The 57671-nt window shown below is 43.5% G+C and carries 55 protein-coding genes and 1 pseudogene (2 of these 56 running past the window's edge); 20 read left to right on the top strand and 36 right to left on the bottom strand.

The genetic code is table 11. The features are described from left to right. A protein-coding gene (gene ggt, locus CYL31_RS04490) for a gamma-glutamyltransferase (protein WP_212917774.1) crosses the window boundary here: on the top strand, positions 1 to 1473 show its 3' portion. The gene continues 285 nt to the left of window position 1, outside the view; the window shows 1473 of its 1758 coding nt (coding positions 286-1758); its start codon lies beyond the left edge, outside the window; the stop codon is at positions 1471 to 1473. Positions 1474 to 1494: 21 nt separating this feature from the next. Here ggt and CYL31_RS04485 read toward each other — a convergent pair whose 3' ends face one another. From CYL31_RS04485 to CYL31_RS04460, 6 genes are all read right to left on the bottom strand, one after another. After that, entirely contained in the window at positions 1495 to 2253 is a 759-nt protein-coding gene (locus CYL31_RS04485) for a sulfite exporter TauE/SafE family protein (RefSeq protein ID WP_212917773.1), read from the bottom strand. A gap of 96 nt (positions 2254 to 2349) precedes the next feature. After that, positions 2350 to 3708 (bottom strand): sigma-54-dependent transcriptional regulator, encoded by a 1359-nt coding sequence (locus tag CYL31_RS04480; protein ID WP_212917772.1) that lies wholly within the window; start codon positions 3706 to 3708, stop codon positions 2350 to 2352. After that, positions 3708 to 6008, bottom strand: coding sequence for an ATP-binding protein (locus CYL31_RS04475; protein WP_212917771.1), 2301 nt, complete (start codon positions 6006 to 6008; stop codon positions 3708 to 3710). Before CYL31_RS04475 ends, CYL31_RS04480 begins: the two co-directional genes overlap by 1 nt. 81 nt (positions 6009 to 6089) lie before the next feature. Beyond that, the gene (gene epmA, locus CYL31_RS04470) at positions 6090 to 7067 is read right to left on the bottom strand and encodes an EF-P lysine aminoacylase EpmA (protein WP_212917770.1); all 978 of its coding nucleotides are present in this window, start codon (positions 7065 to 7067) and stop codon (positions 6090 to 6092) included. Between the two features lie 111 nt (positions 7068 to 7178). After that, a complete protein-coding gene (locus CYL31_RS04465) occupies positions 7179 to 8153 on the bottom strand; it encodes a Fic family protein (protein ID WP_212917769.1) in 975 nt (324 codons plus the stop codon). An 85-nt stretch (positions 8154 to 8238) separates the two neighbouring features. Next, positions 8239 to 8448: a hypothetical protein gene (locus CYL31_RS04460; RefSeq protein WP_212917768.1), complete on the bottom strand. Its 210-nt coding sequence runs from the start codon at positions 8446 to 8448 to the stop codon at positions 8239 to 8241. 103 nt (positions 8449 to 8551) lie between these two features. Between CYL31_RS04460 and CYL31_RS04455 the strand changes: the two genes are divergently transcribed. Then, positions 8552 to 9373: a LysR family transcriptional regulator gene (locus CYL31_RS04455; RefSeq protein WP_212917767.1), complete on the top strand. Its 822-nt coding sequence runs from the start codon at positions 8552 to 8554 to the stop codon at positions 9371 to 9373. Positions 9374 to 9378: 5 nt separating this feature from the next. Here CYL31_RS04455 and CYL31_RS04450 read toward each other — a convergent pair whose 3' ends face one another. Together CYL31_RS04450 and CYL31_RS04445 are read right to left on the bottom strand one after the other, a co-directional pair. Further along, positions 9379 to 10005, bottom strand: a complete 627-nt coding sequence (locus CYL31_RS04450; RefSeq protein ID WP_212917766.1) for a LysE family translocator — start codon at positions 10003 to 10005, stop codon at positions 9379 to 9381. Between the two features lie 24 nt (positions 10006 to 10029). Further along, entirely contained in the window at positions 10030 to 10917 is an 888-nt protein-coding gene (locus CYL31_RS04445; RefSeq protein ID WP_212917765.1) for an EamA family transporter, read from the bottom strand. Positions 10918 to 11211: 294 nt separating this feature from the next. Between CYL31_RS04445 and CYL31_RS04440 the strand changes: the two genes are divergently transcribed. Both CYL31_RS04440 and CYL31_RS04435 read left to right on the top strand, forming a co-directional pair. Next, entirely contained in the window at positions 11212 to 12636 is a 1425-nt protein-coding gene (locus CYL31_RS04440; protein WP_212917764.1) for an aminotransferase-like domain-containing protein, read from the top strand. 112 nt (positions 12637 to 12748) lie between these two features. Next, on the top strand, positions 12749 to 13741 hold the full coding sequence (locus CYL31_RS04435) for an NADP-dependent oxidoreductase (protein ID WP_212917763.1): 993 nt from the start codon (positions 12749 to 12751) through the stop codon (positions 13739 to 13741). 57 nt (positions 13742 to 13798) lie between these two features. Here the strand turns inward: CYL31_RS04435 and CYL31_RS04430 are convergent, their stop codons facing one another. Beyond that, a complete protein-coding gene (locus CYL31_RS04430; RefSeq protein ID WP_212917762.1) occupies positions 13799 to 14527 on the bottom strand; it encodes an SDR family oxidoreductase in 729 nt (242 codons plus the stop codon). 317 nt (positions 14528 to 14844) lie between these two features. Here CYL31_RS04430 and CYL31_RS04425 point away from each other — a divergent pair, with 317 nt between their 5' ends. Next, the gene (locus tag CYL31_RS04425) at positions 14845 to 15285 is read left to right on the top strand and encodes a DoxX family protein (protein ID WP_212917761.1); all 441 of its coding nucleotides are present in this window, start codon (positions 14845 to 14847) and stop codon (positions 15283 to 15285) included. A gap of 114 nt (positions 15286 to 15399) precedes the next feature. On the opposite strand, the gene CYL31_RS04420 is transcribed toward CYL31_RS04425, so the two are convergent. Next, positions 15400 to 15924 carry a nuclear transport factor 2 family protein gene (locus CYL31_RS04420; protein ID WP_212917760.1) on the bottom strand — a complete coding sequence of 175 codons (525 nt, stop codon included), beginning with the start codon at positions 15922 to 15924 and terminating at the stop codon, positions 15400 to 15402. A gap of 131 nt (positions 15925 to 16055) precedes the next feature. Between CYL31_RS04420 and CYL31_RS04415 the strand changes: the two genes are divergently transcribed. Then, positions 16056 to 16466: a winged helix-turn-helix transcriptional regulator gene (locus CYL31_RS04415; protein WP_212917759.1), complete on the top strand. Its 411-nt coding sequence runs from the start codon at positions 16056 to 16058 to the stop codon at positions 16464 to 16466. Positions 16467 to 16546: 80 nt separating this feature from the next. Here the strand turns inward: CYL31_RS04415 and CYL31_RS04410 are convergent, their stop codons facing one another. The 3 genes from CYL31_RS04410 to CYL31_RS04400 are packed head-to-tail and all read right to left on the bottom strand — an operon-like array spanning position 16547 to position 17534. Continuing rightward, on the bottom strand, positions 16547 to 16717 hold the full coding sequence (locus CYL31_RS04410; protein ID WP_430010745.1) for a S1 domain-containing protein: 171 nt from the start codon (positions 16715 to 16717) through the stop codon (positions 16547 to 16549). Beyond that, on the bottom strand, positions 16707 to 16961 hold the full coding sequence (locus CYL31_RS04405; protein ID WP_212917758.1) for an Atu4866 domain-containing protein: 255 nt from the start codon (positions 16959 to 16961) through the stop codon (positions 16707 to 16709). The genes CYL31_RS04410 and CYL31_RS04405 overlap by 11 nt, the downstream gene beginning before the upstream one ends. A gap of 6 nt (positions 16962 to 16967) precedes the next feature. Beyond that, positions 16968 to 17534 (bottom strand): hypothetical protein, encoded by a 567-nt coding sequence (locus CYL31_RS04400; protein WP_212917757.1) that lies wholly within the window; start codon positions 17532 to 17534, stop codon positions 16968 to 16970. A 125-nt stretch (positions 17535 to 17659) separates the two neighbouring features. Here CYL31_RS04400 and CYL31_RS04395 point away from each other — a divergent pair, with 125 nt between their 5' ends. Beyond that, positions 17660 to 18562, top strand: coding sequence for a LysR family transcriptional regulator (locus tag CYL31_RS04395; protein ID WP_212917756.1), 903 nt, complete (start codon positions 17660 to 17662; stop codon positions 18560 to 18562). 95 nt (positions 18563 to 18657) lie between these two features. Here CYL31_RS04395 and efp read toward each other — a convergent pair whose 3' ends face one another. Next, positions 18658 to 19233 (bottom strand): elongation factor P, encoded by a 576-nt coding sequence (efp, locus tag CYL31_RS04390; RefSeq protein WP_072840388.1) that lies wholly within the window; start codon positions 19231 to 19233, stop codon positions 18658 to 18660. A 187-nt stretch (positions 19234 to 19420) separates the two neighbouring features. Here efp and epmB point away from each other — a divergent pair, with 187 nt between their 5' ends. After that, positions 19421 to 20464, top strand: a complete 1044-nt coding sequence (epmB, locus tag CYL31_RS04385) for an EF-P beta-lysylation protein EpmB (RefSeq protein WP_249411694.1) — start codon at positions 19421 to 19423, stop codon at positions 20462 to 20464. 6 nt (positions 20465 to 20470) lie between these two features. On the opposite strand, the gene CYL31_RS04380 is transcribed toward epmB, so the two are convergent. Then, a complete protein-coding gene (locus tag CYL31_RS04380; RefSeq protein ID WP_249411693.1) occupies positions 20471 to 21754 on the bottom strand; it encodes a ribonuclease J in 1284 nt (427 codons plus the stop codon). A 235-nt stretch (positions 21755 to 21989) separates the two neighbouring features. Next, positions 21990 to 23396: an amidohydrolase gene (locus tag CYL31_RS04375; RefSeq protein WP_212917754.1), complete on the bottom strand. Its 1407-nt coding sequence runs from the start codon at positions 23394 to 23396 to the stop codon at positions 21990 to 21992. A 120-nt stretch (positions 23397 to 23516) separates the two neighbouring features. On the opposite strand from CYL31_RS04375, the gene CYL31_RS04370 reads away from it, so the two are divergent. Then, positions 23517 to 24452, top strand: a complete 936-nt coding sequence (locus tag CYL31_RS04370; RefSeq protein WP_212917753.1) for an aq_1923 C-terminal domain — start codon at positions 23517 to 23519, stop codon at positions 24450 to 24452. A 58-nt stretch (positions 24453 to 24510) separates the two neighbouring features. Here the strand turns inward: CYL31_RS04370 and CYL31_RS04365 are convergent, their stop codons facing one another. Continuing rightward, complete coding sequence (locus tag CYL31_RS04365; RefSeq protein WP_212917752.1) at positions 24511 to 24888, bottom strand: DUF4870 family protein; 378 nt, start codon at positions 24886 to 24888, stop codon at positions 24511 to 24513. Positions 24889 to 25055: 167 nt separating this feature from the next. Here CYL31_RS04365 and CYL31_RS04360 point away from each other — a divergent pair, with 167 nt between their 5' ends. The 3 genes from CYL31_RS04360 (at position 25056) to CYL31_RS04350 (ending at position 27731) form a co-directional block, all read left to right on the top strand. Further along, positions 25056 to 25532, top strand: a complete 477-nt coding sequence (locus tag CYL31_RS04360) for a LabA-like NYN domain-containing protein (protein ID WP_212917751.1) — start codon at positions 25056 to 25058, stop codon at positions 25530 to 25532. An 82-nt stretch (positions 25533 to 25614) separates the two neighbouring features. Beyond that, complete coding sequence (locus CYL31_RS04355; RefSeq protein ID WP_249411692.1) at positions 25615 to 26664, top strand: GGDEF domain-containing protein; 1050 nt, start codon at positions 25615 to 25617, stop codon at positions 26662 to 26664. A gap of 68 nt (positions 26665 to 26732) precedes the next feature. Next, positions 26733 to 27731 carry a GGDEF domain-containing protein gene (locus CYL31_RS04350; protein WP_212917750.1) on the top strand — a complete coding sequence of 333 codons (999 nt, stop codon included), beginning with the start codon at positions 26733 to 26735 and terminating at the stop codon, positions 27729 to 27731. Here CYL31_RS04350 and CYL31_RS04345 read toward each other — a convergent pair. The 10 genes from CYL31_RS04345 to CYL31_RS04300 form a co-directional block, all read right to left on the bottom strand. Further along, positions 27728 to 27949: a VF530 family protein gene (locus tag CYL31_RS04345; RefSeq protein ID WP_212917749.1), complete on the bottom strand. Its 222-nt coding sequence runs from the start codon at positions 27947 to 27949 to the stop codon at positions 27728 to 27730. The genes CYL31_RS04350 and CYL31_RS04345 overlap by 4 nt on opposite strands. A 117-nt stretch (positions 27950 to 28066) precedes the next feature. Continuing rightward, entirely contained in the window at positions 28067 to 29203 is a 1137-nt protein-coding gene (locus CYL31_RS04340) for a Gfo/Idh/MocA family protein (protein WP_212917748.1), read from the bottom strand. Positions 29204 to 29207: 4 nt separating this feature from the next. Further along, positions 29208 to 30263, bottom strand: coding sequence for a sugar phosphate isomerase/epimerase family protein (locus tag CYL31_RS04335; RefSeq protein ID WP_212917747.1), 1056 nt, complete (start codon positions 30261 to 30263; stop codon positions 29208 to 29210). A gap of 9 nt (positions 30264 to 30272) precedes the next feature. Continuing rightward, on the bottom strand, positions 30273 to 31412 hold the full coding sequence (locus CYL31_RS04330; RefSeq protein ID WP_212917746.1) for a Gfo/Idh/MocA family protein: 1140 nt from the start codon (positions 31410 to 31412) through the stop codon (positions 30273 to 30275). Beyond that, a complete protein-coding gene (locus tag CYL31_RS04325; protein ID WP_212917745.1) occupies positions 31409 to 32173 on the bottom strand; it encodes a sugar phosphate isomerase/epimerase family protein in 765 nt (254 codons plus the stop codon). Before CYL31_RS04325 ends, CYL31_RS04330 begins: the two co-directional genes overlap by 4 nt. A gap of 38 nt (positions 32174 to 32211) precedes the next feature. Further along, positions 32212 to 33285, bottom strand: a complete 1074-nt coding sequence (locus tag CYL31_RS04320; RefSeq protein ID WP_212917744.1) for an ABC transporter ATP-binding protein — start codon at positions 33283 to 33285, stop codon at positions 32212 to 32214. A 4-nt stretch (positions 33286 to 33289) separates the two neighbouring features. Next, the gene (locus tag CYL31_RS04315) at positions 33290 to 34183 is read right to left on the bottom strand and encodes a carbohydrate ABC transporter permease (protein ID WP_212917743.1); all 894 of its coding nucleotides are present in this window, start codon (positions 34181 to 34183) and stop codon (positions 33290 to 33292) included. Positions 34184 to 34192: 9 nt separating this feature from the next. Beyond that, on the bottom strand, positions 34193 to 35110 hold the full coding sequence (locus CYL31_RS04310; protein WP_212917742.1) for a carbohydrate ABC transporter permease: 918 nt from the start codon (positions 35108 to 35110) through the stop codon (positions 34193 to 34195). A 115-nt stretch (positions 35111 to 35225) separates the two neighbouring features. Next, positions 35226 to 36464 carry an ABC transporter substrate-binding protein gene (locus tag CYL31_RS04305; RefSeq protein WP_212917741.1) on the bottom strand — a complete coding sequence of 413 codons (1239 nt, stop codon included), beginning with the start codon at positions 36462 to 36464 and terminating at the stop codon, positions 35226 to 35228. A 168-nt stretch (positions 36465 to 36632) separates the two neighbouring features. Then, complete coding sequence (locus tag CYL31_RS04300; RefSeq protein ID WP_212917740.1) at positions 36633 to 37622, bottom strand: LacI family DNA-binding transcriptional regulator; 990 nt, start codon at positions 37620 to 37622, stop codon at positions 36633 to 36635. A gap of 172 nt (positions 37623 to 37794) precedes the next feature. Here CYL31_RS04300 and CYL31_RS04295 point away from each other — a divergent pair, with 172 nt between their 5' ends. After that, positions 37795 to 38079: an HlyU family transcriptional regulator gene (locus tag CYL31_RS04295; protein WP_212917739.1), complete on the top strand. Its 285-nt coding sequence runs from the start codon at positions 37795 to 37797 to the stop codon at positions 38077 to 38079. 22 nt (positions 38080 to 38101) lie between these two features. After that, entirely contained in the window at positions 38102 to 39106 is a 1005-nt protein-coding gene (locus CYL31_RS04290; protein WP_212917738.1) for an alpha/beta hydrolase, read from the top strand. A gap of 47 nt (positions 39107 to 39153) precedes the next feature. Here CYL31_RS04290 and CYL31_RS04285 read toward each other — a convergent pair whose 3' ends face one another. After that, the gene (locus CYL31_RS04285; protein ID WP_212917737.1) at positions 39154 to 39987 is read right to left on the bottom strand and encodes an SDR family NAD(P)-dependent oxidoreductase; all 834 of its coding nucleotides are present in this window, start codon (positions 39985 to 39987) and stop codon (positions 39154 to 39156) included. Between the two features lie 148 nt (positions 39988 to 40135). Between CYL31_RS04285 and CYL31_RS04280 the strand changes: the two genes are divergently transcribed. Continuing rightward, complete coding sequence (locus tag CYL31_RS04280) at positions 40136 to 41758, top strand: methyl-accepting chemotaxis protein (RefSeq protein ID WP_212917736.1); 1623 nt, start codon at positions 40136 to 40138, stop codon at positions 41756 to 41758. 170 nt (positions 41759 to 41928) lie between these two features. Then, complete coding sequence (locus CYL31_RS04275) at positions 41929 to 43560, top strand: methyl-accepting chemotaxis protein (protein ID WP_212917735.1); 1632 nt, start codon at positions 41929 to 41931, stop codon at positions 43558 to 43560. Positions 43561 to 43612: 52 nt separating this feature from the next. Here the strand turns inward: CYL31_RS04275 and CYL31_RS04270 are convergent, their stop codons facing one another. From CYL31_RS04270 to CYL31_RS04260, 3 genes are all read right to left on the bottom strand, one after another. Next, on the bottom strand, positions 43613 to 44386 hold the full coding sequence (locus CYL31_RS04270) for an AraC family transcriptional regulator (RefSeq protein ID WP_212917734.1): 774 nt from the start codon (positions 44384 to 44386) through the stop codon (positions 43613 to 43615). A 23-nt stretch (positions 44387 to 44409) separates the two neighbouring features. Further along, positions 44410 to 44943, bottom strand: a complete 534-nt coding sequence (locus CYL31_RS04265) for a YbhB/YbcL family Raf kinase inhibitor-like protein (RefSeq protein ID WP_212917733.1) — start codon at positions 44941 to 44943, stop codon at positions 44410 to 44412. 138 nt (positions 44944 to 45081) lie between these two features. Next, positions 45082 to 46434, bottom strand: coding sequence for a sigma-54 interaction domain-containing protein (locus tag CYL31_RS04260; protein ID WP_249411691.1), 1353 nt, complete (start codon positions 46432 to 46434; stop codon positions 45082 to 45084). Between the two features lie 224 nt (positions 46435 to 46658). On the opposite strand from CYL31_RS04260, the gene CYL31_RS04255 reads away from it, so the two are divergent. Beyond that, positions 46659 to 47540, top strand: a complete 882-nt coding sequence (locus tag CYL31_RS04255; protein WP_212917732.1) for an MBL fold metallo-hydrolase — start codon at positions 46659 to 46661, stop codon at positions 47538 to 47540. Between the two features lie 81 nt (positions 47541 to 47621). Next, the gene (locus CYL31_RS04250) at positions 47622 to 49262 is read left to right on the top strand and encodes a bifunctional protein tyrosine phosphatase family protein/NAD(P)/FAD-dependent oxidoreductase (protein ID WP_212917731.1); all 1641 of its coding nucleotides are present in this window, start codon (positions 47622 to 47624) and stop codon (positions 49260 to 49262) included. Between the two features lie 130 nt (positions 49263 to 49392). Here CYL31_RS04250 and CYL31_RS04245 read toward each other — a convergent pair whose 3' ends face one another. Beyond that, the gene (locus CYL31_RS04245) at positions 49393 to 51492 is read right to left on the bottom strand and encodes a hypothetical protein (RefSeq protein WP_212917730.1); all 2100 of its coding nucleotides are present in this window, start codon (positions 51490 to 51492) and stop codon (positions 49393 to 49395) included. A 338-nt stretch (positions 51493 to 51830) separates the two neighbouring features. Here CYL31_RS04245 and CYL31_RS04240 point away from each other — a divergent pair, with 338 nt between their 5' ends. Further along, entirely contained in the window at positions 51831 to 52175 is a 345-nt protein-coding gene (locus CYL31_RS04240) for a cupin domain-containing protein (protein WP_212917729.1), read from the top strand. A 163-nt stretch (positions 52176 to 52338) separates the two neighbouring features. Here the strand turns inward: CYL31_RS04240 and CYL31_RS04235 are convergent, their stop codons facing one another. The 4 genes and pseudogenes from CYL31_RS04235 to CYL31_RS04220 form a co-directional block, all read right to left on the bottom strand. Continuing rightward, positions 52339 to 52950 (bottom strand): LysE family translocator, encoded by a 612-nt coding sequence (locus CYL31_RS04235; protein WP_212917728.1) that lies wholly within the window; start codon positions 52948 to 52950, stop codon positions 52339 to 52341. A gap of 89 nt (positions 52951 to 53039) precedes the next feature. After that, positions 53040 to 54191 (bottom strand): amidohydrolase, encoded by a 1152-nt coding sequence (locus CYL31_RS04230; RefSeq protein WP_212917727.1) that lies wholly within the window; start codon positions 54189 to 54191, stop codon positions 53040 to 53042. Between the two features lie 129 nt (positions 54192 to 54320). Then, positions 54321 to 55340: pseudogene (galE, locus tag CYL31_RS04225) on the bottom strand (UDP-glucose 4-epimerase GalE). Between the two features lie 50 nt (positions 55341 to 55390). After that, positions 55391 to 56761, bottom strand: a complete 1371-nt coding sequence (locus CYL31_RS04220; protein ID WP_249411690.1) for an MATE family efflux transporter — start codon at positions 56759 to 56761, stop codon at positions 55391 to 55393. A 243-nt stretch (positions 56762 to 57004) separates the two neighbouring features. On the opposite strand from CYL31_RS04220, the gene CYL31_RS04215 reads away from it, so the two are divergent. Then, positions 57005 to 57671, top strand: partial view of a LysO family transporter gene (locus tag CYL31_RS04215; RefSeq protein WP_212917726.1) — the 5' portion only. The gene runs 248 nt beyond the window's last position; only the first 667 of its 915 coding nucleotides appear in the window; its start codon is at positions 57005 to 57007; the stop codon falls past the right edge of the window.

The raw sequence follows: 57671 nt of genomic DNA, 5'->3' as shown, positions 1-57671 counted from the left end.
GGCGGTGGCGCTTTCGTAGTTTATTACGATGCTGCAAACCAAAAACTCACTACCTTTGATGGCCGCGAAACCGCTCCTCAAGAAGCTACACCAGAACTTTTCCAAGACGAAAATGGTGAACCACTTTCTTTTTATGATGCCGTTGTGGGCGGTCGCTCTGTCGGCACTCCAGGTACTGTCAAATTAATGGGAGAACTGCACGACCGCTATGGCACCATGCCATGGGAGGATTTATTAGAACCAGCCACACAGCTTGCACAAGAAGGCTTTATTGTTTCCCCTCGCTTGGCAGATGCAATCAAAGGTAGCGCGGAGCGATTGTCTCGTTATCCAGAGACTAAAGCCTACTTTTTTAACCTTGATGGCACGCCGCTTGAAGCTGGCAGCCGCTTACAAAACACCCAGTACTATGAAACGTTGCGCTTTCTGGCTACCTACGGAGCAGACGAGTTTTATACTGGACAAATTGCCAAGAAAATTGTCTCTCAGGTACGTGGAGCAATAGATAACCCTGGCGTTTTATCAGAGCAAGACTTACTCAGCTATCGTATAAAAGAGCGCGCTCCGGTGTGCTTACCTTACAAAGAGTACGATATCTGCGGCATGGGTCCACCAAGTTCAGGCGCTTTAACCGTTGGACAAATCCTTGGTATTACCGAGCAATTTGATCTAGCGTCCTTAGGCGCGAATTCACCTGAAGCGTGGCAAATTATAGGCGATGCCTCGCGTCTTGCCTTTGCTGATCGTGGTCGTTACATCGCCGATACCGACTTTGTACCTATGCCACAAGGTTTATTAGATAAACCTTATTTGGCAGAGCGAGCAAAACTTATAACCAAGGGCAAAGCACTTGAAAATGCTGAACCCGGCGAGCCTGAGTGGCGTTATCCGATTAAACAAGCCGACGATATGGCCATCGAATTACCCTCCACTAGTCATATTTCTATTGTCGATAAAGACGGCAATGCCGTTTCTGTTACTACCACAATCGAAAATGGCTTCGGCTCAAACCTCATGAGCAATGGCTTTTTGCTCAATAACGAACTAACTGATTTCTCCTTTAAATCACATCAAGATGGTTATCCGATTGCCAACCGTGTAGAGCCGGGCAAGCGTCCTCGTTCCTCGATGTCTCCAACGATAGTGATGAAAAATAATAAACCGTATTTAGTGGTGGGGTCACCGGGTGGTTCTCGAATTATAGGCTATGTGGCAAAAACCCTTATCGCTCACCTTGAGTGGGGAATGGATATTCAACAAGCCATTAACTTGCCAAATATGCTTAACCGTTTTGGAACCTATGACCTTGAAAAAGGCACCGAGGCAGAAACCTACGCAAAAGCCCTAACAGACATGGGCTTTAAAGTATCTGTGCAGGATTTGAATTCCGGAGTACAAGGTATTATTGTCGAGAAAGACGGCTTACTGGGTGGCGCTGACCCAAGACGAGAAGGCTTGGTATTAGGCGACTAATACCAAGCACTCCAAAAAACGTCATAGTAAGGCAAAGGACTGCCAGATTAACCTTAACGCCATTACGGTTAACACTATATTAAAAATTCGATGAAAGTGACGATCTGGCATACGTTTTAGCACTTTAAGACCAATCCAAGTACCAATCGCACCACTGATAATCATACAAAACAATAAAGGCAACCAAGACTCTAACGGAAACCCTGCGACCTGAAATACCGTAATTTTCAACACATGCTGTAAGGACATCGCCGTGGCGAAAGTCGCCACCGTGCGAAAACGATCCACATGAATTTGCTTAACAAAGGCTGCGACTAAAGGACCAGTTGCGCCTGCAAAAAGCGTAATAAAGGTCGTGATAGCGCCGGCAAATGCCGTTCCCCAATGACCCAATACCATTTTAGGAAGCTTCGGCCCCCAACATAAATATAAGATAAATAACGCAATCGTTAGATACATTATAGCTGGAGGCAGAGAAACTAAGACAAAACTGCCAATAAAAGCCCCTAGCATTGCTCCGGGCAAAAATGCACCTATCAACCTCCAATCAATATGTCGCCAACTCATCGCTGCGCGTCCAGCATTTGACCCTAACTGCGCCACGCCATGCAGTGGAATAATAAGCTGCGGTGGCAACACTTGCGCCATGACACCTAACAACATCACACCACCGCCAGCGCCAAAACTCGCGGTAAAAAAAGACGTTAATCCAGACACAGCAACAAGGAGAATAAATATATGCGCAGAGACTTGGTCAAAAAGCAGTACAAAAAAGTTCATATAATCGAAAGGGAATCAAAAGGAGTGAAGTCGGCAGAATAGCAAAATAGGCCGCCGAAATCTCAACAGGTCCATTACTATTCGTGATACAGAGAATTACTGTTTATAGATATCCTTATCAAGATCATACTTACGCATCTTGTCGTAAAGTGTTTTACGCGGCAAACCAAGCGCATCCATAGTGTCTTTAATCGAGCCTTTCTGACGCAGCAGCTCTTGCTCTAATAAAGTCTTTTCAAAACGCTCTAACTGCTCAGGGAGAGTCATAACGCCTGGGTTATTTTCATTGATAATGATTTGATCAAACTCAAACGAACCCGCCTCGCCCATTAGGACATAACGCTCAGCAAGGTTACGTAACTCACGCACGTTCCCCGGCCAATCGTAACTCAACAAGCTGTGCATTCGCGCCGCCGACAGTGGTTCAGACTCGCGCTTATATTGTGCAATCGCCACCAAACAAAAATGCTGCCACAGCAAAGAAATGTCGTCTTTTCGCTCCCGTAGTGGCGGAATATCTACTCGCACCACGTTGAGTCGATAATACAAATCTTCGCGGAATGTGCCGCCTTCGCTTAGTTGTTTTAGGTCAACCTTGGTCGCGGCAAGAATACGTAAATCCAAATCAATTGCCGTATTGGAACCCAAACGCTCTAAGCGTCGTTCTTCCAACACTCGCAACAAGCGAATTTGCATCGACATCGGCATGCTTTCAATTTCATCTAAAAAGAGTGTGCCACCGTTGGCGTGCTCAAGCTTACCGATACGTTGTGTCTTGGCATCGGTAAAAGCACCTTTTTCATGACCAAATAATTCAGACTCCATTATAGAATCCGGCACAGCGCCGCAGTTAATCGCCACAAAAGCATGACCTCGGCGAGAACTATGCTCATGAATGTAACGCGCCACTAGCTCTTTACCTGTGCCTGTTTCCCCTTGAATAAGAATATCCGCGCCGGTATCCGCCACGTGCAACAACGCCTGACGCAAACGATGAATACCCGGCGTATTACCAATAATTCTAGGGCCTGGGGCGTTTTGCGCCGCCAATTCCAGACGTAGATTACGGTTCTCTAAGGTTAAATGACGTTTGTCAGACGCCCGACGTACCACTTCAAGAAAGTCTTCATTGGAAAACGGCTTTTCAATAAAATCATAAGCGCCATCACGAATGGCGCTCACAGCCATACTGATATCACCGTGGCCAGTAATGAGAATAAAAGGGATTTCCGCATCAATTTTTTTAACTTCTTCGAATAACTCTAAACCACTTTTACCGGGCAAATTGATATCACTGACAATCACGCCAGACCAATCCAAAGACAATTTTTCCACCACGCCTTGAGCCGATGCAAACTCAGCGACCACAAAATCTTCAAGCTGTAATGTCTGAGAAATCGCCATACGAACCGCTTGCTCGTCGTCAATTAATATTACTTGCTTGCTGTCCGGCATTAGATTTCCTCTTTAGAATCTTTAGGAAGAGATTGAGATAATTGGTGATTGAAACGAGGTAGCCTAACACAAAATTCAGCACCGCCAGAATCTCGATTTTGCGCGCTAATTTGCCCTCCCATTGCCTCAACAATACGCTGACTAATCGACAAGCCTAGTCCTAATCCCAGTCCTGAAGATTTAGAAGTAAAAAAAGGCTCGAAAAGGTGTCGAATGGCTTCATCACTCAAACCGTCACCTGAATCTTGGACACAAATAACCACTTGGTTTTCCGTAGAGCTTTGCTCAATACAGACACGTCGAGGATTATCTGATGCTTCTAAAATCGCATCAGCGGCGTTGGCTAATAAGTTCACCAACACTTGCTCCAAAAAGACCATATCACCGTTTACAATAAAGCCTTGATCCTCTGTCACTACCAACTCTATGCCCACTTCCTTGTAACGTGGACTCATGATTTTTAGCGCGCCCATAATGGCGGTTTGCACGGCAATCGGGCCTTGATGCACATCACCTTTACGAGCAAAAACTTTGAAGCGAGCGATAATGTCGCCCATGTGATGACCCAACTGACTAATATGCTGCAAGTTGGTATGGGCTTGTTCGTATTGGCCACGATCCAGAAACTTCAACCCATTTCCCGCGAAAGCACGAATTGCGGTCAAAGGTTGGTTCAGCTCATGATTCAGACCTGCGGTTAGCTGCCCTAACACGGCCAATTTTGCTGTTTGTATCAATTCTCGTTGCGTGCCTTTATGCTCTTCAATTTCATGACGAAGGCGAGTGTTGGCACCTTGTAACTCAAAGGTACGCTCTTTTACGCGCTCTTCAAGCTCGATACGCGCTTGAGTTATATCTTGTTCGTAGCGCTTACGCTCGGTCATGTCATGAAAAGTCACCAAATAACTCAAGCGATTCGGCAGCTGCATCTTACATAAGGTCATTTCCACCGGAACCGTTTGATCGGAATAACACAAACGCCCTTCTCGCGTCAGCACTTTAATACCCAAATCATTCGCGGCTTCCAAAAAATCATTCTGAGCCAACAAGGCTGATGTATCTTGCTCATCGGGTTGAAATAAAACGCCCAAAGGTTGGCCCACTAAAGGTGCTAACGGCTGACCGAGTAATTTTTCAACCGCGGGATTAAAGGATTCTATTTTGTGATTTTCATCCAAGGTAACCAAAACCGCTTGTGTGTTTTGAATCACTTCACGAATATAGGCTTGATTATGGCGCGTCATCTCATTGGCATCATAACGCTCCCTCAACATTCGTCTGCGCAACATGGCCATCCCCAAGAGCAAAACGGTGATGGTCACGCCACCGGCAAAAATGGTACGCCATAAGGAAATTTCTTCGTTAATGGTTTTTAAAGGCGCAAGAATGGAAATTTGAAAGCCTAATAACCGAATCGGACGACTCATTTTCAAAAACGACAACCGCTGCAATTCTTCTGAGCCATCTATAACGGTATTTTCTAATACATCGACAATTTGCGATTTTTCATCAAAAGGCTTTTGATAAACAATGGCTAGCTTTTCGATGGCTTTGCCAAAATAACGCTGAGAATCGGCAATACGTTGCAATTCCGTATGAGACAACTCACCCAAGACTCGATACAGCCAGTTAGCACGCGAGCTACTAAACACAATACCATCGGGGTCGAGTAACAAAAATTCATAATGCTGATTGGCAAAGCGTTTTTCGAATTGCGTCAAATCCACTTTTACAACCGCAATACCAATAATCGAGTCGCCTTCATAGACAGGATATGAAAAATAATAACCACGACGATTCGACGTTGTACCAAGCGCATAATAGCGGCCCGGTTGGCCTTGAATAGCATCTTTAAAGTAAGGGCGAAAAGCAAAGTTACGACCAACAAAACTGGCGGTTTCTCGGTAATTTGACGCAGCAATGGTTAAACCATCGGTATTTAAAATGTAACTGTCTGAGGCTTCGGTAATACGGTTGATTTGCTCAAGCTCGCGATTAAGCTGATTAATGTCCGATTCAAAACCATCTCGTAGGGCTTTTTTCACTCGGTCATTCGATGCCAATAAGGTCGGCATATGTTGGTACTTAGCAATCGCACTTTCTAGCACACTAGCAAGCTGATTTAACTGCTCAAAAGAATCAATACGTAGGGCTTTGATCTGTTGATTCCGTAGGGCTTCACCGCCTTTCCAAATCAATAAAACCACCACAATAAAAACGCCAAGATACAGCCAAATTAACTGCTTAGATGAAAAAAGCCATCTCATGCTAAAACCGTACTTTTCTTTCAATGCGCTCACCTAAAATGCCTTGTTGTTATTATCGCAATACTTTAATCATCAGCTTAAAAGACAAAGCCGTCACATCTTGGAGCAAAATAATTAAGCCCTAGAATGGGCAAAGGGCAACACTTCAGCAATATGCGATTTATGACAGATTAACATCAACAAGCGATCCACTCCTAACGCCACGCCGGCACAATCTGGCAAGCCATTTTCTAATGCGAAGATTAATCGCTCATCAAACTGGCGGTTCGCCAAACGCATTTCCTTGCGAGTCTGTTTATCTTCGGCAAAACGTCTTGCCTGCTCCTTGGCATCTGTCAATTCATGGTAGCCATTCGCTAGCTCCATTCCTTGCCAATACAGTTCAAAACGCGCAGCGACTAATTGGCCTTTTTCATCAAGGTGAGTCTTAGCAAGTGCCGCCTGAGAAGAGGGATAACTATGAATAAAACAAGGCACGTATTTGCCAATAGCAGGTTCTATCACGCTAGAAAATAGCAACTCAAGTAAGGTGTCACGATCATCTTCTTGCAAGCCGTATTCTGTGTGTTCATGAGCACATTCTTGCAACTGGAAAAGTGTTGCTGTGAAAGGATCCAATCCAGTATGGCGTAAAAACGCCATTTGATAACTGAGTCGCTCGCACGTCAACATCTCGTCATTTAACAGTACCGACAGCAAGTGTTGAATCTCATCCATCAATTGCCAATGATCAAAACCCACTCGATACCATTCCAACATAGTAAATTCGATACTATGGCGACGGCCTATTTCCTCGGCTCGGAACACTTTCCCCAACTGATAAACAGAACCAGAACCAGCGCATAATAAACGCTTCATAGCGAACTCTGGAGAGGTTTGAAGGTAATACGTCAGGTCTTCACCTTGGGAACGCGTCTTGCTGGTTAATACTTCAATATGTGGATCGGTAATACTGCCAAGTGATAGACACTGAGTATCCACCTCCATCACCTCACGCGAATCGAAAAAAGCGCGAATGGCTTTCAGTAACTGGGCGCGCTTTTGCAAAATCAAGAGATCAGCGCTAGGTTGCCACAAAGAAGCATCATACATAGAAAACACTCTAAAAAATAAAGTGCATCATAGCAAATACCGCGAAGCCTTTGCACGATGTCACAAACGAAGACAAAACAAGGGAAAATAGAGTGAGCTATTTAGTGCTGACTATTGAATCTCCCAATAACCAGCTTTATCGGAACCTATCCTTTTTAACCTACCCGCTTGCTGTAATTTAGCAATCGCTCTGCCAATAGTACGCACATCTTTAGCGACAATATTGGCTATTTGTTGACGTGTGATCGCTGGATTATTCTGAATTAGCATGATAATCGCATCAGGCGTTTTACGCTCGGCCATATTTACAGGGGCGTTTACAGAGGCATTTACAGGGGCGTTTTGTGCTAACGTTTGGTCAATAACTGATAACATAAAATGAATAAACGGCGTGCTATCCGCTTGTTGGTCAGCTTGTTCAAGCGCTTGGTAATATTGTTGTTGATTGTCTTTGATGACACTTTCCAGCGGTAACGACAAAAACAGTGAATGCCATTGGGATAAAATCAAGGTTTGCCATAAGCGCCCCATACGTCCATTACCATCGCTAAAAGGATGGATAAATTCAAATTCATAATGAAACACACAGCTTGTTATTAACGGATGATCTTTTGCTTGTTTTAACAACTGGGTTAAATCAGCCATCAAACCCGATACCTGATGCGCAGGCGGGGCTATATGATGCACCACGCCTCCTTTATGAATACCCACCGCTTTATTACGAAACGTGCCAGCATTCACCAAAATATCTGACATCATCAAACCATGGGCAATGAGTAAATCATCGATATTGTCAGATTGAAACGTTGGCAGAGCATCATAAGCTTGAATCGCACCTTTTACCTCAGCCAATTCACGCACATTACCCAACACCCGGTGACCATCTACAATTGCTGTGACCTGCTCTTCGGTTAAAGTATTACCTTCAATTGCCAATGTACCTGTTATGGTTTTAATACGGTTTTGCTTGCGTAATTGTGGCGAAGAATGCAATACACGGGCATTAAGCATGCCCATTTTTTCACTGATTTGAGCGACCAAATTAAGAATATCAGAAGTAATGGTAAAGGGTGGTTTATAACTCATACATTTGCCTCATTGATGTCTACTTTCTTAATTTTCACAGGTTCTCAGAACGCCTACCGTGTAGCCCTAAATATTCCAGTCTTTGCTAGTGAAAGATTTTACGCTTCAACGTCTTCCAAATCACCTTAATGCTGCCCCAAAGTTTATGAAATACAAAACTGCCATCAGCGCTATTGACCTCATAAAAAGCTTGTTCTTCACGTTGTTTAATCGATGGTGAAGCGTTAGGAAACGGCACATTTCCAACGCCATGATACTTGGTCTCTTTCTGATTTTTATAAACTTCATCGCTCACCTTCGTTCCCCTACTCAGACATACAACTTAATACCTATTGACGACTTCATAGGGTACGAGATATTTTCTTTTCATCAATAAAACAAAAAGAAAAGGGCTTTTCATGAATGAAAAGAACATAGATTGGAATGATCTTAAACTCTTCCTTGCTGTGGCACGAGAAGGCGGCCTTTCCGCTGCGGCAAAATCGACTCAACGAAGCCCGGCAACATTAGGCAGAAGAATGTATGAGTTAGAACGATCAATGGAACGTGAACTCTTCATTAGGCATGACCGTGGCTATGAATTAACACAAGAAGGTAAAGCTTTATTAGACGAACTAACCCTAATTGAATATCAGATTCATCGCCAAACAACGCCAGCCAGCCAAAGCTCCCGCCCCTTAGTTAAAATTTCTGCGGGCACTTGGACGACGCTTTCATTAATAAAAAATCTCGATATGCTTGTAGGTTCACCACCAGATATATTGCTACGCTTTATTTCAGCAGAAAAAGTTCTCGACATATCACATCGTGAAATCGTTATAGGTATCCGCAATCAACGACCACAAGAAGACTCTCTAGTATGCCGAAAACTGGCACGAGTTGAGTTCGCGCCTTATGCAACAAAAAGCGCGCCAGAATCTTATATAAAGGTAATGGCTGATACACCATCAGCGCGTTGGGTTCAGAATAATATCGGTAGCAATGATATTGCTTACGAAGTAAACAGTCCAAGAAGTAGCCTTGATTTGGCTCTTGAAAATAAGGGAGTTGCGCTGCTTCCAACTTTTATTGGTGACAACCAAACAGCATTAAAGCGCGTTGGAAATATCGTTGAGGAATTAGGCCACGACCAATGGCTGGTGACCCATCACGAAGACCGCTATTTGCCAGAGGTTCGTAAGTTAATCCAAAACATCGGCACAATATTAAAGCAATCATAAAACATCTAGGGAGTAAACTTACTCAGCAGTATTTTAATACCCGCAGCGCCAAACATCAGCGCAAAGGCAGCATCAAAGCCGCGTTTCATTTTAAAATAGCCTTGGCGAATTCTTGGATTCGAAAACAACACAGCGTAGCCAAAGAAAAGACAAGCGCTTTGTAATCCGACTAAGAAAATGATGGATAACAAGCCATCTATGCTAACGGTATTAGGAACGCCCATTGAGTATAAAGCACCAAAAAACAAGATGACTTTTGGGTTGGTCAAATGAATCGCCAAACCGCGTAAATAGTCATTCTTCATAGAAAGTGAAGCGGTATTTTCCAGCACTAACACTTTAGAAGACAAGACTGACTTAAAAGATTTGTACGCTAAGAATAATAAATAAGCCGCACCAAAATAACGGAATAAATCAAACAACCAAGCATTGGCATACATCAAAGCAGCCATTCCAAATGCAGCCGAAAACGACCATATAAAAGACCCTGTGAGAATCCCAAACGCCATGGCAATCCCGTTACGACGACCAGAATTCATTGATGTTCCAGCAATCGCTAAGGTTGCAGGCCCAGGACTCGCCGTAGCAACAAACGCAGCGACCATAATCAACCCATAATGTATTTCTTCCATTGTAAAATACCTCTCGCTCTTAATTTATATATTTTTCGTTCCCCTAAGAAACATCAATTTTGGCAATGCCATCTGCCCGACAAACAAACCTAATAAAATCAGCACAGCAGCGATTATCTGATTCGTTTCTATTGGCTCATTGTAAAACCAATAACCACCAAAAATACCAAACACAGGTACCAGTAACGTCATTGGCGCGACACTGGATACTGAGTATTTCATTATCATCTTATTCCAAAACCAGTACCCTAATAGTGTCGTCGGGTAAGCTTGGAACAAAGCGGAAAACAGCGTCCATTGGGTAAATTGATTCGGCAACTCAGTGACGACTTGCGTTCCTTCAAAAATAACCGCTAGTAACAACAAAGGCAAAGGTGCAAACAACATTCCCCAGATATTAAAGGCAAAAATAGCTTTGGTATTCGCACGTTTTACAATCAAGCCATTAACGCTCCAAAACACCGACGCCATTAATACCAGCACTAAACCTTTTCCAGTCACCGAACCACCTTCGGAGTAGATGATCAAAGCAAGTCCAAGTAAAGCCAATACAGCGCCAAGCAACTTATTGCGAGTGATGCTTTCGTTTAAACATAACCAACCCACCAGCAAACTACTAACAATACTCATATCCAATAACAAAGAGGCCATTCCTGCCGAAACACCCGCGCCAATCGATAAGGTGGTTAACCCCCACACGCCGACACCAAAAGACAAACCGTAAGCGATCAAATAACGCCACAGCACATCTGGCTTCTTAATAAAAAAGATCAACGGAAACACCGCTAAACCAAAACGTAACGCTGTGAGCACTAAAGGATGAACACTGTTCACGCCAAGCTTGATCACACTGAAATTCAATCCCCATAACGCCATCAAGGCAAACAGCAAGCCAAAGTCTCGTAGTTTCATTATTCGTTCCTAAATTGTCTAATCGATTGTGAGTGCCACAACATCTCAATAACGCCGTGTTTCGATGAGGTAGGCGCTAGTTTCAAAAAGAAACATGGCTTTTCAGTACCACAACGAACTCGATTGTTGAGACAGTGTGGTGATTCCTGAGGTAGGCGTTAGTTTCGAGAGGAAGCGCCACACTGACTCAACATTGGCCCCCAGTATCACTAGAAAACCAAAAAGAACACAGATTCAATTTTTGATAAAAATAAGAGTACAATTTAAAGAAAGGAAATACTTTGGGGGAATGTTATGGCGCTTTACGAAACACTTGCTCAGAATTATATCGACGACATACAAGCACAACGACTGCCTGCGGGAAGCCGTTTGCCAGCGTTACGAACCATGGCGAAGCAACATCAAGTCAGCATGACTACGGCGACTAAAGCCTACGATTACCTGCAACAAACAGGTTGGATTTATGCACAGCCACAATCTGGGTACTTCGTTGCCAACCAACTGGAAAGCACCACCTTTCCAAGTCTAGACATCAAAAGTATTGAACAACGGGACCCAAAACGCTTTGCGCCGTTAAATGGCTATAATCCTGCCTCGGCGCTTTTTAGCCCGCTTGGCACCTCGATGATTTCGCCAGAATTACAACCTAGCGTCGCTCTGCAACGCTGTATTAAACGTGTCACCCAACGAGCAGGGAAACATCTATTTCAATACCCAGAAACACAAGGCGACAAAGGCCTGAGAAGCGCCCTTGCGGAACATTTCCGCCATGACAATCTAGCCTTTTCAGCAGCCGACTTTGTTATCACCAATGGCTGTATCGATGCAGTAAGACTGGCGATAGAAAGCGTGACGAAAGAAGGCGACACTATTGCCATTAGCTCCCCCTGTTTTAGTGGCTTGCTCGATTTGCTGAGTGCTTTGTCACGCAAAGTGATTGAAATCCCCATTAGCGACCAAGGCTTGGATTTAGACCATCTAGAAACCTTGATGCAACAAGGTTTGATTAAAGCCTCGCTGTTCAGCACATCAAATATGAATCCCACCGGTATGACGCTGCCCGTTGAACAAAAGCAGGCACTCGCGATACTTGCGGCGAAATACAAAACGCCGATGATAGAAGACGACGTCTATTTCGAATTAAGCCACCAGAAACAACTAACTCTGCCAGCAAAATATTGGGATAAAGAGGGATATGTGATTTGGTGCGGATCTTTTTCAAAAACCTTAGCCGCAGGACTGCGACTTGGTTGGTGTGTTCCGGGTCAATATTTAACGCCTTATCTCAATCAACATGCCTTAACCAGCTTTGGCGTGAACGGACTTATACAATCTTGCATGGCGGAATTTATCAACACCGGTGAATATCGCTCTCATGTGAATAAAATACGTACGGTGTTGAACCAACACATCCACCATTATCAACAATTTTTGCTCGAGCACTTACCCGCCACAGCGAAAATCAGTGCGCCACAAGGCGGCATTGTGCTTTGGGTACAAATCCCCAGTTTAAATGCTGTACGGCTTGAAAAAGAAGCCAATAAACAGGGCATAGACATCCGCAGCGGCGCGTGCTTCAGCACCCACGACTTTTACCACGACTGCTTCCGTATCAACTGTGGCTGGCCGTTAGAAAATACTGGGGATAAACACAGTACTTATCAACAATTGATGCGATTGTGCGAAATAATCAACAGTTTGATGAGAATAAAGACTTAATAAGATTGGATCGATTGCACATTTACTCCTTCAATCCTAACCTTTAGATCAATAAAAACAGCCCAACCTCTCTAGGTAAGCATTTAGAAAAACATTAAGAGGAATATTTGATATGTCTTACCGTTCCGTAAAACTGATAAAACGCCCTGAATTAGAAATCACCGAAGATGTCTTCGATATTGTTACTCAAGATATCCCAACACCAGCAGAAGGCGAGGTATTGGTAAAACTCTCTCACCTTTCTTTAGATCCAGCCATGCGTGGTTGGATGAGCCCTGACGAAAACAGCTACATTCCGCCTGTAAAATTAGGTGATACCATGCGCGCCAGCGGCATAGGTGAAGTGGTTGAATCCAATAATAAAAGATTCCCAGTTGGCGCTCGTGTTATGGGGCTTATGGGTCTGACTGAATATGCGATCAGTGATGGTAATGGCTTAAACGTTATTCCAAAAGAATTACCGGCTGAAGCAATTTTATCCGTCATCGCTCTGCCCGGTATTACGGCTTATCACGGTGTGTTTGAAGTGCTTAAACCAGAAGCAGGTCAGACGCTTATCGTCACAGCGGCAGCGGGTTCCGTCGGCTCCCTTGTCGGTCAGATGGCTAAAAATCTTGGTTTAACGGTTGTTGGTGTGGCGGGCTCTAATGAGAAGTGCCAATGGTTAACAAAAGAACTTGGCTTTGATCATGCGATTAATTACAAAGACGCTGACTTTATCGAACAATTGACGCAAGCGACGCCAAACGGCATCGATCTTTTCTTTGAAAATACGGGGGGGTTGGCACAAGGTCCTATCTTTGAACGCATGAATCCTCATGGCCGCATTGCAGTATGTGGTCTCATTGCCGATTATCAAAAAGCCGAGCCTGCACCAGGGCCAAGCTGGGTTGGTATCATCAAGCGTCGCTTAACTATCCAAGGCTTCACTATGCCAGATCATTTCCATCGCATTCCTGAGTACGGCCAAGCACTAGGCGCCATGCTAGGCAAAGGCGAATTAAAATATCGTGCTCACGTAATTGAAGGCATTGAAAGCGCGACAAGCGGCATTAACCTACTCTTTGAAGGTAAAAATACCGGCAAGTTGATCGTTAAGCTATAACGGCTATCACATAGAAAAACCTTTGCACGAACCTAGTTGTCGTGCAAAGGCTTCTAGCTAAAGGTCAAATTGTGATGGCAACATCACCACATCTCGGATCGTCACATGACGAGGACGCGTAAGCATGAAGATAAGAGCGTCAGCCACATCGCTGGCTTCCATCAAGCTGCCTTTTGCCTTGGCTTCTGCCAGCTTTTCCGCAGGCCAATCAGATAACAAAGAGGTAATAACTGGGCCAGGAGACACCGAGCCTACACGAATACCGTGTTTGCTGACCTGTCTACGTACCGTTTGCACAAAACAATTCATCGCCCATTTTGACGAAGCATAAACAGGTTCCCAAGGTGTCGGAAAATGACCCGCTAACGAACTGGTTATTAAAATATCCCCAACACCTCGTTCAATCATATGCGGCAAGACATCACGCACGTTCTTGATAACTACGTTAATATTCAGATTCAACATTCGGTCTATGGCGTCATTATCGGCATCAACTAAATCACCGCCCACATACAAACCCGCATTGGCGTGAAAAATATCAATCACATTGGCTTTTTCTAAAATTCGCGGAACCATCGCCGAGCAAGCAGCTGGATCTAACAAATCGACAGAAAGAGTCATGACTGAGTCGCCATGCTTGTCTTGCAAGGCTTGTAATGCTGCCTCATCACGGTCAACAATAACAACCCTCGCCCCTTCAGCAATCATACCTTCAACACTTGCCAATCCAATTCCTGACGCACCACCAGTGACGACGGCAATTTTTCCTGTTAATGATTTAGACATGTCTTATCCTGCTTATTGTTATTAATTAATATGACAACACGCTACCATCCTATAGACCGTAAACTCTGCTACTTTTTTGTCTATAACTAATCCAAATCAACCTTTTAAAACATCAGCATTACACAGAGTGTCACATGTAAAAAAGAGTATGCAAAAGATAGCCTTACACTTAAAAATGAAATAAAGGTCGTAGATAATTATGATAGTTCAATTTTTTTGATCATTAACCTCAAAATACTCCGTTACACTATTCTGTTTTTTTTATATATAGTGCTTACATATTAAGTAACACCCACCCAACACTAAGGTAAATGAAAATGACAACATCGTTAATCCAAAAAATCACTAACACAACTTCTGGTATCGCTAGCACAATTTTGCGTATTCCAGTGGGTCTAATCCTAATGGCACATGGCGCGCAAAAATTGTTCGGTGCTTTTGGCGGTTACGGTCTAGAAGGTACTGGTCAGTGGATGGCATCTATTGGTCTAGAACCTGGCTACTTAATGGCCCTTTTAGCAGGTAGTGCAGAATTCTTTGGCGGCTTAGCACTGGTTATCGGTTTACTTGTTCGTCCAGCCTCTGCAGTTGTTGCTTTCACTATGCTAATGGCGATTTTCTCTGTGCATATCTCAAACGGTTTGTTTATGGCAAACAACGGCTACGAATACGCCCTAACGCTTTTAGTTGTTGCTGTTTCTTTGGTATTTAGCGGTGCAGGCTCTTTCTCTGTTGATAAAGCGCTTTCAGCTCAATAGTTACCCTTTCTAAAAACAATGTAAAAAGCCTCGATACTGAAAGGTATCGAGGCTTTTTATACGTTATGAAAATCAGATCAAGAAAAAGGGAAATGCGAATAGGACTACCTGGGGTTATGGACTCAAGTCTGGGTTTTCATTCATCAATGAAGAATCCCAATGCTCCATCGCTTTGCCATCTTTTATACGCCAAGTATCAAACCAAGCGGTGGTGTAAGTACCCTTTTCAGTTTTTACCTTACGAGGTGTGATCACGGTAACTAGATCACCTTCAGCCATCACTTCTGCTACTGGCCAATTCAACTTATCTGCAACGGGCTTAGGCTTAGTTTTGAGTATTTCAGTGAAAAAATACACAACGGCATCACGCCCATTCGCCGCATTTGGGTTATGTTGAATATAATCTTTGGCAATAAATTCTGACGCCCTATCCCACTGATTCGCTTCTAATAACACTTTCAGAATATTATAAACTACCTGTTTATTCGCATGCAGTTTTGGGTCATCACTGACAAACAAAGCATCCGCATCGGCTCTAGCCACGACAGGAGTAGCAGGGGAAATGGCGGCAGATTGTTCAGCGTACGCTGGAATATTTGTCACAGCAGCCAGGAAAGCCGCCAAAAAGACTCTTTTCATAAGGTTATCTCCTGCATAAAATCGTTACTCTTTATTAGTCTATTTAAAATACTAGATATATATTAGAGACTAATGAGCCATTGTAAATAAGGCAGTTTTTAAGTAGTAAGTAACATAGAGGTAACTACCTAATGGACAATTCAGATCAAACAAACCCTGAGTCAATAACGCCACTGCATAATAAACAGAACACAAAAGCATTTGAAGCTTGTCCAATTCGCGACGTGTTAGATAGGATTGGAGGCAAATGGAGTATGTTGCTACTTCTGACGCTAGCAAGCGAAGCCCACCGATTTAGCGCATTACGTCGCGCAGTTCCCGATATTTCACAACGCATGCTGACCCAAACATTACGAGATTTACAGCATGATGGTTTTATCAGTCGCCATGTTTACCCAACGGTGCCACCAAGTGTGGAATACAAATTAACTGCTCTTGGTCACTCGCTGCTTGAGCCATTACAACAATTAACCAAGTGGGCTGACGCCAATCATGATGCCATTCGTGCCGCACGAGTAGAATTTAAACAGAATGCCGTTTGATGAAAAAACAGCCGTTTAAAGACAAAAAGCCCCGATAGTTTCCTATCAGGGCTTTCATCTTCGTTACGCAAATTCAGCAATTACTTGCCTGTAGCGTGAAAAACATAGTCAACAAGCAATACCTCACCGAGGTTGATAAACAGTGGTACGCGAACCATAGCGCCAGTCACCAAGAAAGCCGGTTTAAAACCGCCGTTTGCGGTATTTTTTAAACAACATATATTGGCAGTGTCTACTATTTTACTGACGATACAAAATCATACCAGCGTGATAAAGCACTCCATCTATAAAGGTGCCATCAGCAGTAAAACCTGTGTCATCCCAATACTCGATATAATCGCCAGAAATTCGATAGCGCCCTTGATAAGCCACTTCTTTATTTCCTCTTGCTTCAATATAACGGTTATTAGGTAATAGTTGATGTCGTATGTAGCTATCCTCTGTCATCCACATACCGACATAAGGATGCGGAACCTCTGGCTCTTTTTTAGCCATAATCTTTCAATGTTCCTTTTTCATCGCATCGTAGTAGTGTGCAATATCTTTAGCTTCAACAACCCACGCATAATTCAGTTCTTGATGAATCTTCCATTCGCCAGAATCACATCTCCAGCCCAATTGAGAACGTCCGTTAAATGGAATAACTCCACCACTTTTTTGCGTTATTGTGCCAACAAACCCGATGGTTGTTGACGAAACCTTATCGCCAACAAGTTCACTATGCCCTTCTGTCAGAGCATGTGTAACTGATTCAGCGTTTGCTTGTAAGCCCTCCCAGTTAGCACCATAGATCGCGGCATTATCAAACAACTGATTATCACCTGGGGCAAAGTTATCCCAATAAATACCCGCTGGGTCTTGCAAGTTATAGTAACGGCTCATTTTAGTAGCAAAAATGAACTCGGGGGCATCTGTCTTTTTTTCCCACCCCTTCATAATCCAATGCTTATGAAGTTCCAATGGAGAGTCTGCACCAGTTTGTGCACAAGTATGCTCCGCTGCTTGTAGCTGCACAGAACCTAAACTAAAAAAAAGTACTAGAGAAAGAGTCGATTTGAGATGTGTCATAGATCACCTTTTATATTGTCAGAGTAGAATTGAGACATTGCTATGTCTCAACTTGCTTTAACATTATAAAAACGTGATATTGATTAGAGTAGATAGCCATTACTTGACATATTGGTAAGCAAATTATGACAATGAAAATCGACCTGAATATCCTGCCAGTTTTTATAGCCGTCGCGGAAGAACACAATTTCCGAGTAGCAGCCGACAGATTAGGAATAACACGATCTGCAGTCAGTCAGATGATTAGAAAGCTTGAGGATCAACTAGGCATCGCTTTATTTACCCGAACCACAAGAAGCGTGAAACTAACTGAAGCAGGAGAACATCTTTACAGCCAAATGCGCCCCCAATTAGAGAATGTGAACTCTTCTTTAGAAGATATTACCAGCCACAAATCCCCACGAGGATTACTAAGAATAGCTTCGACCTCTATTGCAGAACCTTTTTTATCTGGAAAGTTTATTGTCGAGTTTTCAAAAAAGTACCCAGACATTGAGTTGGATATTACAGTCACCGATGATGAATTTGATATTGTAAAAGCAGGCTTTGATGCAGGAGTTCGTCTTGGTGACAGCCTAGAACAAGATATGATCGCCCTGCCTATCTGCGGCTTACAAAGAGATATGGCTGTTGCTTCGCCAGACTACATAGCGCAGCAAGGTATTCCAAAACATCCTAAAGACTTACTCAATCATCGCTGCATTGGTTGGCGCCCAAAGCTAAACAATCGCCCTTATTATTGGGAGTTTAGTGAAAACGAAAAAGACTTTGAGGTATCGGTAGAGCCTCAAATCACCACTAATGACTTCCGATTAATGTTGCGCGTTGCACTGGCTGGGGGTGGAATCACTTTTGCGACAGAAGAAACCTTCCGCCCCTTTATTAAGACAGGCAACCTAGTCCCCTTACTCGAAGAGTTTCTGCCAACTTTTTCTGGCTTTTACTTCTTTTACCCAAACCGAGAAAACATGTCTCCGAAATTAAGGGCCATGGTAGATTTTGTAAAATCTTGGAAACAAACGAATTGATTACCAAGCTAGCTATCTAACAGTTCACAATCGTATAAAAAAAGCCCCGATAGTTTCCTATCAGGGCTTTCATCTTCGTTACGCAAATTCAGGAATTACTTGCCTGTAGCGCGAGAAACGTAATCGCCAGTACGAGTATCAACACGCAATACTTCACCGATGTTGATAAACAGTGGTACACGAACCATAGCACCAGTCACCAAGAAAGCAGGTTTAGAACCGCCGTTAGCCGTATCGCCTTTTACACCAGGGTCAGTTTCTTTTACTTCAAGCTCGATGAAGTTAGGAGCAGCAACCGCCAATGGCGCACCGTTGTATAAAGTTACAACGTATTTTTCTTGCTCTTTAAGCCACTTGATCGTGTCGCCAACAGCTGTTTCATCCGCTGCGTGTTGTTCGAAAGAACCATCCACAGCCATGAAGTGCCAGAACTCACCGTCGGTGTACAAGTACTCCATATCAGTGTCCATTACGTCAGCTGTTTCTAACGTATCACCAGATTTAAAAGTACGTTCCCAAACGCGACCGGTTTTTAGGTTACGCAGCTTGATGCGGTTAAAGGCTTGACCTTTACCTGGTTTAACGTGTTCGTTGTCTATAATCGCACATGGATCACCATCGACCATTACTTTAGAACCGCTGCGCATTTCGCTGGTAGAAATATTAGCCATACATCCTCACAGTATATTTTTAGAGAAAAGGCTCTGACTGGCGTATCATGTCAGTCCCAAGATCTCTGCAAACTTCTTTTTATGTCATTTAGAACCGCTAAATAGACAAGTAAAAAGAGCGTTTGCAAAGATCTCTGAGAGCCACTGGCCGAGTAGGCCAAAATAAGTTGGCGCAATCATAACCCAAATGAACACAATTTTGCAGATATTTGACGTGATCCCTATTCAAACAAAGAACAATTTAAGCTGGTCGCAGCACCTGTCACAGGCCCTAACCTCCTTACCTGAACTGGTTGAGCATTTAGGCTTACCAAAAAGTCTTGCTCAACAAGGCATAGAAGCGCATCAGAGCTTCAAATTATTGGTGCCTCGCCCTTATTTGTCGCGCATTGAATATGGCAACCCTAACGATCCGCTGCTGCTGCAAGTCTTACCCAGCATCGCAGAGATGCAAAAGGTCCCAGGTTACACAAAGGATCCATTAGAAGAAGCAGACCACAATCCACAAAAAGCCATAGTGCATAAATACAAACGCCGTTTGTTGGTGATTACGACTGGCACTTGCGCGGTAAATTGTCGTTACTGTTTCCGTCGCCATTTTCCTTATGGCGATAATCAATTGGCGCAAGCAGAATGGGACTCGGTAATCGACTATCTAAAAGCCCATCCAGAAGTCAACGAAGTGATCTTAAGTGGTGGAGATCCCTTAATGATGAAAGACGCTTTGCTCGCTGACAAAGTCCGCAAGCTTGATGCCTTGCCACAAATAAAACGTCTGCGCATTCATTCGCGTTTGCCAGTAGTAATTCCTGACCGCGTTTGCGACGACATGCTGGCGTGGATCAAGGCAAGTCGCCTAAACATTGTCATGGTGTGGCACATTAATCATGCCAATGAAATGGACGAAGAACTCGTCGAGGCAGCCTATAAGCTGAAAAGAGCGGGCGTTACCTTGCTCAACCAAGGCGTTCTACTAAAAGGCGTGAACGACTCCGTAGAAGCTCAAGTCAATTTGAGCGAAGCCGTGTTTGATGCAGGAATTTTGCCTTACTACATGTTCACGCTAGATCCGGTAGAGGGCGCGGCACACTTTGATATTTCCATCGAAGATGCGCAACGCTTGATGGGAAAAGTCGCCGCTGAATTGCCAGGTTATTTAGTGCCAAGGCTCGCCAAGGAAATCCCCGGCAAACCAGCGAAAAGCGTGTTTGCACCACTACTTGGGGACTGATTCGCTTTATCTGAGCAGCGCAATACGACCGACTTTTACTTGCTGACGTCGAATACTTACGTTTGGCGCAAGCTGGTATAAGTCACCATTTCGTCCGATTAACTGATCCGGCACATGGCTGAGTTTCGCCACGTCAGCGTTAGCATCTAAATGCTTTGGTTCACCATGAACTGGAATCGCCAATTGCGGCTGCACCCAAGTATAAAGCTGCTTAAGCTCTTCGCGGCAAGGATGACCACTAACATGAATGGTTAAGTCGGTTTCATGGGCTTGCAAGGTGCGGATTTTCCGACCTTTAAATTGCTCGGCTAATCTGTCTATAGCCTGCTCATTGCCAGGAATGCGCATGGAACTAAAAATCACCAAATCATCGGCTTCAAGACTCAAATCAAAACAATTATCGGCGGCCAATCGGTTCAAGGTCGCCCTTGGTTCCCCTTGGCTTCCTGTGACCACCGCCAATACTTCTTCTCTTGGTAAATAGCCGAGATGCGTAGCGTCGATAATCGGTAAATCATCTGGCCAATGACCTGTCACCCGTGCCGCGCTAACCATGTTTGTCAGCGATCTTCCGATCAAGGCAAGGTAACGACCTGTCTCTTTTGCGACTTGCCCCAATGCCACTAAACGCGCGACATTACTGCTGAAACAGCCAACCACAACACGATTTTTTTCTGCCTCAATGGTTTTTAATAAGCCCTGATAACAATCACTTTCAGATGGCGAGAAACCCTCTTTTAGCGCGTTGGTAGAATCACACACCATGGCGAGAATATTTTCTTTGGCTAATGCTTGAAAGGCTGCGGGAGAAAACGCATCACCCAAAATCGGCTTTTTATCGATTTTCCAATCACCCGTATGAAAGATACGACCAGCAGGCGTGTCGATGGTCATCGCATAAGGTTCTGGAACAGAATGAGTCAATCCCAACCATTTGACATTAAACACACCAATCTTTTTGGTTTCGTTTTCTTTCACTTCAATAATCGGCACTTGATCGGTCAAACCCACTTGAACCAACTTACGACGCAAAACCTCTGCGGTAAAAGCCGTAGTGTAAACAGGACATTTAAAACGTCGCCACAAAAAAGGTAAAGCGCCCACATGATCTTCATGAGCGTGAGTGATCACAATGCCAGCTAAACGTTCTTTTTGCTCGGTGATAAAACGAGGGTCTGCGCAAACAATCTCAGAAGTCCGCAAATCATCAGGCGCTAACTGTTCATTGAAGGAAACACCACAATCCACCATCAACCATTGGCCGTCATGACCATAAAGGTTCATGTTCATGCCAATTTCGCCGGTGCCTCCTAAAGGCAAAAACCACAAATCCTCTTGCGAGGGAATCAAAGATGAAATAACGCACTCCTTGTGAATACAGGTCAATTGGCTCTATGGTACGCATTTTTCGTAAATATCCCAGCGCGCTCGTTACGATTGGATAAAAGAAACTAAAATAAAAAACCTCTTTCTACTTTTTAGGTAAAAAGAGGTTTTATCGAATCAAGAATATATAAACGATGCTTTATAAAACTTCTTCACCATTAGCTATCACTGTATCTCGTACAGTTTGAGTATAGTCTTGAGCCTCTTTCAAGATAGCCGCTTCATCTACGGTGAGAATTTTTTTGTCTTCCATGAGGATTTTGCCATCGACTATGCTGTGTCGAACATCGCTAGGGTAAGCAGAATAAACCAAAGCAGAGTAAGGATTATACATAGGTACCATATGTGGAGCCTTGGTATCCACTACGATAATGTCAGCTAGTTTGCCGACTTCTAATGAACCAACACGGTCTTCCATATGAAGCGCTTTTGCTGCCCCCATGGTCGCCATATCAATGACTTTAATTGGTGGCATTGCCGCACGATCTTGATTAACCAATTTATGGACTTTAGCAACCTGCCCAAATTCAGCAATGGTACTTAGATTATTGCCAGACATTGGACCATCTGTCCCTAGACCAATGCGCACGCCTTCGTCGTACATTTTTAAAGCAGGCGAAACACCTTTCGCCGACTTGATATTCGCGCTCATGTTATGCGCCACGCCCATGCCACTTTCTTTGACAAGCTCAATATCATGATCGTCTACTAGGATCATATGAGCGCCAACTAAATGCTCATTCAAAGCACCAATATCATGCATATATTGAACAGGGCTTTTACCGTCAGCTCGCTCGGCAATTTTTTCTTGCTCAGTGTGAGATTCGGCTAAATGGATCAATACGGGTACATTTTTTTCTTTGGATAATTTAGCTACTCGCTGTAACACTTCCGTGGTGTTTGTATAAGGAGCATGAGGCGCAAACGCTGGCGTAATACGCGGATGGTCTTTGTACTCGTCAATGAATTTCAACGCATAGTTAATACCTTCTTCAGCATTTTTAGCGTCGGCGACCGGAAACTTAATCACAGTTTCACCAAGTACAGCTCGCATACCAATTTGATCGACTGTTTTCGCTACCTCATCTTCAAAATAATACATATCTGCATAAGTAGTAACACCGCCACGCAACATCTCGACATTGCCAAGATTAGCGCCAATACGCACCATATCACGGGTAATCAGCTTGTTTTCAAGAGGGAAAATATAACGATGCAATCGATCTGGTACGTCGTCTGCTAAAGAACGTAAAACCGTCATAGATACATGGGTATGAGTATTAATTAAGCCAGGCATAACAATATCACCTTGCACATCTAAGACTTTTTTTGCGTCAAATTGAGACGCTAATGACGCGTCGCCAACCGCGAAAATTTTGTTACCTTTAATGGCGACCACACCCTGATGATATAGCGTCTTGCTGTTATCCATGGTCAAAACGGTAGCGTCTTTGATCAACAAATCGACAGATTCTGCACCCCAAGATGGCACAGATAACGTCGTCGTTGCTAATACTGCCAATAAGACACTTTTTTTAAACTGCATTCGATTGCCCTTTATTAGATAATGTTCCAAATAGGTCGCTCTTCAATGACGGCGACATTGTTTAATACTTGCATGTTTCATTCCAACACAAAAAGCATGTTCTAACTTTAGGATTAGAAATTGAATAATAACATCGTCACCAAACTTCAAAGTGGTCTTGGCAGAGCCTTAACCTACTTCATTTTATTATCCTGTTTGGCTATTTTGGTACTCTATCTGGTGCAGCGCTTTGGAACACAATACGCCGAAGACAAAATTCAAGAACAGCTTAATCAATCTGGTTTAGCACCTTTTGTTCATTACGAAAGCATTCATCTTGACCCATTCACTCTGACGCCGTCTCTAGAAAATGTCAGCTTTGGCAACGAAAATTCGCCGTGGTTGCGTTTCGCTAGAATTTCGTTGAATAGCTATCCGATTAAATACCCAGATTTAGATGTGGATTTTTGGATCCAAAAAAGCCCAATAGACAGCTTGTCTCGTGAAACACGAGGCCTAATGCGCGCCGCGGGAGTTGATACCTTGCTTGGAAAAGGTTCTTTTACTTCCAAGGTAGAAGGCGAAAACGTCTCCTCTCACTTCAAATTAGATATAAAGGATCTTGGCAAGCTCGACCTGACTTCTAAAATCAACCTGTTAGACAACAGCATCGTTATGTCTGATTTACGTTCTGATGTGCTTGCGTCTTTTGCACTGGGTCAACCCGAAGCACTGCCGATCATCTATGGTGATGCCATCGAACTGCATTCTTTGGACGTAAAATACGAAGAGTCAGGATTAATCTCTCACCTGTTTCCTCCATCGGTTATCTTACAAGACTCCCCAGAGAACCAGTTGAACAGACTAGAAAACATATGCCAAGCATTAGGGCTTGCGCCAGCTGACTCGGAAGAAGCGGAGCATATTGCCGAGACGTTGCTAGCGTTTCTGAAGCAACCAAAAAAGCTAAGTCTGACCCTATCACCTTCTTCAGCGATCAGCTTAAAAGAACTTGCTTTACTAGCCAGCGAAGGCATGCTCTATAAAGACAGTAAAATGACGTTATCGAACGATTAATAAGCAAAAATTACAGCCCAAGTGTCTGTACACATGGGCTGTAAAAATTATCGAGTCTCTAAAATGGGTTAAACATTTCTCGATAAGACTGGTTAGACGTCGCTCTGGCAATGCCTTTTACCATTCTGAAAATCGACCAAACCCAAACACCAAATAACACGATGTAGCCGATAAAAAAGAACGCCAGTATCACGCCAATCACGCTCCAAAAAATCCCCCACCAAAAAGTACTAATGATATTGGCATAGTGATCTTCAAAAAACGTGCCGCGAGCCTCATCCGCTTTCACCATGGCCCATATCGCACCAATCAACCAAAAGACACCGGTAAAAACGCCTAGCAACATAAAAATATAGGCAATCACTACATTGCTTTTTGCATTTTCCTCTCGCGGTGTTAACTGCCTAAAACGATTATCAGGTTCAAATCCGGACATATATCAATACTCCGTTATTCAATAAAAATGTGTCTAATAAGCATAATGGGGATGCTTTTAAAATTATCTCCCTCTCCTTATTCAGTTTTATGATTTCTTTTCAATACGAATACTTGTAACGTGCTCTGTACCCACTCTGTTTTTCACCCATAACGCCTAGGAATACCATGACAAATGTGACGATTTTAGTCGATGTTCAAAATATCTATTACACCACGAGACAAGCTTTTGGACGCTCTTTCGATTACAACACCTTTTGGCAACAGGCCACTGAAGGTCGAAATGTCGTCAAAGCCATTGCTTACGCCATAGACAGAGGTGATGAAAAACAACGTCAGTTTCAAAATATTTTACGTGCAATTGGCTTTGAGGTGAAATTGAAGCCCTTTATTCAGCGCTCGGATGGCTCAGCAAAAGGCGACTGGGATGTGGGTATTGCCATCGATGGCATAGAACATGGTAAAGACAGCGACGTGCTTGTTTTGCTTTCAGGGGATGGGGATTTCGATATTCTCGCTAAAACTCTCAGAGAAAAATACCAAACCAGAGTAGAAGTTTACGGCGTTGAATCCTTAACAGCACAGTCATTAATCAATGCGGCCGATGACTTCACCGCCGTCAGTAACAAATTGTTACTTAAATAGATAAAACTCGTCTATATTTTTAAGAGAGAATATGTCCTCTTAAAAATCCTTACTGATTATTTTATATACAGAAAGTGACGAAATGACATCTCAAACAAACTTCTTATTATTAGAAACAAGAGACACCCTACATAAGTGGCTAAGTCTAGTCACAGGTGTACTCATACTATTTTTCAGCTTTCTTAATGTTGCTATCTTAAACCAAGCCACTATTGGCGCCATAGAAGCTATTTTTGGCCTGTTAAACTTATATTTTTTTAGATCTGCTTATCAAGGAAAAATATATAAATGGCATAGCTATATGCTAATTTTTTCTCTAACAACAACCGTCTTTTATGCTTTTTATTTTGCAGATCTAAGGGCTGGTTCTATTTACTGGTTACTTATCTTGCCACCTTTGTATTGCCTACTTACAGGACCAAAACTGGGGCTCTTTTATACCATTCTCCTTTCCATTCCAGCCATATCGATTCTGTTTATAAAATCCGATACTACTGATTTAATTCCCTACCGATCGGTTCTAAATTTCGTACTGGCTTATTTCTTGTCCTACGCCATTTGCTATTTATATGAAACCCAATATGCGAAAAGTAGTCTGCTACTAGAAAAAATGGCCTTTCAAGACCCATTAACAGGCGCACAAAACCGCCATGCACTGAAACTATTTTTTGACGATTTCAATAAAGATCCAGTGGATCCATTTCAAGAAGAACAAGAAGAAACACGCCTTCTAATTATTGATATTGATCTCTTCAAAAAAGTTAATGACGAATTCGGACATGATGTAGGTGATTCTGTACTGATTGAGATGGCTGAATTATTGCGTTACTGCACAGATAATGATGAGATTTATCGTATCGGAGGAGAAGAATTTTTAATTATATTAAAGGACCACACATCTACTCAAGCATTTGATTTTGCAGAAAAAATCCGAAAGACAGTTGAAAATACAGTGTTTAGAACTCACCAGAAAAACATAAAAATTACCGTGAGTATTGGCATAGCAGAACTAAAAAAAGGCCAATCCTTTAGAGAATTTTTACGAGTCGCCGATAAAAACCTCTACTCAGCAAAGAATAAAGGGCGTAATTTAGTTCACTATGGTGCTATGAGTGTTACCGAAGCGGTCTAGCGGCATTTGTAGCAATACCCGATTATTAACGAGTTTTTTACCCCTATTGTGCTTAAGCGAATCAGTCAATGAGTACTAGACGTTATCCGTATTCCTCTGTATCACCAGAGGAATTCCACAAATGGCTAAGCGCGTTAATTTGCGTATTAAACAGCGTCTATTTTTTACTGAATATGGCAATCCTGCAAAAATTGGGAATTGGGGGCGTTCAACTCACCGTCGCAGTATTTGGCGGCTATTGCTTTTATAAGTCATCAAATGGCCTTTACCGACCTTGGCATAGCTATACTCTTCTCGTCTTATTAACCTTAAATATTCTACTATCTATTGCCATCATGGAGCTGGTAGCAGGGGCGACCTATTGGGGCCTTGCCTTACCTTTTTGGTACTACAGCTTATTTGGCCTGAGAAAAGGTTTTGTTTTTAGTGCGGTTATTGTGCTCCTCTGTGCTGTAGTCATATTTCTACGTACTGACACGAATATATTCATGCCATACAGAACAGTATTCAACTTTACCTTAGTCTATTGCTCCATTTGGCTTGTCTGCCATGTCTATGAAGTGCAACGCCAAAAAACCAGTGCCTTTCTACACTCACTTGCATTACAAGACGACTTAACAAACCTTAAAAACCGCCATGCCCTAAAAGCCGATTTCCGAGCTATCCATAAAAACTTTCAAAGCATTCACATGCTCATTATTGATATTGATCACTTCAAACACATCAATGATAAATATGGGCATGATATTGGCGACACAGTACTCACAAAGGTTGCCGATCTGCTTATGCAATCCACTCAAGTAAAGGAAATATATCGCTTAGGTGGCGAAGAATTTGTTATTTTACTAAAAGATATTAGTGATGAAGAAGCACAAGAACGGGCAGAGAAAATCAGAAAGACGATAGAGCTAGGGATTTTCTTCAGCCACAACGAACCGATCAAACTAACAGTCAGTATTGGCATCAGTTCGCTGCGACCAGAGCATGAATTTACCGATTTTCTTCGCTCTGCAGACGAAAAACTCTATCAAGCCAAGCACGAAGGGCGAAATCGAGTCTGCAGTTAACGGCTAAAGGTTTCCAAAAAAAGCGCTTCCACTTTTTCTCTGGCCCAAGGTGTTTTACGTAAAAACTTCAAGCTCGACTTCACCGATGGATCACTTTTAAAACAGTTAATATTTATACGAATCGACAACTCTTCCCAACCATAATGTTCTGCTAAATCCGTAACTATTTTCTCTAACTTCACACCATGAAGAGGATTGTTAACTTGTGTTCCAACCATATAACTGTATTCCCATAACCCAATTTGAAATTAATCGAGAGTATACAGCATGTAAAAAAAAGCCGCTTCAAAGATCATGCGGCTTATCCTTATTTCAACCTAATTTAGTCTCAACACCTAATCCTCTAAAGACACCCACTGACCATTTCTTTGGCTCGAAAGTACACTCGCTGAGATAAAGCGCATTCCATGTAACCCTGTTGCTAGAGTCGGTAAATCGGGGTTAAAAGTAGATGACAATAGCTGCTCTGCAAACTCAGCATACAAATTAGCAAACGCTTCTAAGTAACCTTCAGGGTGACCAGAAGGAATACGAGAAACCAATGTAGCCGCTTCGCTTAGATAACCATTACCGCGCCGGAGACGTTGGCTTGGCTCACCTAACACCGAATAAATCAGCTCATTAGGCGATTCCTGTCGCCACTCTATGCCGGCTTTATCGCCATAAATCCGCAACGACAAGGCATTCTCATTGCCGGGAGCGACTTGGCTCGCCCACAAGCTCCCTTTCGCGCCATTTTTAAAGCGCATCAAAATATTAGCTTCATCATCAAGCTGACGCCCTTCCCCCCAACTAGATAAGTCCGCCAAGACCTCTTTTGCCTGAGTATTAGCAACAAAACACGCCAATTGATAAGCATGACTGCCGATATCTCCCATACAACCCGCAATACCGGATTGCGCAGGATCAGAGCGCCAAGTGGCTTGTTTGTTACCCGTTTGTTCTAATGGTTCCGTCAACCAGTCTTGTACGTATTCCACTTGAATAGAACGAATATTACCCAATTTACCTGCTTTAACCATGGCACGTGCTTCGCGTACCATAGGATAAGCGGAATAATTATGGGTTAACAAAAACTGCGCCTGACTTGCCTCTGCGGCTTGATATAGCGCTTCCGCCTCTTCAAGAGTCGCGGTCAAAGGCTTATCACAAATTACGTGAATACCGCACTTCAAAAACGCCATCGCCACGGGGGCATGTAGATGGTTAGGTGTCACAATGGATACCACTTCAATACCATCTTCACGCTCACTTTCCTGACGCGCCATTTCTTCAAAATCCACATAGGATCGAGTAATTCCAAGCGCTTGTGCTGAACGTTCTGCTTTATCTGATTGGCTCGATAAAGCTCCTGCCACCAACTCGTAGTGATCATCCAGTCGAGCTGCAAAGCGATGCACTTCTCCAATAAAAGCGCCTTCTCCACCACCGACCATACCAAGGCGCAATCGGCGTTTGCTTGCTTCAGTCATAAAATCACTCCAGTCCCAACATTCTTCGGTTCGCTAGTGCGTCGATACCACTGTCAGCAAAATCATCAAAGGCCTTATCCGTTACTCGGATAATAAAGTCTTGAATGTGTTGCGCGCCTTCACGGGCACCCTCTTCAGGATGCTTTAAACAACACTCCCATTCCAACACCGCCCAGCCGGCAAAATCATAAGCGGTGAGCTTAGAAAAAATACCTTTGAAATCCACCTGGCCATCACCGATAGAACGAAAACGTCCAGGACGATCTACCCAGTTTTGGAAACCACCGTAAACGCCGCATTTGCCATTCATATTCAGCTCTGCGTCTTTCACATGAAACATTTTGATACGCTCATGATAATGATCGATAAAGGCCAAATAATCCAAATGCTGCAACACAAAATGGCTGGGGTCATAAAGAATATTCGCCCGTGGATGATGATCCACTTCGTCTAGAAAACGCTCAAAAGTCACACCATCATGAAGATCTTCACCGGGGTGAATTTCATAACAAAGATCTACACCAGCTTCATCAAACACATCAAGAATGGGCTTCCAGCGTCGACCCAGTTCTGCAAACGCCTCTTCGACTAAGCCTGCTGGTCGTTGTGGCCAAGGGTAAAAATAAGGCCACGCCAAAGCACCGGAAAAGGTCGCATGAGCCGCCAAACCAAGACGCTGTGACGCCTTAGCTGCCATTTTAAGTTGCTCCACCGCCCACGCTTGGCGTGCGGCGGGGTTGCCTCTTACGCTCGGATCTGCAAAGCCATCAAACGCTTCGTCATAGGCCGGATGCACCGCCACCAGCTGACCTTGTAAATGTGTGGATAGTTCCGAAATAACCACGCCATGTTTGGCTGCTGTCGCAGTTAGCTCGTCACAGTATTCTTGGCTGTTTGCAGCTTGCTCAAGATCCATCAGGCGTTTGTCCCAGGTGGGAACTTGCAAGCCTTTATAACCCAATGAGGCAACCCAGCCACAAATAGCATCAAAGCTATTAAAGGGGGCTTCATCACCAACAAACTGCGCTAAAAAAATAGCCGGTCCTTGTATCGTTTTCATAACGTCCTCCTAAAAACAAGCGGCAAGCAGGGCTTTGGCAGCCTCAGGATCAAGTGCTCGCGGGCGATCACAATGGGTGGTCATCTTGATGGATTGTCCACTCTCACCTGACGCCAAAATCGCCGTCATTACTTCCACACCATGTAAAGCTCTGTCCAGCGAACACATATGATCACGCCCCATATGGATCGCCATAACCATTTCAGCCAAACCTGCGGTACGATAATTCGCCTTTGCTAGCTCGCCATGAATTTGATTGGGCACGCCAAACGGGTGATCCCATACTTGCAAGGGTGTCTCACGACCATCCTGAATCAGCGATACTTTCCCACCAAAAAAATTAGGGTCAGGCAAATACATAGAACCTTTACTGCCGTATAGCTCCATATGGGAATGCTGATGGGCTTGCACGTCCCAACTAGCCCCCAAGGTAATCACTGCACCATTTTCAAACGTTAAAATAGCGTGAATTGTCGTTGGAGTTTCCACTTCTATCATCTCACCAGATCTTGGTTGGCTGGTAATCTTGCGTTGCTTACGAGGAATCGCTGTCTTGGCAATCACCGATTCCACAGGACCTAATAATTGAATTAAATTAGCAATGTAATACGGCCCTAAATCAAGAATAGGGCCACCACCAGGTTTAAAGAAAAAGTCCGGATTGGGATGCCAGCTCTCCATTCCTGCGCTCATCACATGGCAAGTACCTGAGTACACTTCGCCAATTTCTCCCTTGTCCAGTAAATGCCGTGCAAACTGATGGGAGCCACCCATAAAGGTGTCAGGGGCACTCCCGACTTTGAGCCCCTTCTTAAGTGAAAGCGCTTTCATTTTTTGACCTTCTTCAAGGCTTAAAACCAAAGGCTTTTCTGAATAAACATGTTTTCCAGCCTCAAGAGCTTGCATGCTTACCGCATAATGTGCTGCGGGGATAGTTAAATTGACAATAATATCAATATCTTGAGAGGCTAATAATTCATCTACACTGCGCGCTTCAACGCCGTATTTTTGCGCTTTCGTTGCCGCTAACTCAGCGTTTAAATCGGCACAAGCAACAATCTTAAAACCACAGAATTGCGGAGCCAAAGAAAAATAACTGTCCGAAATATTGCCACAACCAATCAGTCCAACATTCAAAATAGTTTTCATGCTGTCACCCCTTTTAATAAAGCTTTTGCGCCCGTTAATGCACGATTCGCAAAACGTGATAAATCATTAGGGTTATCATGCTCCATCACAAACGCATTGGCTGGCGTTGAACGCACCACGGGCCACCAGTCTCGCCAAGGCAAGGTTCCGTGAGTAAAGTCCGCCCAACCATCTTCATCTTGGCATTCCCCTTCTGGCGCGATGTCTTTTAAATGCACAGCACAAATACGGTCACGATATCTGGTTAGCCACTCAGCCGGATCTTGTCCGCCTTTGACCACCCAAGACACATCCATCTCCCATTTAATATTCGGGCCGCCTTCTAGAATCCACGTCATTGGCAAAGAACCATCGGCTAGAGGCTCAAATTCAAAATTATGATTGTGCCAGCCAAATTCAAAACCAGCGTTGATGGCTCTTTCTCTAATAGCCTCTAAACGCTGCCCCAATTCAAACCAACCTTGCGCGCTGTCAGGACGTTGCTCTGGCAAAATATAAGGACAAATAATCGTGTGCATATTCAAGGTTTTCGCGATATACAAAGCCTGCTGTATGTTGTTTTCCAACATAGCTAGATCAAAGTGCCCTGTTGGCATGGTCAATTGGTGTTTTTCTAATAAGCTTTTTAGCTCATCCAATTGGCCATACAAACCACCATAGCCTTCCACTTGCTGATAACCAGCTTGATGTAAAAGAGCAAATACTTCATCAAGAGATTGAGTATTACGGGCGCTATAAAGCTGAAATGAAAATTCGTTCATATCGTTTCCTTTTTATTTTTATTGCGATGATTGTTGGCTTAAAGCCGCACTTCACTTTGCTTAGAAAAGAGATGAGCTTTTTTCGGATCAAGATAAATATCGACGTCTTCATCCCACTTAAGCTGATGATCTCCATGAACTTTTACTGACCATTTACGGCCCATAAAATCAAACCAAACAATGGTTTCATCACCCATTGGCTCTAAGATATCAATCTTGGCAGAGGTCAATTTTACATAGCCGTCACGAGGCCTAAGCGCCAAATGCTCAGGGCGAATTCCCAAAAAAGCGTTCTCATCATGATCACCTTGATTAATAAACTCATAACCCATTAAGTTGACGCGATAATCTTGATAAACAAAGTTTTCGCCAACGACACGACCTTCCAATAAATTCATGCTCGGCGAACCAATAAATTGCGCGACAAACAGGTTACAGGGTTTATGATAAATATCCGCTGGAGTGCTCAATTGCTGGATTTCGCCGTCCTTCATGATGGCAATTCGATCCGCCAACGTAAGCGCTTCCACTTGGTCATGAGTCACATACACCATGGTGTTTTTTAATTGCTGATGCAGGCGCTTTATTTCTACGCGCAAATCTGCCCGTAATTTAGCGTCCAAATTCGATAAAGGCTCATCGAATAAAAAGACATCCACATCTCGTACCAAAGCTCGACCTATCGCCACACGCTGACGCTGCCCACCAGACAATTCGGATGGCTTGCGATGCAGAAGTGGCTCTATTTGCAAAATTTTAGAAGCACGATCCACTCGCTCACGAATCTCATCTTTTGCCATACCTTTGACCTTCAAGCCAAAAGACAAATTCTTTTCCACCGTCATTTGCGGATACAAGGCATAAGACTGAAAAACCATGCCAATTCCGCGATCTTTGGGTTCTTCCCATGTCACGTTGCGATCGTTGATCCAGATCTGCCCAGCGGTGATATCCAACAAACCAGCAATGCAATTGAGCAAGGTCGATTTCCCGCAACCAGAAGACCCTAAAAGAACCAAAAACTCCCCCTTTTTAATATCAAGATTAAGGTGTTTTAAAACATGGGCATCTTGGTATTTAAGATCTAACTCTTTAATCGATATACTGTTCATCGTCTTACCCCTTCACCGCGCCAGCCGCTATGCCACGCACAAAATATTTGCCAGACAACAGGTAAATAGCCAACGGTACCAGTGCCGTAAGAATCGTTGCTGCCATGTTCACGTTGTATTCACGTACGCCAAATGTCGTTGCCACTATATTGTTTAATTGCACCGTCATTGGTAGGTTCTCTCGACCGGCAAAAATCAGCCCCAATAAGTAGTCATTCCAAATGCCTGTAGTCTGTAAAATCACTGCAACAACCGTTACAGGAATAGATAAAGGCATCATGATTTGAAAGAAAATCTGCCAAAAATTTGCGCCATCTACTCGCGCAGCTTTAAATAATTCATCGGGTAAAGATGAAAAATAATTGCGGAATAACAAGGTCATGATAGGCATACCAAAGATGGTGTGAATCAAAATAATCCCAGTTAAAGAACCATAAAGTCCCACCTCACGAAGGAAAATGATCAGCGGAAAGATCACCACTTGAAAAGGCACAAAGGCGCCAAATAACAAAAGACCAAACAATACATTTGAGCCTTTAAAACGCCAAAATGACAAGGCATAACCATTGATAGAACCGAGAATGATAGAGATCGCCACACTCGGAATAGTGATTTTTACGGAGTTCCAAAATCCTGTTTGAATACCATTACACTCCACCCCAGAGCAGGCCTCTCCCCACGCTTTTACCCATGCGGCAAAACTTGGGTCGCCAGGTAACGCAAAAAGCTCCCCTAAGCGAATCTCAGGCATGCCTTTTAGCGATGTAATCAACATCACGTACAAAGGAATACAAAAGAAAACGGCAGCACTGAATAAAAATAAATAAACGCCAAGCCGTGAGACTGTAGTTTTTTTCGGCTTTGGCCCATGTGGGCCAGTTAATTGAATCTGTTCCATGATCGACTCCTAATGTTTCGTTGGACGAACATATTCGCGATAAATCCAAGGACCAATGACCAAGAGCACTGGAAGTAACATCATGGTCGCCGCAGCCATCCCTAAGCCCACGTTGCCACGCGCCGTAATATGATCAATAACAAACTTAGCTGGCATTTCAGTCGACATACCTGGGCCGCCACCCGTTTGTGCAACAATAAGGTCATAAACCCTTACCACGCCAACCGCGAGCAGCACTACGGAGGTAATCATCACAGGTCTCATCATTGGCAAAACAATAAAGAGATAAGTCTTCCAAGCAGGAATACCATCCACACGAGCCGCTTTCCAAATTTCGCCATCGATACCGCGTAATCCAGCCAGCATCAAGGCCATCACTAGCCCAGATGATTGCCACACAGCAGCAATCAACACACCATAAAGGGCATACTGCGGATCGACCAACGGAGCAAACTCAAAAGACTCCCAGCCCATACGTTGAATAACATTTTGAACGCCAAGAGAAGGTTCCATCATCCATTGCCAAACTAGACCCGTTACAACCAAGGACATCGCATAGGGATAAAGAAATAAGGTTCGAAAGCCGCTTTCAAAACGTACTTTCTGATCAAGAAACACCGCCATAAAAAAACCCGATATTAAGCACAGAGCAATGAATAACACGCCGTACAAAAATAAGTTTTCGACAGACACTAGCCATCGGGATGTTCCCCATAGGCGTTCATACTGGTCTAACCCGACCCAATTAAAGTTTGGAAACAAGCGTGATTTCGTGAACGAAAGCACCACCGAATAACAGACACACACCACAAATACGCCAATCGCTACAATCGCCATCGGCGTACTTGCTAATAACGAAGAAATTTGAACGCGCTTAGCGCGTCTTGGGGTAGATACTTTTATTGAAGTAGCCGTAGTCTCTTCCATTTGAAACTCCTTTTGAAACGCAAGAATTGACCGCCAGGACAGCCCACTAAAAAGCCGTTCAACTAAGTATGTAGACTTAGGACAATTAACAGGCGGTCATTTTTTCACCAAAAAATCATTCGGCGTCTTCGATAATGCCTTTAAAAATATTAAGTGCATTGTCGACAGACATACTTGGTTCGTTCCAAAAAGTAGAGACTAGATCTTGCACCTGCCCATTCGTATCTTCCGTAATGTAATTATTTGCAGGTGTGATAGTGGCTTTGGGGTCATCCAACAAAGCGAGGCCTTTTTTCATGCAAGCATCAGCCACATCTAAATCGACATCGGCACGCACAGGCAAAGAACCCTTAGTATTGTTAAATTTTGCTTGAATAGTTGGGCTCAACATCATAGAAGCTAACTTCATTTGTGCCGCTTCAAGGTTTTTATTTGAGGATTTAGGGAAGATAAATGCATCTCCGCCTAAAGTGAGAGAAGGACGTTTAGCGGGTCCAGGAATACAACCATAATCGACTTCGGCAACTTTTCCTGCCGCAGCAAACTCACCACGGGCCCAGTCACCCATTACTTGTACAGCCGCTTTGCCGGTGATAACCATATTCGTGGCATCATTCCAGTTTCGACCAGGCGCCCCCTCATCGGTAAATTGTCGTAGTGCACCGAATGTTTCGAACACTTTACGCATTTTATCGCTGCTAGCAGCCTTTGGATCCTTATCTTTCCATACCCTGTTCCAGAATTTTTCATCTGTCACGCCAATCATCACTACATCAAAAACATGACGTTCCTGCCAACCTTGTCCACCAAAGGCCAAAGGAATGTAACCCGCTTCACGAATTTTAGGCGCGACAGCCAAAAACTCTTCCCATGTATGAGGTTCTTTCACGCCAACATCAGCAAAGACCTTCTTATTCGTCCAAAGCCATTGATTAGAATGGATATTGACTGGCACACAATAAATGCCGCCGTCTTTCATACAAGGATTTAAGATACTCGAAGGACGTATAAAGTTTGTCCAACCTTCTTTCTCTGCAACCGGAGTGAGATCTAGGAGAAGACCTTCTTCAATCAATTCTTCGAACTGACGAGAGGTGTTGAATTGTGCGGCGCCCGGTGCATCACCACCTAGAATGCGCTGCATGGTAAGTGCTCGCGCGTTTTCGCCTAATGCGACAGCGGTATCCATCCACTTGTCGTTGCCCAGTTTATTAAATTCCTCGGCCAACACTGTGACGGCTTTTTGCTCTCCGCCAGATGTCCACCAATGAATCACTTCAACATTGGCCGCTTGGACCGACGCACTCATAAATCCTGCCCCTATTGTGGCAGCAAACAGTTTTTTACCCATCATATTATTTTTATCCTCTATTGGGTTTTTGTCCTCAAAACTTCCTTAAAAAAGACTTGAGTTGAAAACGGTAAAACTTGAAATGAAACCGTTTTCATGAACAAATATTAGACAATAAAAGATCCCCGTCAATACTTTTTACTTATTTGTTTTAAGGGCTACTAATTCAACTTAAGCAGATTGACGAACAATTAACTCAGGGGAAAAGGTCGTTTTTAGAGGAAAATGAGTACCATAAACGCTATTTAAAAGCAGGTATGCCGTGGCTTCAGCCATATCGTATAATGGCAGTTTGATGGTGGTAATGCTTGGGGAATAATACTTAGACATATCAAGGTCATCAAAACCTATTATGGCAATATCTTCAGGGACCTTAATCCCTTGTTCTGCACATACATGCAGGGCTCCCATCGCCATAATATCATTGGCAAAAAAGATCGCAGTTGGTCTATCTTCACGCTCTAAAATAGATTGCATGTGAGTCATACCAGAATTCGCACTAAAGTTGCCTTCGAGTTGAAAGTGCAGGGCAAGATCGGCTTGTTGTAGCGCTTTTTGGCAACCTAAATAACGCTGATACGCATCATGCTTCCATAATGGGCCTGTAACAGTCGCAATCTTTTTATGGCCTTTATCAATAAGATATTGGGTCGCCATTTCACCACCCGCAAAATTATCGAAAGAAATATGACGGTCTTCTCCACCAGGAAAAGTCTGATTTAAAACAAAAACAGGACAACGCAAATTAATCTGTGATATTTCCTCTTCGGATAAAAAGTTGGTAATAATCACTAACGCATCCACTTGACGTTTAATCAAAAAATCGACAGCATCACGCTCGCCTTCTAACGACCCGTTACCACTGGCGATAATCACATGACGATCACCACCGCGTAAGGCCTTTTCAACGCCGCTTGCCGCTGGTCCGTAGTATGCTGTATCGATACGAGATGCAACCAAACCAATGGTGTAAGTCTTATTACTCGCAAGCGAACGAGCCGCCTGATTCGGACTATAAGAGAGTGCTTTGATGGCTTCTAATACACGAGATTTCGTCTCATCTTTGACTGGTGTAACACCACTTAACACTCGAGAAACCGTGGCTTTAGAAACGCCTGCGAGTGTTGCAACTTGATTAATAGTGCTCATCGTTTTTTTCAAACTACTATCCTAGGAAAAGAAAACACCAAAAAATTATTATAAGCCTGCTTTTACTTCGACAGGACAACAATCCTGTGGTAATTCTGTAACCGATTAAAATAAATCATACGACGGAATTTGACTATTACAACAAATCCCCGAAAAATAACGAAAAATTTAGGAGAACAATTGCATGGGTATTCTATCTAGCCTCAAAGGGCTATTTGCAGGTGGCGAAAGCGCACCAGAAAAAACAGAAGACGTCGTAGAATATAAAGGTTTTTCAATTATACCAGCACCGATGAAAGACAGCGGCCAATACAGAGTCGCCGCAACCATCACCAAGGGCGATGGCGAAGAGCAAAAAACACATAAGTTTATTCGTTCAGATTTAATGCCAAGCCGCGACGAGTGTATTGAAATCACCTTACGAAAAGCCAAGCTTACGATTGATCAACTAGGTGATAATATTTTTTAACCAATTGATAAAGAAGACGAATATGAGCGCACCAATAGGACAACACTGGCAACAAGTTAGCGAATGTGAAGACCTATTGGGTGCCGACTTTCGCACCCGCACCTTTTCTTTTGCTGGCCCTAAAACTCAAGTCCACACTACTCTCATTAATCATGTCGGTAACCCTGATGCGACAAAAGCCATTTTGTACGTACATGGCTACACAGATTATTTTTTTCAGACCGGTTTAGCTGAGCACTTTGTCGATCTTGGCTATCGCTTCTATGCCTTGGATTTACAAGGTTACGGTCGCTCTATCCGACCATCAACGCCGCCTAACTGGTGTGAATCAATTGAACAATATGGGCAAGATTTAGACATTGCCTTAGCAACCATAAAACAAGATGGCGTAGATCAAGTCGTCATACTTGGACATTCCACAGGCGGACTAATCGTATCGACTTATTTGGCCCAACCTTATGCTTTGCCGGAACGCGAAAGCCACTACAACAAAGCGTTTCCTGAGGTTCTTGGGCTCATGCTTAACAGCCCATTTCTGGCGCTGCCTTTTTCTCCAGCCGTATTAAACTTTGTCAGCTGGCCAGTTCGAATCTTGGTATCTTTACTGCCGTTTTCGTATTTACGAGCGAAAAAAATTAATATTTATTCGAAGTCACTACACACAATATATGGCGGTGAATGGGATTACCGATTAGATTGGAAACCCTCGCAGGGCTTCGATTTATCTTTCCATTGGCTAAGAGAAGTCATTATTGCGCAACGTAATCTTGCTAAGCAGCGCCTCCATACACCAACACTAATGTGCCATGCCGAAATCAGCACCATAGGAAAACGCACGGTCGAAGAAGTACAGCAAGGCGACGGAGTGTTAGACGTCGATAGCATGCAGCAAGCCGCCAAAAAAACCTTCATAAACCTCACACAAGCGAGCATCCCTCAAGGTTTCCATGACTTGTATTTGTCTCACCAACCTGCTCGTACAGCTTATTTATCAGCCATGACTCAATGGCTAGAAAAGCTAGATTAGCGCTAGAAAAACTAGATCAGAAGCACTAAACAGGCTTCTAAAAAAACCTACGCACCTTGGCGCCGCATTACCCAATCCAGCAAGCAAGTTGGTAACACGCGTTTCATCACCACAGCTGCATACGTTGGCATAGTCACGTAATAACGTGCTCTTGGACGAGGTGATTCCAAAGCATGAATCAGTTTTTTCACTACAGCACTGGCTGGCAAGGTTTGCGATGAGGTTACGCCCTCTTTGCTCAAACGCGCAATCGCTTCCGCATAACCTTTTTGGTGACGGCTATTTTCCATATCAATATTGTCTTGCAGAGCAAGCAACGCATTCGCACGAAAACGACTTTCAATGGGACCAGGTTCAATCAAACTCACTTTTATCGGCGTATCCGACAACTCCAAGCGCAAGGTATCGGTTAGGCCCTCTAAAGCAAATTTACTGGCGTTGTAAGCACCACGAAACGGCGCAGCAACCAAACCCAATACAGAGCTATTATTTACAATACGACCGAAACCTTGCGCTAACATGATTTTCAGCACCTTGGTTGTCAGCTCATGAGTGCCAAAGAAATTACACTCAAACTGCGCTCTTAACGCATCAACCGGCAAATCTTCAACGGCCCCCGGCTGGCCGTAAGCGCCATTATTAAACAAAGCAAAGAGCTGGCCATTGGTAATAGCCAATGTTTCTTGCAAGCCTTTTTCTATTGAAGAGGAATCCGCCAAATCCAGTCGAACAACATGCTTAATGCCTTGAGCTTGCAATGCCGCTACGTCCTCTTGCTTACGGCAACTCGCCACCACCAAAAAATCACGCTCTTGTAGCATTCTGGCGGCTTCTAGCCCAATTCCTGTCGAACAACCTGTAATAAGAATAGAATATTGCATAGCGCTTCCTTATAAAAAAAAACTTTCAGGCCTTGGATGGTAGCAAAAAGTCATGCTAAGTGCCGTTTTCTTGATTTTAATCACAATACTCACCGTCACTCAGGCTCATAATCTCTGCTTATAAAACAATCATTAATAGGGATATCACATGAAGCTAAGCTCAATCAAAGTAAGCTACAAACTATGGGGGCTTATCGGTACCCTAGTCACATTACTCATCATTTTTAGCGCGATAGCCTATAACGAACTGCACAGTGAATTGCTCAACGCACGTCAATTACAAGTGAAAGAGCAAGTCGATAGCGCTTACTCCCTTGTCAAATATTATGGTGATCAAGCACCTATTATAGGAGAAGAACAAGCCAAACAATCGGCTTTGGCTGCGCTATCAGCCCTGCGCTTTGGTGACAACGGCTACTTCTGGGTGAACGACATGCAAGCAAAGCTGCTAATGCATCCTTTCAAACCAGAAATTACAGGCAAAAGTATGGCTAATGTGACTGACGTAAATGGCTTCCATCATTGGCAAGCAATGGTGTCTGTAGTGAAAAATCAAGAAGAAGGCTATGTACATTACGCTTATAAAGGTCCACAAGTCTCACAGCCTGAAGACAAAGTATCTTACGTAAAAGGTTATCAACCTTGGGGATGGATAATCGGTAGCGGCGTGCTATACAGCGGTGTCACGGATATTTTTTGGACAGCGGTACAAAAGTCTGCCGTTATCGAATTCATCTTAGTGCTCCTCGCCCTAATCGGCAGTGTGACTATTGTACGCAATATCACACGTCCTCTTAAAACCGTGACAGAACACCTTCAGCATATTTCGGATGGCGACTTAACTAAGCAACTAGATATGCAACGAGGAGACGAAATCGGTATTTTAGCCAACGCGGCAAACCACGTATCCGTTTCATTAAACGATACCTTGTTAGAAGTTGACCACGCCATCACCGAGCTGCAAGCTGTTTGCGTGCAAATGCAAGGCAACAGCTTACATACTAAACAAGGCATGGATCACCAATTCCAAGAAGTCGAAATGCTTGCTACCGCCATGAACGAAATGTCTTACTCTATTCGAGACGTAGCGCAACATGCCAAAGATACCGCTGATGCGACTCAAATGGTGCAAACCATCACCCGTCAAAGCAGCCAAGATCTAGACGCTACCAATGAAGACATCCAAATCCTAACCAAGAACATCGAAGGTGCTAACGACGTCATTATTAAACTGCTGGAGCAAACAGGCGACATCGACTCTGTTTTAGGCGTAATTGGTGATATTTCCGAGCAAACTAACCTACTTGCCTTAAACGCAGCGATTGAAGCCGCACGCGCTGGCGAACTAGGCCGAGGCTTTGCCGTCGTGGCCGATGAAGTTCGCTCACTGGCTAGCCGCACTCAAGGATCAACCGTCGAAATCCGTGCCATTATCGAAAAACTTCAGCATCAGTCAAAAGAAGCGTCCACTTCTATGGCAACCAGCACGCAACAAGCAGAGCGCGGTGCAGACAGAATGCATGTTGCCGCTGAAAACCTGAAAAACATGCTAATGCAAGTGGACGACGTATCGGCTCGCAGCCATCAAATTGCTTCAGCGGCAGAACAACAAGGCACAGTGGCCGAAGAGATTAATCACAACATAATGGGCATTCGAGAAGTGTCTGAAAAAGTACTAGAGGATTCTCAACAAGTGTCTGAAGGCAGCACAATGATTGCCAAAATGACCGATGAGCTAAGCAAAAAAATCAAACAATTTCAGTTTGCTTAAACATCTCGCCAGACACAGATCAAACACCAAACCCGACGACATACTTGTCGTCGGTTCTTTCTATAAAAATAGATAAATACTATAAAACCTATTTAATAAACAGCCTTTCACTAATTATCTATTTCACTGATAATCCCATCATTAATAATATACCCTGAGGGGCTGCGAATATGTTGTCGAAAATATCTATATCAAGAGCGATGCAATTAGGCTTTGGAATAACCATCAGCATGGTTATAGCATTGGGAATTTATCTCATTTTAGTCATCAGCAATGTTCGCGACCAATTCGACACCTTAGTCACAGAGAACCTACAAATACAGTCCACACTATCTGACCTTCGTTACTACACAGTCACTTACCGTCGATTCGCCTTAGATTACGGTTTAACAAATAGCCAAGATGAACACAAAAATATTCAAAAAACGATTGATGAAAATGATCAAAAGGTAGCGAAATCTCTAGAACTTATAAAATCCATTGCCTATATTCCAACGGTAAACAGCTTCATACCGACCTTCGAGCAACGCATTAACGACTATCGTGAAATGCAAAATCACTACATTAGCCTCATAGATCACGGGCAAATAGACAAAGCTCGCGCAGAAATGCTCGGCCCCATGTTAGCGCCATTCAACACTATAGTGAGTTCACTGACTCAGTTGCAGCAAGAATTAGTTGCGCAAGGAATTAAAGTAAAAGATGAAGAGTCGGCCGCTATGAACCAAGCCATCTATATCGAAGCGGCAGTAGGCTTAGTGGTACTGATCTTCTTAATTAGCTTTGGTATTTCACTAACTCGCAAGGTCAACCAGCCATTAGGACAATTGATTGCGCAAATGCAAAAAGTTGAAAAAGGAGATCTACGCACTCGTCTAACGTTAACTGACTTTGCGGACGATGAGCTAGGTAAAGCGGCGGCTTCCTTTGATCAGATGCAGCAAGGTATTTACCGCCTCGCACAAGATGTTCAAAAGAATGCCAAGACATTGGATCAAACCAGTATCGACTTACTCGAACGAGTCAGCCACACTACACAACGTCTAAAAGAGCAAAAGAGCGAAATCAGCACTGTTGCATCCGCCATGACACAAATGCAAGCAGGCTTTGCAGAGGTAGCTCACCACACAGTTTCTGCTGCTGAAGGCGCAAAGGATGCAAGAAGCCACGCCGCAAACAGTCGTCAGGTAATTCAAGAGTCGCTTAATCAAACAGAAGCCCTGTCAGGTGCTATTGGGGAAGCATCAAGGGTCATAGAAGGCCTGAAAAAAGACAGTGCAGGCATTGGCATGATTTCTCAGGTAATTCGCAACATCACAGATCAAACCAATTTATTAGCACTCAATGCTGCGATTGAGTCAGCAAGAGCTGGTGAAGCGGGTCGAGGGTTTGCGGTAGTGGCCAACGAAATTCGCACCTTGGCACAAAAAACTCAAGTGTCTATTGATGAAATCAATCAGACCATAGAAGTCTTGCAAGCCCACGCCGAGCAAGCCGTTAAAGTGATGGACATTAGCCAATCTCAAATGGATTCGGGGCTTGAAAAAGTGCGTTCAAGTCATGACAGCATTGGTAACGTATTAAATTCAACCACGACCATTGATGATATGAGCCAAATGATCGCTGCTGCCACTGAACAACAATCGGATGTCGCAAAAGAACTGACACACAGCATCCATGAAATAAACCAAGTTTCTGAGGAAGTGAATCAGGATATTCGTGAGACAGAACGCTTAAGTGAAAGCCTAAAAGCTGCCAGCATCAGCCTAAACGAAGTCTCTCGCCGCTTTCAATTAGCTTGATCGTGTTATAAAAAACCTCCCCAACTCGGGCTCGGGGAGGTTAAGGTTTGTATTATAAGGTTTTTAAATACTCACTTGGCGTTATTCCGAATGACTTGTAAAAACGCTGACTAAAGCGCTCTTGAGATTGATAACCGCAACGCACAGCAATGTCTATTTGTTGACGGTAACCTTGTTGCATCAAACTAATAGCATGATTCATACGCACTCGAGTTAACAAGGTTCTAAACTGGGTGTTTTCTTCTTTCAAACGACGAATCAAAGTCGCCCGACTCATCGAAAAATGCCCAGCGACTTGATCCAATTGATAATCTTGCCATGGCGCTTGCTGCAACAGCTCAGTGATTTTTTGCTCAAAAGAAACAGCATGCCCTTCAAAGATAAGATGCAGTTTACCCGCTTCGGCCAATTGCTGGTAAAAGCCATTTAACCAATACGCCTGAGTCGTTTCACTCACACTTTGTGTATCTAATTCCAGCAAGAAATCGAGACTCGCCATCACAAAACGATTAGGTTTGAAGCGTGGCGAGCATTCATTATCAGCCACCTTGATACTCAGCTGTATCATGTCTTCTGCAGGTGGCAATAAAAAGCTCATCTGCACTGACAAAAAGCGTTCTTTGCTTGGCTCATTTTCAAACGTCAGTTGTTGTCCTGCTTTCGTTAATAACAAGGTAGAAGAATCAAATTCCAACACATCATCTTGCCAAAATAAACGCTTGCGCCCTGAACGAATTTTGAAAAGGCTAGGAGTAAGAATGGCCACATTACGCAGTCGCTGTGTTTGTAAACCGTACACTTGACTGACTTTAAACATGGGACGCATTTTTACTCCTAATAGGTGATTGATTAACGATTATAAGGTGCGACCAACATAGCCTTATCAATTGCCATACTGCGGACAGTGAAACCTGCTAACGCAGCTGAAGCATCAACACTTAAATCCAGTTTTTCTACTGGTAATGCCCAAACAGTAAACTGATAACGATGCATATTATCGCCCTTTGGTGGGCAGAAACCACCAAAACCAACACTACCGTAATCTGATTTCAGCTCTGTCGCACCAAGCTTAGTTAAATCTGCACCTTGAGCCAAAGACGTCACAGAAACCGGAATATTAAACGCCGACCAATGCCACCAGCCACTACCAGACGGCGCATCTGGATCGTACACGGTAATAGCATAACTTTTCGTGCCTTTAGGCGCGTCAGTCCAAGCTAGTTGAGGTGATTTATTATCGCCGTTACAACCAAAACTGTTAAACTCAAAAGCATGCGGCATCTTTTGCCCCTCTTGAATATCTTGGCTTGTGAGTTCAAATGCATTGCTGCTCATAGACACTAAGCCGCTTAACGCTGCCGTTATAAGAAATACTTTTTTCATGTTTTTCGCCTTACTGTTTCAACCATCAGAGTCGTTATAGTAAGGATTCAAGGCAATACAAACTCGACTACAAGTATCTTATTTAAAACATAAAGCGTTTTTTTGATACTTTACGTAAAATTGCCAGAAAAAAACCAACTATTCTAACTTCCGATACAAGGATCGCAGGCTGATTCCTGCGACTTTGGCGACTTGTTCTTTATCGTCATGATGAAATGCCATGAGTTCTGATAAGTAGCGTTTTTCGGCGGTTTTTAAATCCAACCATTCTCGGCCTTCGCTTGCATCAGTCATACTTAACGATTGAGAAGCGGGTGAAGTCTCCCCTAGCGGATCAAGTTCACGGTCGATCTCCAAGCATTCTTGAATCGTGCTTCGCTCAATCAAATTCGTATCGGTTAAGAGGATTGCGCGGTTGAGGATGTTGCTTAGCTCACGAATATTACCGGGGAAATCGTGTTGCTTTAACACTTGCATCGCTGAGTCGGTCAGATGATATTCCTTGCGTTGACTGATGCGTTTTAACAAGGTGTTGGTTAGCAAAACAAGATCGTCTTGCCGCTCTCGTAAGGAAGGCACATGAATGGGAAAAACGTTGATCCGGTAATATAAATCTTGGCGGAACTCACCTGCTTTGACCATTTGTGCGAGGTTCTTATGAGTTGCACAAATTAATCGGAAATTAGTGTGTTTCACGGTTGAAGAACCGACCGGACGAAATGCCCCAGTTTCAATGAGTCGCAATAATTTAACTTGCATTGAGAGCGGAACATCACCGATTTCGTCTAAAAAAAGCGTGCCACCATTGGCCAGCTCAACTAAACCCACTCGGTTACTGTGCGCGCCAGTAAACGAGCCTTTTACATGACCAAACAACTCGCTTTCAAACAAAGAATCCGTCAGCCCGGCACACTCTAACGTCACCATGGAATTACTCGCTCTATGACCACCTTGATGAACCGCGTGCGCGACCAGCTCTTTACCGCTACCGGATTCTCCTAGTAGTAAAACAGACGCATCGCTATGACTAACACGAGTAATTTTTTCCAACATGCGATTAAAAGACTTACTCGAACCCACCAATTTTTTGCTGCTGTCTTGCACACTGGCCACCGACACAGAGCGCAATAGCTCGACAAAAAACAGCAATTGACCTTGGCTGTCATGAATCGGCAGCATTTCTACATCAACATGCTCTTTGCCTCTGGGTGTTTGATGAATGTGCAACACTCGTTCTTTGCGGCCTGATTGCAAGGTTGCCGACAAAGGACAATCTTCACCCGCTTCATCACAAGGCACGCTATAACCATGGGAAACTTCAAAGCAGCGCTTGTTCTGCTGTAAAGGAACATCGCCAAACTCGTCTCGATAATGCTGATTAATGGCAAGGATTCGATAATCCACCGATACTAAAATAGCAGGACAATCGTAGCCCTCTAACATGCTAGCTAGCCCATCAAAGGAAGAAGAATCAGACGCGATAACATCCATAAAATACTTGCCATTTTTGTCAAAGAATAAAGTCAAATATGACAATCAACACTACATTAGTCAATTCTAATTTACTATCTAGATTTAATATTAAAATAATAAACATAAATATCAATGAGTTAATAAAAACCTTCACCTTGGCACGCTTTCTGCCTTATCTAAGTTATAAGCTCATCAAGTGACTAAAACATTTGAATGTGAAAAATTTGATAACGAGGCGAAACATGACAAACACGATTGTAACCAAGCCTGATGTAGCGGCTTTTTTTGATAAAGACTCCAATACTTTCTCTTATGTGGTTAAAGACCCAGCGTCTTCTAGCTGTGCCATTGTCGACAGTGTATTGGATTTTGACTATGCCTCTGGCGGTACTTCACATAAAGGCGCTGACGCCATCATTGAATACGTCACCACGCACAAGTTAAAAGTGGAATGGCTCATTGAAACTCACGTCCATGCAGACCACCTTTCTGCTGCGCCTTACATTCAAAGCAAAGTCGGCGGCAAAATTGGCATTGGTGAGCAGATCACTACCGTTCAAGAAACCTTTGCCAAAGTATTCAACGAAGGCGCCGACTTCTTACATGACGGCTCTCAATTTGATTATTTATTTAACGATGGTGAGCAATTTTATATTGGCGAAATGCAATGCACCGCCCTGCATACACCGGGCCACACACCAGCCTGTTTCACCCATGTTTTAGGCAATGCTGTATTCGTTGGTGACACCTTGTTCATGCCAGATGCTGGTACCGCACGTGCCGATTTTCCCGGTGGCGATGCGGGAATATTGTTCGATTCCGTACAACGAATCTTGGCGCTACCAGAAGATCACCGCATTTTTATGTGTCATGACTACTGCCCAAATGGCCGTGAATTGGAATATGAAACTACCGTAAAAGCGCAGCGTGAATTGAACATCCACGTTAAAAAAGGCATCAGCAAATCGACCTTTGTAGATTTACGTGAAACCCGCGATAAAACATTGGCCATGCCTCGCCTGATTTTGCCATCGTTACAAATCAATATGAGAGCAGGACACATGCCAGAACCAGAAGACAATGGTTTGTCGTATCTGAAAATTCCGTTGAATGCATTCAAATAAACCGTAACGCCAATAGCAAATAACTATAAATAGCCTAATGACCATTAGGCTAAATAATAATTATATAGAGTGAGAACAACCATGTTACGCAAACAAATCACAGACAACTATTCCGTATCTGAGCAGATCAACTTAGACGATATAGACGCTTTAGCAGAATCAGGTGTCACACTTATCATCTGTAACCGACCGGATGGTGAAGAGGAAGGACAATTACCTTTTGCCGATGTTGCCGCTTATGCAGAAGAAAAAAATATCAAAGCAGAGCACATTCCGTTTGCTGGCGGGCAAATGAAAGCTTCAGACATCACGGCTTTTCAAGCAGCAATACAAGATGCTGAAAATATTCATGCCTATTGTCGAACCGGTAACCGCTCTAGCCAAATTTGGCAAGCGGCTCAGGAAGCTTCACCTGCTGATCCTTCCACTCAAGACAATAAAGCCTCTTCCGCAACAGACGATAAAGCACAGCCTAAAGAAGACAACAAAACAACCGCTCAATACGATGTTGTAGTAGTCGGTGCAGGCTCGGCCGGTATTTCTACCGCCGCCAGTTTATTAAAACGTAAACCTGGCTTGAAAATTTGTTTGATTGATCCTGCTGAAAGTCATTTTTATCAGCCCGGTTGGACGCTTGTTGGCGGCGGTGTGTTTAAAGCATCGAATACGCGCCGCAACATGTCCGACGTTATTCCAGCTCATACAAAATGGCTAAAAGAAGCGGTAAAAACTTTCTTGCCAGATGAGAACCAAGTCGTACTCGAAAACGGCCAAAAAATCGCTTATCAATACCTAGTCGTGGCGGCTGGTATTAAGCTTAACTGGGATGCTATTGAAGGCTTATCAGAGACATTAGGTCGTAATGGCGTGACATCAAATTATCGTTACGACTTAGCACCTTATACATGGGATTTAGTTAAAAACTTAAACGGCGGGAAAGCTGTATTCACCCAACCGCCCATGCCGATCAAATGCGCTGGCGCGCCACAAAAAGCCATGTATTTGTCTTGTGACCATTGGTTGAAGAACGACAAACAAAAAGACATTAACGTGTCTTTCTACAATGCGGGCGCTGTATTGTTTGGCGTGCCTGAATATGTTCCTGCTTTGGAAAGCTATATTCAAAAATACCAAGTTAATACTCACTTCACTCACAACCTAGTTAAAATAGACGGTCCGAATAAACGCGCCTATTTCGCCACTACAGACAAAGACGGTGAGAAAAGCATCGTGGAGACCGAGTTCGATATGTTGCATGTTTGCCCACCACAAACCGCTCCAGACTTCATTCGCAATAGTCCATTGGTCGACGCGGCAGGCTGGGTCGATGTCGATAAAGAAACCTTGCAACATACCCAGTTCAAAAACATCTGGTCATTAGGTGATGTCAGTAATACGCCAAACGCAAAAACCATGGCAGCGGCTCGTAAACAAGCACCAGTCGTAGCTCAAAATATTGCCGATGCCATAAACGGAAATACGCTAAGAGCCATCTACGACGGTTACGGCTCCTGCCCGCTTACCGTTGAGCGCGGCAAAATTGTCTTGGCGGAATTTGGTTACGGCGGAAAGCTGTTACCGACCTTCCCTACATGGTTTAACGATGGCACCAAACCCACTTATCTCGCTTGGGTGCTGAAAGAAGACTTACTGCCTCCTTTCTACTGGCACGGCATGCTGAAAGGCTATGAATGGTTCGTAAAACCGACAATGCGTAAGTAACAAGAGCTTCAATGTTTACGATCAGACGCAAGTCTATTCTTTGCCAACAGACACAAAAAAATCCAATGGCGTGGCGGCCATTGGATTTTTTATGAGTGCAATAAGCCGCCAAATTAGCGTTTTATGTAGATTACTGTTGCGTGTAACGATGAAGGGCTTTGTAATCACCATCGTCTTGTAAACAATAAAACTCTGTTTCCTTTGCGCCTAAGATTTGACAGCTAAAGTCGACACTTTCTTGCGCTTCCCATTCATTTTCACAGCTATTACGGAACCGGATGTTAGAATTAGCTTCTACAATAGACCCCAAAGCATAAGACCATTTGAAGTTACTTTCGAAGACATTACAGCTGTTAGAATCATCTGTATCAACAAATATACCTGTCCCATCTTGGTTAAAGGTTTCACTGCCGATATCAATCCATTTACATTCTTCGTCTAAGTATTCAACTTTAAATACATTCACCAAATCCTGACGACGTTTAATGGTAACTTTTGACACATCTTTCATCGACATAGACCAAGCGCTTTTATAGCCATTGTCGTCAAGATCTTCACGAACCTTTAGTGTAAAAGGCACTGCGGTAAGCGCAGTAGATACGGTGAATAAATCGGTACAATCATTCCCCATGCTGGCGTTGAGTGGTCCCATATTCATAATCAGGTCACCCAGTTTGGTACTCTCCATATTAAAAGCTACAACGCCATTTGGCTTCACTTCCTCCGTCGCTAATTGCTCAGCAACTTGCTTACTCTTTTCGCCTGTGTAAGCCACCAAATGCTTGCCCTTAATTGCAACATAAGCGTCTATTGGCAAACCACTATCGGCTAGATTAATAGCGGAACCATCAGTTGGAACTTGCACACCATTTAAGATTGGCAGAAATTTACTAGCAAGCGCGGATAGTACTTCTGGCTTTTCAGTCGTGATAGTAGCAATGGCATCGTATTGAGCACCTAATTGGCTATTTTCATCTTTTATCAGATCAAAAACGCCCAAGCTAACACCAGACAAGCTTTGTGCCATGCTAGTAAATACCGATAGCATCGCTGGGTTATTTTCACGTAACTTCACTTGTAAATTTTGCAACTGAGCACAGCTGAATTCCGCTTTGGTAAACTGATTCCATAAGCTCGTTAAAACAGGAGAAAGTGCGTCCGCCGACAAACCAACACCAAGCCCTATCGTCAAATCCTTGCTCGTATTTAGGTAGCTTGGAATAAAGCCGCGAAGCTTGCTTAGCTCACCTAAAATGTTGGCATTTTTGATTTCCAGTGCATAAGAAAAATCAAGCGCCATGTTATCGTCTTTTACATCATAACGATTCAGGCCAAAGACAAAACGCGGCATACCAGAAACAATATTAACAACATCAGCTCGGCACTGCATTTGTGCTTGCGTCAAATCTGGTAACTTATCTCCCATCAAAGCCTTCAACTGCTTGTGTGCACGAGCGTCTTTGTCAAACATGGCATTAGCGATGTTCAGCAAACTAACAAAACCATGGGAGTAATCCATGAAGTTATAAGTCTTGCCGTCGTTTTCCCAGCTGTCTGCTGGCATTGACTGTGTAGGTTTCGACAAAGCAAAACGCTGCTCTTGAGCGGCCACATCGTCTTTTTGTGATAATACAGAGATGGTCAGAACACTATCCTTGATCATAAAGCCAAGCGTCAGCACTAGATCATCATTTTTCGCCAGTTCGATAGTCGTTACAGTTTCGTCGGCAATCGTTTTTGAGCCTAAGGTCAAATCACTTTCTAGCGCAGCTTGTTTTACAAGATCCAAAAATGCTTGTTCATCTTGTAAAACAACACGCATCACAGGGAAAATCCCATCTAAATACGCAACACTTGCGCCTTCCATATCGAGGCCGTAGTGCTTGTACATGGCTATGCCACCCTTTGGTGCCACTTCATAATAATCTTTAATAAACCAGCGGATAAAGTCTAAGCCTTCACTTTCAGGAAAAGGTTTAAGCATCTCTAAAAGAGCATCACCATCGCTACTGTCTTTCAGTCGAGCCATTATCTGATCTGAACTGGTGACAATATCTTTATTCGTCACGGCACCAACAAAAAGAGCAGTATCAGCAGGAATGTATTCGACCATCTTGTCGATGTTATTATCTTTTTGGAACCAGCCAAAAACATCTAAATTAAAGCCAAATGCGGCAGCAGAAGATAAGCAAGCCATGACTGCGACGGCTTTAAAGAATTTTCCCTTCATTACGAATCCTTTAGGATGAGTACTCATTACAAGTCACTTAAAATGGGGGTTAAAATAGTGTGTCAAAAACGACAGGATTCTAACGCTAATTTTGAAAAAGAAATACAGAAAAACAGCACGATTTGGACTCTAAATCATGGAGAAACAGCCTTTACAGTACCTTTGATTTGATAAATTTATGCTACGTGTAATGAGTTAATTTAGGCCGCACAGCGAATATCATGCAGATATTCCTTTTTAGCTTTTTCAAAGAGATTTATGACGTAAACAGACAACTCCCAACATAGTCGCCACCATACAATGCTCTCCTTTAACTCAATATACAATTTGGAGCTACTATGTCTGACTTTATCACCGTTATGCGTGAAACCTGCCCAACACCTGTGGTAAACGCAACAAAATGGACTCGTATTGGTGGCGATCCACATACTGTGAACTTAAACGCTTACCTTTCGAAAGATGGCAGTAAGATAATGGGAACTTGGATTTGTACACCGGGCAAATTTGAAGTGAACTATGACAAATGGGAATTTTGCCATTTCTTAGAAGGTTACTGCATTATCACTCCAGAAGGCGAAGAAGCAAAACATCTAAAAGCAGGCGATGTATTCGTTATCGAGCCAGGTATGAAAGGTACTTGGGAAGTGGTTGAAACGGTTCGTAAATACTTCGTATTCGCTTAAGTATTCAGCTTGTGAGCAGAGCATACAGCTCGGCTCACAAGACTTTACCCTCAGACATCAAATACAAAACAAATTCATTCAAACCTTCAGCCAGCCCCTTTCATAAAAAGCATTACTATTTGCAACACCAAAATCAAGGTAAAGAGCCATCTTTAAAAGAGCGCTATCTACTCGAAGCCGCAAGCCCAACACCGAAGCCAACAAAAATGCCACCGCTGATTTTATTTAGCAAAGCACTGCCTTTTTGTGACGCAACTTTAGATTTAGTCAGTGATGCTGACACTGCGTAAATCGTGTGAATGACCACGACCAAAGCACTAAACGTCAGAGCAAGTAAAACAAACTGAGGAGTATATTCTTGTTTTAAATCGATAAACTGAGGAAAAATAGACATAAAGAAAACAACCGCTTTAGGGTTCGTAATAGATACAAAAAAACCTTCCATAAAGCACTTCAACAGCGAGCTTTCGTGAGCGTTCGCTTTAATATTACTAGGTGATTTGCTACGCCACATTTTAATACCAAGATACACCAAATACACGGCACCAACGATTTTTATCAGACTGAATGCCATGGCTGAGCTGGCTAAAATGATACCTAAGCTGGTCGCGGAAATCGTCGCCACCAGCAAAATAGCCAAGGCTACACCAAATATGCCAGCAAAGGTTTTTAACAGCCCTTTCTGAATTGCATTATTAATCGTTAAGACAACCGCAGGTCCAGGCAAACAAATGGTTGCAATCGCGACACCAACGTACAATAAATAATTATCCATGTTTGCTCCTGACTGTGCCTTAAAACACTATGCTAATTCTTTCAGATAGTTTGAGCTACGACTTAGGTAACATTCCCTTATTTAAACGACTAAACGAACCCATTTAATTGACGAATAATATCCAAGAATAAATCTCGACCAACGGGAATCAGGCTATCGGGAAAATCATAATCAGGGTTATGCAATTGCGGGCTGGCTTGCCCAGCGCCCAGAGCAAACATGGCGCCCTCTTTAGATGTCGCAGTGAACTGTCCGAAGTCCTCAGACCAACGCATTGGCTCATCTAATAATACAAAAGGTGTTCGAGTATTATCACACGCACAAATTACCAAATCACAACCTTGTTGAGAGTTCACACTGGCTTGAAATACATCATCGTATTCAAACGTAATACTCAGGTTTTCACTCTTTGCCACAGCACAAGAAAAGCGCTCAGCTTCTTCTATCAGAGTTTGCATACCTTCGTTAGTTTCACTGCGCAAGGTCACCATGACCACGGCGTCACCCGGTGCGGTACCAAAAGCAATTTCACCTAATTTGGCATGAATAACCGTGACCCAGTTTCGTCCAGAGCCTGCTTGATGTGGAATTTTGGCTGGCAGCGAGTTGAGTTCTTGAATGATTTTGCACATCGCATTGGCAGGGCTTATGCCATTTTCAGGATGCGCAGCATGAGAAGTTCTGCCTTTTAAGTGGATAATCATCCCCCTAGAAGCACAATTAAACGTACCTGCTCGTACCGCCACTTTACCTAGTTCTAAGCCAGGATAATTATGCAATGCAAAAGCATAATCAGGAATGAGAGCCGCAAAGCGCGCATCTTTTACAACTTGAATTGCCCCCATACCGGTTTCTTCCGCTGGCTGAAAACACAACACTACTCGCCCCTTCTGAGGGCGATGTTTCGCCAATTCTGCACCCAATGCCGTCACAATACTCATGTGGCCATCATGACCGCATTTATGAGAAACACCTTTCACCTGCGAGCGATGGGCAAAGCTATTCGTCTCCTCAATTGGCAAAGCATCTAACTCGCTACGAATCAAAGTCGTTGGGCCACTTTCGGTACCGTTGAACACAAACGCCAGACCCGTTCCGCCAAGGCCAGTAATAACTTCATCCGCAGAGAAAGCTTGAAACTCTTCGAGAATTCGAGCCGCCGTCGCTTGCTCTTGATTAGACAGCTCTGGGTTCTGATGAAGGGTTTTACGTAACGCGATTAACTCATCAAAAGATTGCATGCTTGTACCTTTTCAAAATGGGCAAATAAATATTGATAGATCAGCATTGATACATGGCAGTTTATCCGCTGAACATCTCAGCTAAAAACATAAAAAAACACTGCTATATCAGATCATGAGTTAAAAGGATTAACGATAACCATGAGGATTATTGCTTTGCCAATTCCAAGCATCACGGCACATGGTTTCTAACGAGAGCTGCACTTGCCAGCCCAGTGAGTCGGTCGCTTTTTGTGGGTCTGCATAAAATTCTGCGATGTCGCCTGCGCGTCTTGGCATAATTTCATAAGGTATTTTCTGATTGGATGCTTTCTCAAACGCATGAACTACATCTAGCACACTAAAACCTTTGCCAGCACCTAGGTTGTAAGCTTCTATGCTTTTTACTTGTTGGCTCACCAATTTTTCAAGCGCTTTAATATGGCCTAAAGCCAAATCCACCACATGAATATAATCCCTTACGCCTGTACCATCATGAGTTGGGTAATCACCACCAAACACGCTTAGCTTTTCACGTTTACCCACAGCAACTTGGGTAATAAAAGGCATCAGATTATTGGGGATTCCATTTGGATCTTCGCCAATCAAGCCGCTTGGATGAGCACCAACTGGATTAAAATAGCGCAGCAAAGACACATTCCATCGAGGATCGGCCACAAAAGCATCTTGTAGGAACTGCTCGATCATCACTTTCGTTCGACCGTATGGACTTGTAGAACTTAGCGGGAAATGTTCCACATAAGGAATGGGATTATTATCGCCATAAACGGTGGCAGAAGAACTAAACACTAAATCGAACACACCATGCTGCGCCATGATGTCTAATAAAATCAAAGTGCCAGTTAAATTGTTGTGGTAATAAGATAAAGGAATTTTAGTCGACTCACCAACCGCTTTTAGACCAGCGAAATGAATCACAGCATCAATAGAATGTTTTTGAAAAACGGTATGCAGGACAGTGGCGTCAAGTAAATCGACTTCATAAAAAGTCACTGCTTTGCCTGTAATTTGCTCAACCCGATTCAATACTTAAGGATTGGAATTACACAAATTATCGACAACAACGACATCATAACCTTGGTTTAATAATTCCACGCAGGTATGACTGCCGATAAACCCCGTTCCACCTGTTACTAAAATCGTTTTCATACTTCTCTCACTGTAAAAGATCTATCCTTATTTAACACAGTACAACCAAATTAGGCCACTTCCCTGGGAGAAGCAATGCGCTTGCCTTCATAGCGACGTAACACGACTTGGAAGCGTACGATAAGAATCGTCGCTAATAAGGTTAACCCCGAACCTAAACCGATGTAAAACCCTCGCAATGATAAGGCTTCAGCCCAAGGGCTATAATGAGATAGCCAAAAGCCAAACGGAATACTCAAACCAAACAAAGACGCGGCAAAAGCGATCATGGTTGAACGCGTATCACGGAATCCTCGTAAGGCACCGGTAAATACGGTTTGCAGCATGTCAGGGAATTGATAACAAGAAGAGATCAATAAGATACTTGCTGCCAAGGCGACGACTTCTGCGTTATTACTATAGATATACGGAATCTGGTTATGGAAAACCTGAGTAATAATAAAACAGATACTCACATAAGAAAGACCCAACAACACGATCACACGGATGCGCTTTCTAACACCATCAACGCCTTCTTTGGACATGGCTTTCGCGACAACAATCGCTGTCACCGCACTCATCGCCATCATGGGTGTAAACAAGAAAGAAGTGTAAGACATGACAATCTGCCCACTGCCCAATGCCAAATCCCCAAAAGACGAAATCAACCAGGTCATAGAGGAAAATAAGCCCACTTCAAAAGCAAAGGCAAAGCCCGCAGGCGCGCCAACATTCAACAAAATCGAAAACTTACGTGTGTAACGCCATACTAAGCGAGTAAATAAAGGGGTTTTATTGATAAAACGGTCGTAAACAAAAAACATAGCTACAGCTAAATACAGAGATAACGCAGACGCCAATGCCGCACCTTTGGCACCCATTTCAGGAAAGCCCAAATTACCGAAAATCAGTACATAGTTAAACAATATGTTTAGCACTAAGCCGAAGCTGGCAACAAACAAAGGAAAGCCTGGGCGGCCAGCGGCTTCAAACAAATTTTTATAGGAGGTCATCAATGCCAACATAGGAAGCGCTGGCGCGAAGATATACAAATACGAAACCGAGACTTGTCTTGTTTCCTCTTCCGTTGCCATCAAACCAGCGAAATATGGCAGTAAGAAAATAGCCACCAAGCTTGCTAATAAACCTAATCCAACAGACAAGCCAACCGCTTGCGACATGTAAAGGTTAACCAGTTTAGGTTGTCGGCCATGCAAATGACGCGTAACCAAAGGCGTAAGACCGAATGTCACACCAATCAAGAAACAACCAACCGGTAGCCATAAACTCGACGCTAAACCAACCGCCGCCAAATGCAATGCACTATAATGCCCTAGCATAATAGTATCGACCACACTGATCGACAGCTCCAATGTCATCGTCAAAACCATAGGAAATAACAAATGAAGCACTTCTTTTAACACTGGGAAACGCTTAACCACACATCACCGCCGACTATCCCATAGAAAACACCAAAAAACAGCCGAGCAATTTACCATTGATCACCAAACATTGCACCAAATCACCTGTAGGTCGGCCTTCAGGCCGTCAAAGCCGAATCGCACCAGACCAAAACCTTGACGCGCTAAAGCACGACCTACAAAAAACAAGCTTGTATTCACATTCCAATACCGAGAAAATGCCGCTCCTGCATTTATTAGACACGTCTAGGAAGACCATATCACATGACCATTATCACCACACTTGGCCCATTATTAATCTCCCTACTCTTTGGTTACTGGGTCAATATCACGCTATTCACCCCTTCTCGTGTAGCCAAGGGATTAGAACAGTTGGTTTATCTGATTCTAGGTCTAATCGGCTTTAGCCTCGGAGCATTAGACAACTTAGCAGAAAAACTCTTTATCGCTGGTTATCAAGCCATTATTTTCTTTACGCTGATCAGCGTATTAAGCCTAGGTGGTTTATATCTTAGTGGCCTACGTTTTGGCGGTACTCACGCAGACAGTCTTGCTCAAGGCCCATCAGACAGCAAAAGCCATGCCCTGATGGACGCAGCGAAAACCATCGCTTGGGTAATAGGCGGGGTTGTCGTCGGCATATTTGCCAAAGACTGGCTAACGGGCGTCGACGAACTGGTAACGGGCTTGCTGTATGTTTTGCTGTTTTTAATTGGTTGTCAGCTTCGCCAAGGCAATCATCGTCTGCGTAAGCTGTTTTTAAACTCACAAGGCGTCATTATCGCCCTAGTGACTATTTTCACCACATTATTAGCCGGTTGGATTGGGAGCCTAATTTTAGGGTTAAATTGGAACCAAGGACTTGCCGTCGTATCAGGCTTCGGCTGGTACAGTTTATCTGGCATTCTTATTACTGGCTTAGGTGATCCAG

This window comes from Marinomonas sp. A3A, from assembly GCF_018336955.1.
Taxonomy (GTDB): Bacteria; Pseudomonadota; Gammaproteobacteria; order Pseudomonadales; family Marinomonadaceae; genus Marinomonas; species Marinomonas lutimaris.
Note: the sequence above shows the minus strand (reverse complement) of the source record. Positions and strands in the feature narration are given on the sequence as shown.

Bases quoted from the DNA above. Each gene is read 5' to 3' on its own strand.
- CYL31_RS04485 (WP_212917773.1), bottom strand. From the start codon at position 2,253: ATGAACTTTTTTGTACTGCTTTTTGACCAAGTCTCTGCGCATATATTT.
- CYL31_RS04480 (WP_212917772.1), bottom strand. From the start codon at position 3,708: ATGCCGGACAGCAAGCAAGTAATATTAATTGACGACGAGCAAGCGGTT.
- epmA (WP_212917770.1), bottom strand. From the start codon at position 7,067: ATGTATGATGCTTCTTTGTGGCAACCTAGCGCTGATCTCTTGATTTTG.
- CYL31_RS04465 (WP_212917769.1), bottom strand. From the start codon at position 8,153: ATGAGTTATAAACCACCCTTTACCATTACTTCTGATATTCTTAATTTG.
- CYL31_RS04455 (WP_212917767.1), top strand. From the start codon at position 8,552: ATGAATGAAAAGAACATAGATTGGAATGATCTTAAACTCTTCCTTGCT.
- CYL31_RS04450 (WP_212917766.1), bottom strand. From the start codon at position 10,005: ATGGAAGAAATACATTATGGGTTGATTATGGTCGCTGCGTTTGTTGCT.
- CYL31_RS04445 (WP_212917765.1), bottom strand. From the start codon at position 10,917: ATGAAACTACGAGACTTTGGCTTGCTGTTTGCCTTGATGGCGTTATGG.
- CYL31_RS04440 (WP_212917764.1), top strand. From the start codon at position 11,212: ATGGCGCTTTACGAAACACTTGCTCAGAATTATATCGACGACATACAA.
- CYL31_RS04435 (WP_212917763.1), top strand. From the start codon at position 12,749: ATGTCTTACCGTTCCGTAAAACTGATAAAACGCCCTGAATTAGAAATC.
- CYL31_RS04430 (WP_212917762.1), bottom strand. From the start codon at position 14,527: ATGTCTAAATCATTAACAGGAAAAATTGCCGTCGTCACTGGTGGTGCG.
- CYL31_RS04425 (WP_212917761.1), top strand. From the start codon at position 14,845: ATGACAACATCGTTAATCCAAAAAATCACTAACACAACTTCTGGTATC.
- CYL31_RS04420 (WP_212917760.1), bottom strand. From the start codon at position 15,924: ATGAAAAGAGTCTTTTTGGCGGCTTTCCTGGCTGCTGTGACAAATATT.
- CYL31_RS04415 (WP_212917759.1), top strand. From the start codon at position 16,056: ATGGACAATTCAGATCAAACAAACCCTGAGTCAATAACGCCACTGCAT.
- CYL31_RS04405 (WP_212917758.1), bottom strand. From the start codon at position 16,961: ATGGCTAAAAAAGAGCCAGAGGTTCCGCATCCTTATGTCGGTATGTGG.
- CYL31_RS04400 (WP_212917757.1), bottom strand. From the start codon at position 17,534: ATGACACATCTCAAATCGACTCTTTCTCTAGTACTTTTTTTTAGTTTA.
- CYL31_RS04395 (WP_212917756.1), top strand. From the start codon at position 17,660: ATGACAATGAAAATCGACCTGAATATCCTGCCAGTTTTTATAGCCGTC.
- efp (WP_072840388.1), bottom strand. From the start codon at position 19,233: ATGGCTAATATTTCTACCAGCGAAATGCGCAGCGGTTCTAAAGTAATG.
- epmB (WP_249411694.1), top strand. From the start codon at position 19,421: ATGAACACAATTTTGCAGATATTTGACGTGATCCCTATTCAAACAAAG.
- CYL31_RS04380 (WP_249411693.1), bottom strand. From the start codon at position 21,754: ATGAACATGAACCTTTATGGTCATGACGGCCAATGGTTGATGGTGGAT.
- CYL31_RS04375 (WP_212917754.1), bottom strand. From the start codon at position 23,396: ATGCAGTTTAAAAAAAGTGTCTTATTGGCAGTATTAGCAACGACGACG.
- CYL31_RS04365 (WP_212917752.1), bottom strand. From the start codon at position 24,888: ATGTCCGGATTTGAACCTGATAATCGTTTTAGGCAGTTAACACCGCGA.
- CYL31_RS04360 (WP_212917751.1), top strand. From the start codon at position 25,056: ATGACAAATGTGACGATTTTAGTCGATGTTCAAAATATCTATTACACC.
- CYL31_RS04355 (WP_249411692.1), top strand. From the start codon at position 25,615: ATGACATCTCAAACAAACTTCTTATTATTAGAAACAAGAGACACCCTA.
- CYL31_RS04350 (WP_212917750.1), top strand. From the start codon at position 26,733: ATGAGTACTAGACGTTATCCGTATTCCTCTGTATCACCAGAGGAATTC.
- CYL31_RS04345 (WP_212917749.1), bottom strand. From the start codon at position 27,949: ATGGTTGGAACACAAGTTAACAATCCTCTTCATGGTGTGAAGTTAGAG.
- CYL31_RS04340 (WP_212917748.1), bottom strand. From the start codon at position 29,203: ATGACTGAAGCAAGCAAACGCCGATTGCGCCTTGGTATGGTCGGTGGT.
- CYL31_RS04335 (WP_212917747.1), bottom strand. From the start codon at position 30,263: ATGAAAACGATACAAGGACCGGCTATTTTTTTAGCGCAGTTTGTTGGT.
- CYL31_RS04330 (WP_212917746.1), bottom strand. From the start codon at position 31,412: ATGAAAACTATTTTGAATGTTGGACTGATTGGTTGTGGCAATATTTCG.
- CYL31_RS04325 (WP_212917745.1), bottom strand. From the start codon at position 32,173: ATGAACGAATTTTCATTTCAGCTTTATAGCGCCCGTAATACTCAATCT.
- CYL31_RS04320 (WP_212917744.1), bottom strand. From the start codon at position 33,285: ATGAACAGTATATCGATTAAAGAGTTAGATCTTAAATACCAAGATGCC.
- CYL31_RS04315 (WP_212917743.1), bottom strand. From the start codon at position 34,183: ATGGAACAGATTCAATTAACTGGCCCACATGGGCCAAAGCCGAAAAAA.
- CYL31_RS04310 (WP_212917742.1), bottom strand. From the start codon at position 35,110: ATGGAAGAGACTACGGCTACTTCAATAAAAGTATCTACCCCAAGACGC.
- CYL31_RS04305 (WP_212917741.1), bottom strand. From the start codon at position 36,464: ATGATGGGTAAAAAACTGTTTGCTGCCACAATAGGGGCAGGATTTATG.
- CYL31_RS04295 (WP_212917739.1), top strand. From the start codon at position 37,795: ATGGGTATTCTATCTAGCCTCAAAGGGCTATTTGCAGGTGGCGAAAGC.
- CYL31_RS04290 (WP_212917738.1), top strand. From the start codon at position 38,102: ATGAGCGCACCAATAGGACAACACTGGCAACAAGTTAGCGAATGTGAA.
- CYL31_RS04285 (WP_212917737.1), bottom strand. From the start codon at position 39,987: ATGCAATATTCTATTCTTATTACAGGTTGTTCGACAGGAATTGGGCTA.
- CYL31_RS04280 (WP_212917736.1), top strand. From the start codon at position 40,136: ATGAAGCTAAGCTCAATCAAAGTAAGCTACAAACTATGGGGGCTTATC.
- CYL31_RS04275 (WP_212917735.1), top strand. From the start codon at position 41,929: ATGTTGTCGAAAATATCTATATCAAGAGCGATGCAATTAGGCTTTGGA.
- CYL31_RS04270 (WP_212917734.1), bottom strand. From the start codon at position 44,386: ATGCGTCCCATGTTTAAAGTCAGTCAAGTGTACGGTTTACAAACACAG.
- CYL31_RS04265 (WP_212917733.1), bottom strand. From the start codon at position 44,943: ATGAAAAAAGTATTTCTTATAACGGCAGCGTTAAGCGGCTTAGTGTCT.
- CYL31_RS04260 (WP_249411691.1), bottom strand. From the start codon at position 46,434: ATGGATGTTATCGCGTCTGATTCTTCTTCCTTTGATGGGCTAGCTAGC.
- CYL31_RS04255 (WP_212917732.1), top strand. From the start codon at position 46,659: ATGACAAACACGATTGTAACCAAGCCTGATGTAGCGGCTTTTTTTGAT.
- CYL31_RS04250 (WP_212917731.1), top strand. From the start codon at position 47,622: ATGTTACGCAAACAAATCACAGACAACTATTCCGTATCTGAGCAGATC.
- CYL31_RS04245 (WP_212917730.1), bottom strand. From the start codon at position 51,492: ATGAAGGGAAAATTCTTTAAAGCCGTCGCAGTCATGGCTTGCTTATCT.
- CYL31_RS04240 (WP_212917729.1), top strand. From the start codon at position 51,831: ATGTCTGACTTTATCACCGTTATGCGTGAAACCTGCCCAACACCTGTG.
- CYL31_RS04235 (WP_212917728.1), bottom strand. From the start codon at position 52,950: ATGGATAATTATTTATTGTACGTTGGTGTCGCGATTGCAACCATTTGT.
- CYL31_RS04230 (WP_212917727.1), bottom strand. From the start codon at position 54,191: ATGCAATCTTTTGATGAGTTAATCGCGTTACGTAAAACCCTTCATCAG.